This is a genomic window from Nocardioides immobilis (assembly GCF_003515065.1).
Taxonomy (GTDB): Bacteria; Actinomycetota; Actinomycetes; order Propionibacteriales; family Nocardioidaceae; genus Nocardioides; species Nocardioides immobilis.
Window position 1 is genome coordinate 1 of the sequence record NZ_QXGH01000044.1, and the last position, 56,311, is coordinate 56,311.

Below are 56,311 nucleotides of genomic sequence, written 5' to 3' on the forward strand. Positions count from 1 at the left end.
CCCACGACCAAGACCCGGAGAACCGGCGGCACCAGCGCCGGCGATCGCGCACGCCCGAAACGGATCCCGATCAGCGCCACGGCACCGAACCGCTCAGCGAGCCGCCCCGTGAAACGTCGAGGCTAGGGCGTGGCTCTCTAGACTGGCTGATCGTGGCCTTCGAGATTCCTGAGAACTTGCACCCCGACTGCGGTCCGATCGCGTGGCTGCTCGGCACCTGGCGGGGCAACGGCCACGGCGACTACCCGACGATCGAGCCGTTCCAGTACGGCCAGGAGCTGATCTTCCAGCAGGACGGCCGGCCCTTCTTCCACTACCTGGCACGCTCGTGGATCGTCGACGAGGAGGGCAACAAGGTGCGAGACGCCGCGCAGGAGACGGGGTTCATCCGGGCGCGGCCCGAGGGCAAGGTCGAGGTGCTGTTGACGCACATGACCGGGTTCGTGGAGATCTGGTACGGCGACGCCGCCTCCGGCAAGCTCGAGATCGTCACCGACGCGGTCGCCCGCACCGACTCGGCCAAGGAGTACGTCGGGGGCAAGCGGCTCTACGGCAACGTCGAGGGCGACCTTCTCTACGCCTTCGACATGGCCGCGATGGGCCAGCCGCTGCAACCGCACCTGTGGGCGAGGTTGCGACGTGCCTGATCCCGTTGATCGAGGAGGTCCCGAAGCGACCGTCTCGAGATCCGACTGGCGGCTGGCCCTGCGGGAGAAGGGCTACCGGCTGACGCCTCAGCGCGAGCTGATCCTGGCTGCCGTCGACGAGCTGGGTCACGCCACGCCCGACGAGGTGCTCGCCCAGGTCCGGCAGCACGCGTCCACGGTCAACGCGTCGACCGTCTACCGCACGCTCGAGGTGCTCGAGGAGCTGGGACTGGTTCGGCACGCCCACCTCAGCGACCGCGCGCCGACGTACCACTCGACCCGGGGCCACGAGCACTTCCACCTGGTCTGCCGTGATTGCCACCAGGTGATCTCGGTCCCGGCCGAAGATGCCGCGCCATTCGTGGAATCACTGGCCACCCGCCATGCGTTCTCCCCAGACCTGGGGCACTTGACCGTGTTCGGACGATGCCACGACTGCGAGGAGAAGCAATGACCGCGAGCCCGCTGCTGAAGCTGAGCGGTGCCGTTGCCGGCGACGGCATCGACGCGCCGGTCGCCGCGCACTACGGCTCCCTGTACGGCGAGCAGCGGGCGCTGGCCGCCGGCGAGGGCTTCGTCGACCTGTCCCACCGCGACGTCGTACGGATCAGCGGCCCGGACCGGCTGACCTGGCTCCACTCGCTGACCACCCAGGTCTTCGAGGGGCTCGAGCCCGGGGTGTGGACGCAGGCCCTGGTGCTCAGCCCGCAGGGGCACGTGGAGCACGCGTTCGCCGGTGTCGACGACGGGGAGGCGTTCACCGCGCACACCGAGCCTGGCGCTGCCGCGGCCCTCGTCGAGTTCCTCGACCGGATGCGGTTCCTCATGCAGGTCGAGGTCGCCGACGTCACCGCCGACGTCGCGGTCGCCTGGCGGCCTTCTGGCAAGTACGACCTGGTGCCGCGCGACCAGCTCGGCGCGTACGCCGAGGCTGCCGACCCCGCGGCCGGCCTGTGGGCGTTCGAGGCGCTCCGGATCGAGCGGGGCGAGCCGCGCTTCGGCATCGACACCGACCACCGGACGATCCCCAACGAGGTCGGCTGGATCGGCCCGGCCGTCCACCTCGACAAGGGCTGCTACCGCGGCCAGGAGACGGTCGCCCGCGTGCACAACCTCGGGCGGCCGCCGCGGCGGCTCACCCTGCTGCACCTCGACGGCTCCGAGAACCGGCTCCCGGCCGTCGGCGCGGACGTCACCGACGAGTCCGGCAAGGTCATCGGCAGGCTCGGCTCGTCGGCCCGCCACCACGAGCTCGGCCCGATCGCCCTCGCCCTCCTCAAGCGCAACCTCCCCACCGACGCCCCCCTCGTCGTCGAAGGGATGCCCGTCGCCCAGGAGGTTGTCGTCGACCCCGAGGTCGGCCTGCACTTCCGACGCTGACGGCGTCGGTTGATGGCTCGCGTCAGTTGACGTCTTCCGGCTTCGGCAGCCGGTCGATCGTGTTGTCCTCGAGGTACTCGTCGAACTTGTCCCTCGAGATCGCCGCCATCAGCTCGCGGGACTTCTCGATGTTGAGGTAGACGACGCTCGCCGCGCCCTCGTAGCCGGTGCCGTCGTTGAAGGCGGTCATCCAGTCGACATCGCCGGCGCCCTGGGTGACGACGTCGAGGCCCAGGTAGCGGATCTTGTTGTTCGTGAAGTCGTCATCGAGGATCAGCAGCTTGCCGAGGTCGCCGATCAGGTTGGTGACGGTGACCGGGTTCATCCGGGTCCCGCTCCGGGTCGCGTCGAACAGGACCCGGCGCAGGAAGTTCTGCTGGCGGTCGATCCGGTCGAAGTCGCCGCCGGGGAGGGAGTACCGCTCCCGGACGTACTCCAGCGCCTCCTTCCCGTCGAAGTGCTCCTTGCCGCCCTCGGCCGTCTCGAGGTCGACGCCGCCGAGGGTGTCGGTGATGCCGCGGAAGCCTTCGAAGTCGACCACCGCCACGTGGTCGATGTAGATGTCGAGCGTGTCCTCGAGCGTGTGCACCAGTAGCTCGGGACCGCCCAGCGAGAACGCTGCGTTGAGCTTGTCCTCCCCCTGCCCGGGAATGTCGACCCAGGAGTCTCGTGGGAACGAGACCACCTGGCTGGACTGGTGGTCCTCGGACAGGTGCCAGATCATCATCGTGTCGCTGCGGATGCCCGTCGCCGGGTCGCTGTCCGTCAGCAGCTCTCGGATGTTGTCGTCCCGGGCGTCGACCCCGACGAGCAGCACGTTGAGGGCCTCCTCCGGCTGGCTCCGCGAGGGCCGGTCGTCGCGGTCGAAGTCGGCGTCGAAGCGGGGGATGTCGTCGATCTTGCTGTTCAGCACGTACACCCACGAGCCGACTCCGATGGTGAGCACGAGGGCGAGCAGGCACAGGACGGTCAGCGCCTTGTGTCGCCGTACCCAGCCGGGAACTGCTGCACGGTGACGCTTCGTCTGGTCCGCGTTCTCGGTCGGTTCCTGGGCGGGAGCGTCCGGGGGCAGTTCCACGTGGCGTCTCTCTCCTGGTCTATCTGGGAGGAAGGGCGATGCCCCCCAGCGTCGTTCTTATAGTGCCATGGCCGGTATCGCCGCTGGGCGGTCGAGTCCGCCGCCGACGGCTACCCCGACAAGAAGGTGGCGCCGACCCACGTGCTCGCCGCGGTCGTCAAGGTCAGCGGCAACTGACGGTCGCCGAGCTTGTCGAGGCGCCTCGACAAGCTCGGCGGACGTGTCGTACTAGCTGTTGATCATGCCGGCGCCGACGGTCACGCCGGTCGCCTCGTCGATCAGGATGAACGAGCCCGTCGCGCGGTTCTTCGCGTAGGGGTCGCTCAGCAGCGGCACCGTGGTGCGCAGCTGGACCCGGCCGATCTCGTTGACGCCGAGCTCCTTGGTCTCCTGGTCGCGGTGCAGGGTGTTGACGTCCAGGCGGTACTGGATGTCCTTGACCAGGGCGCGACCGGTGCGGGTGGTGTGCTTGATGGCGAGCTTCTGCCGCGGCTTGAGCGGCGTCGTCGTCATCCAGCAGACCATCGCGTCGATGTCCTGACGCGGCTCCGGAGCGTTCTTGACCCGGGCGATCATGTCGCCCCGCGACACGTCGACGTCGTCCTCGAGGTGGACGGTCACCGACATCGGCGGGAAGGCCTCGGTGATCTCCTGGTCGAACAGGTCGATCTTCGAGATCCGCGACGTCATGCCGGAGGGCAGGACGACGACCTCGTCGCCCGGCTTCAGCACGCCGCCCGCGACCTGGCCCGCGTAGCCGCGGTAGTCGTGGAACTCGTCCGACTTCGGCCGTACGACGTACTGCACGGGGAACCGGGCGTCGATCAGGTCCCGGTCGGACGCGACGTGGACGTGCTCGAGGTGGTGCATGAGAGTGGGACCGGAGTACCACGGCATGTTCTCGGACCGGTTGACGACGTTGTCGCCATTGAGCGCCGAGATCGGGATGACCGAGAGGTCCGGGATGTTCAGCTTGGTCGCGAACGTCGTGAACTCGGCGTGTATCTTCTCGTAGATCTCCTGCGAGTAGTCGACGAGGTCCATCTTGTTCACCGCGAGCACGAGGTGCGGGACACGGAGCAGCGAGAGGATGACCGCGTGCCGGCGGGACTGCTCGGTGAGGCCCTGGCGGGCGTCGACGAGCACCAGGCCGAGGTCGGCGGTCGACGCACCGGTCACCATGTTGCGGGTGTACTGCACGTGCCCCGGGGTGTCGGCGATGATGAACTTGCGGTTGGGCGTCGCGAAGTAGCGGTAGGCGACATCGATGGTGATGCCCTGCTCCCGCTCCGAGCGCAGGCCGTCGGTCAGCAGCGCGAGGTCGGTGTAGTCGTAGCCCTTGGAGACGCTGGTGGCCTCGACGGCCTCCAGCTGGTCGGCGAAGATCGACTTCGAGTCGAGCAGCAGCCGGCCGATCAGGGTGGACTTGCCGTCGTCGACGGAGCCGGCCGTGGCGAACCGGAGAAGGTCCATGTTCGTGGTGCTCATCAGAAGTAGCCTTCCTTCTTGCGGTCTTCCATGGCGGCTTCGGAGAACCGGTCGTCCCCACGGGTCGCGCCGCGCTCGGTGACGGTCGCGACCGCGACCTCGGCGATGATCTCGTCGATCGTGGACGCCGTGCTCTCGACGCAGCCGGTGAGGGTCAGGTCGCCCACGGTGCGGAACCGCACGGTGCGCTCCTCGGCGACCTCGCCCTCGCGGCACGGGTTGTGCTCGCTCTCGGTCAGCAGCATGCCGTCGCGCTCGAACACGCTGCGCTGGTGCGAGTAGTAGATGGACGGGATCTCGATGCCCTCGCGGCCGATGTAGTCCCAGATGTCCAGCTCGGTCCAGTTGGAGATCGGGAAGATCCGCATGTGCTCGCCCTCGTGGATGCGGCCGTTGTAGAGGTTCCAGAGCTCCGGGCGCTGCATCTTGGGGTCCCACTGACCGAACTCGTCGCGGTGGGAGTAGACCCGCTCCTTGGCGCGCGCCTTCTCCTCGTCGCGGCGGCCGCCGCCGAACGCGGCGGTGAAGCCGTTCTCCTCGATCGCGTTGAGGAGGGTGCCGATCTGGTGCCGGTTGCGGCTGGTCTTGCCGTCGTCGACGACGATGCCGTCGGCGAGCGCCTGCTCGACGCTGGCGACGATCAGCCGCACGCCGAGGCGGTTGACCCAGTTGTCCCGGGTCGCGAGCACCTCGGGGAAGTCGAAGCCGGTGTCGACCTGGAGCACGGGGAACGGGATCTTCGCCGGGTAGAAGGCCTTCTCGGCGAGGCGCATCATCACGATGGAGTCCTTGCCGCCCGAGAACATCAGGACCGGCTTCTCGAACTCGGCCGCTACCTCGCGGAAGATGTGGATCGACTCTGCTTCGAGCTGATCCAGCTGGCTCAAGCGGTAGTCGCTATGGGTCTGGGTCATGGCGCCACATCGTGCCATGCACAGCCTTGCAGCGTGACATTCTCGCGACGCGCGTAGACAAATCTACGAGTTTGGCCGATAGGGTGCGTCCGTGCGGGAGGTCTCGACAGTCGCGACGGTCTCGACAGGCTCGACCAACGAGAGGGACTTCGTGGTCCGGCTCGGGTCGCGTGCGTCCGTCCCGGACGAGGTGCGCTCGCCGTGGGGCGTGCCCGAGTACGTCGCCCTCATGGCCCGCGAGCACGGCATCGACGAGGAGCTCCACCGGCTGGCGTACGGCGCCGCCCGTTCGGTGCGGCGCTTGGACCCCGCCCGGCTGCTGGCGCTCATCACGGCCATGGCCCGGCCACCGTCGGCCGAGCTCAACAAGGCCCGGCTCGCGGCAGCGTCGGGGATCCCGGCGACCACGATCTCGCCGTACATCGACGTCGTCGAGCGGCTTGGCCTGGTGCGGATGCTGCCGGGCACCCGCGCATCGGTGGCGAAGCGGGCGATCGGGCGGCCCCTCCTCCTCTTCGACGACCCGGCCGTCGCCCGCCACCTGGCCGGGGTGACGGCGCCCCGGCTGACCGAGCTGGAGGGCCGCAGCCGGCTGGCGCCGTTGCTGAAGGGCGTTGCCCTGGTCGAGCTGCTCCGGCAGCGCGACGCCAGCGACGTCGAGTACCGGCTGGGGCACCTGCGCGAGCGCAACGGCCTGGAGGTCGACGTGCTGGTCGAGCTCCCGGACGACACCGTCTACGGGATCGAGATCCGCACCGCGGCCAGCTTCCGTCCGCACCAGTTCCGCGCGCTCGAGGCGCTGGCCGTCCGTGCGGGGTCGCGGTTCCGCGGCGGGATCGTGCTCAACACCGCGCCCGTGGGGTTCAAGTACCGCCCCGGCATGTGGGGCCTGCCGATCTCTGCGCTGTGGGAGTGGCCGACCTGAGGATCGTCCCTCGCGCTACTCGCCGTTCATCGGGAGGTTGTCTCAAACTGCCCGGCGATTCCCCGGGTGTCGTACCGTGACCGCGTGAAGATTGCCGTTGTCGGTACCGGTTACGTCGGGTTGGCGAACGCCGTGATCCTGGCGCAGCACCATGAGGTGGTCGCCCTCGACATCGACCCGGTCAGGGTCGACCAGGTCAACGACCGGGTGTCCCCGATCGAGGACCCCGAGCTCGAGGACTACCTGCGCAACCGGCCGCTCGACCTCAAGGCGACCGTCGAACCAGCACTGGCCTACGCCGACGCCGCCTTCGTCGTCGTCGCCACCCCGACCGACTACGACGAGCGCACGCACTTCTTCGACACCTCGACGGTCGAGACGGTCATCAGCGAGATCCTCGAGATCGACCGGGACACCCCCGTGGTCATCAAGTCGACGGTTCCGGTGGGCTTCACCGAGCGGATGCGCCGGGAGCATCCCGGCGCCACGTTCATCTTCTCGCCCGAATTCCTCCGCGAGGGGCGCGCGCTCCGGGACAACCTGCACCCGTCCCGCATCGTGATCGGCGCCTCCGCCCGCTCCGGCGCCGCGGTCGCTCTCGGAAGGCGGTTCGCCGAACTGCTCGTCGAGGGAGCACTGGACGACGACGTACCGATCGTCGTCACCGAGCCGTCGGAGGCCGAGGCGATCAAGCTGTTCGCCAACACCTACCTGGCACTCCGCGTCGCTTACTTCAACGAGCTCGACACGTACGCCGCGACCCACGGCCTCGACACCCGGCAGATCATCGAGGGCGTCGGCCTCGACCCGCGGATCGGCGCGCACTACAACAACCCGTCCTTCGGGTACGGCGGCTACTGCCTCCCGAAGGACACGCTGCAGCTGCAGGCCAACTATCGCGACGTGCCGCAGAACCTGATCAGCGCGATCGTCGACGCCAACACCACGCGCAAGGACTTCGTCGCCGCCGACATCCTGCGCCGCAAGCCGGCGGTCGTCGGCGTCTACCGTCTGATCATGAAGTCGGGATCGGACAACTTCCGGATGTCGTCGGTGCAGGGCGTGATGAAGCGGATCAAGGCCAAGGGCGTCGAGGTGCTCATCTACGAGCCCGAGCTCGACGAGGACTCGTTCTTCAACTCCGAAGTGGTGCGGGACCTCGACGAGTTCAAGGCGCGGGCCGACGTGATCATCGCCAACCGGCGCACGGACGCGCTGGCGGACGTCAGCGAGCGGGTCTACACCCGCGACATCTACGGCCGGGACTGAGGCGCGGGCTTCTTCGCCGCGGCAGCCTTCTTGGCCTTGCGGTCGCCGGGGAGCTTCTCCAGCTCGGCGACCGTCGGCGCGCCGAACATCGGCAGGCCGGTCTGCTTGCGCAGGATGCCCCACACGACCGGGACCAGCACCAGCATCACGATGCCGACCAAGGCGACCACGACCGCCTCGAGGGTCTCGTGACCCTCGCCGAAGGGGTGCAGCCCGGCCTTGAAGAGGAGCGCGATGCCGGACATCGTCAGCACGACCACGATGCCGCGACGGATGTAGGACTGCGGCACCCGCGGCGCGATCCGGCTGCCGATGATCGTGCCGGGGACGGAGCCGATCACCAGCGGGATGAGCAGCGCCCAGTCGAGGCCGTGGATCATGATGTTGGCGATCGCGGCGCTGAGGACCAGTGGCACCGCCTGCACCAGGTCGGTGCCGACCAGCTTCACCGCGGACAGCCCGGGATAGAGCATCAGCAGCGCGATCATGATGACCGAGCCGGAGCCCACGCTGGTGATGCCGACCAGCAAGCCGCCGAGCATGCCGACGAGCAGGGTCGGGACCGGCCGGATCCGGGGGTTCTCGTCCGGGGTGGCGGCGCCGCTGCGCACCCGGCGCAGGTTGATGTAGAGCCGCAGGGCATAGGTGGACGCCGCGAACAGGAGCGCGATGCCGATGCAGAGCTTGAGAGTGCTCTCGAGCTGCTCGGGGTCGTCGGTGAGCCCGTCGACCAGGTAGGGGCCCACGAACGCCATCGGCACCGAGCCGGCGATCAGCCACGCTGCCAGGCGCAGGTTCGGCGATCCCTCCCTGGCGTGGGTCAGGGCACCACCGGTCTTGTAGATCGCGGCGGCCGTGAGGTCCGCCGTGACGATCGACGCGGTGTGCCCGACCCCGAGGAAGATCAGCGCCGGGGTCATCAGCGCGCCCCCGCCCATGCCGGTGAGTCCGACGACGACTCCGACGAAGAACCCGGCCGTCATGATGGACAGCGCGGTGAGGGTGAGCAGCTCGCTCATGGGTTGGTCCTTCCTGTACCCGCGAGGCGGGGCACGACGACGCGCAACAGCCCGTCGACCTGGTCGGCGGCCTGCTCGGCAGCGGCCCGCCCACGGTTGAAGGGGTCGCCGACCTCGTGCGCGGCGGTGCCCGTGGCGCGGCGGTGCCCGGCGTGCGCGATCAGCTCGCGCCCGACCAGCGTCTCGTCGATGCGCGCGACCGACTCGGCGAACTGACCGAGCGTGAAGACCTTCCGGAACGCGCTCGGAGCCTCCTCGAGCACGAAGTGCCGGTGGCTGGTCTCGGCGGTCAGCACCAGGTCGGCCGCCTCCACCAGCTCGCGGGTGAGCGGCCGGCTGCGGAACGACGCGAGGCGCTCGTCGCTGACGCCCCGGCTGAGGAGGACCCGGGCCATGGTGGAGTCGACGCCGCGGTCGACGAATCCGTGGGTGCCCGCGCTGGCGAACTGGACCGCGGTCGGGTCGTCGGTCAGGAAGGCGTCGGCACGCAGCTCCATGTACGGCGAGCGGCAGATGTTCGCCGTACAGACGAACAGGATGCTGAGGCTGCCGGCGGCCGCACGCGCGCCGTCGGCGACGTCGGCGGCCGGCGTCGGGATGCCGGGCAGGTCGACCGCCTGCTCCGGTGCGCGCCCGGCGCCCGGCGCCTCGTCGTCGACGAGGTCGAGGTAGCCCGCGCCGCGGAGTGCCACGAGGACGTCGTCGAGCGCGTCGTCGATGGTGCGGCCGGTGGTGTCGACCCGTACGTCGGCGTCCTGCGGCTCCTCGTAGGGCGAGGAGATGCCGGTGAACCCGGGGATCTCGCCGCGACGGGCCTTGGCGTAGAGGCCCTTGCGGTCGCGGCGCTCGCACTCCTCCAACGGCGTCGCGACGTGGACGAGGAAGAACGCCCCGCCGGCGTCGGCGACGTACTGCCGCACCTGCTGGCGGGTCTCGTCGAACGGCGCGATCGGGCTGCAGACCGCGACGCCGCCGTGCCGCGAGATCTCGGCCGCCACCCAGCCGATCCGACGGATGTTGGTCTCGCGGTCCGCCTTGGAGAAGGTGAGGCCGGCGGACAGGTTCCGCCGTACGACGTCGCCGTCGAGGCTGGTCAGGGAGCGACCGCCGTGCTCGAGGAGGCGGTCCATCAGTGCCTGGGCGAGGGTCGACTTGCCGCTGCCGGACAGGCCGGTGAAGAAGATGACCAGGCCCTGCTCGTCCCGCGGCGGCCGGTCGGCGCGGACGATCTCGGCCACCTCGGCCGTGGGAGCGCCGCCGGGGGCGAGGTCGATGACGGGGTTGGTGCCGGCGTAGTTGGCGACCACCTGGGCCCGCAGGGCCTCGCCGTGGGCGGCCAGGGGTACGGCGACGACGTCGATCGCGCCTCCCTCGGCCGCGACCAGGTCCGCGACCCGCAGCGTCGCGCGCAGCAGCCCGACCGCGGACAGGGCCGGCGTGCCGTGGCCGACGAGCGCCAGCACGGCGACGTCACCGAGCTCGCGCAGCTGCGCGACCTGCTCGTCGGTCATCGCGTCGGTCACGGTGACGAACGAGCGTCCGGCGTACCGTTCCCGGACGTCGGACGGCCGCAGGTAGAGACGGCGGAACGGGCCGTACTGGGCGTGCGTCAGCGGGGTGACCGACCAGCCGGCGCCGCCGCCACCACTGACGGTGGCCAGGGGCAGGCCCTCGGGGTCGACCAGCTCGACCGCGCCGCCGGCCGCGACCTCGTCGGCGAGGGCGTCGGGCAGGGCGAGGATGACCGGGCTCCCCGGCTCGTTGAAGCCGAGGACGGGCGCCATCGCGCCGGCCGACAGCAGCTCGAGGTCGTCCAGCTCGCGCGGCGACGGGCAGTGCTGAGGCAGGGGCGGGTTGGACACCCTGCGTATCTTGCCAAACCAAAGCAAGACAGTAGGCATTACCTCACGCGCTTGCCCAGCTGTGAACCAGTTCACGCTGTCTCAGCTTGCAAGTGCTAACTATTGCTAGCACTATGGGACCCATGGTGAAGGCAAGGGTGACCGAGACGGTCGGCGCACTGGGTGACTACCTCAAGGAGCAGCGCACGCAATCGCGCCTCTCCCTGCGGCAGCTCGCCGAGCAGGCCGGTGTCTCCAACCCGTACCTGAGCCAGATCGAGCGTGGGCTCCGCAAGCCATCGGCAGAGGTGCTGCAGCAGATTGCCAAGGCGCTGCGCATCTCGGCGGAGCAGCTCTACATCCGGGCAGGCATTCTCAACCCGGATGACGGCGTGGGTGGGTCGGTCGAGCTCGCCGTACTCGGCGATACCGGCCTCACCGAGCGGCAGAAGCAGTCGCTCCTCGATGTCTATTCGTCGTTCCTGGCGCTCAACGAGGCCGACGTTGTGCCTGAACCCACAGCACCCGTCGACAGCGATGTGCACAGTGAGGCCGACGAGACGACCGCCACCTCCTGAAATCAAGCACCACTCCCCCAACACAGAAGAAGGGTGTTATTCACCATGCCGAAGTTTGAGCTTCCGAAGTTCGAGGTCCCCAAGGTGGACCTGAAGTCGATCGACCTCCCCGAGGTCCCCGAGGTTGCCGCCAAGCCGCTGTACGCCGGTGTCGGCGCGACCGACCTGGCCGTCGAGAAGGTCAAGGGCTACGTCACCGAGGTCCAGACCAAGGTCAACGCCCGCGTTGCTGACGTGCAGAAGTCCGTCAAGGAGTTCGAGGTCCCGCAGCCGAAGAGCCTGCAGGACAAGGCTGTCGCGCAGTTCAACGACATCCGCGCGAAGTTCGAGGCCAAGCTCTCCGAGCTCCAGGCCGACGCCAAGGCGCTGCCGACCAAGGTCCAGACGACCGTCAAGAGCCGGTACGACGAGAACGTGTCGACCGTGACCGGCACCTACGCCGACCTCGCCAAGCGCGGCGAGTCCGTCGTCATCAAGCTCCGCAAGGGTGACGCGGTGAAGGCCCCGGCCTCGGTGCCCGGCTCCGTGGCGAAGAACGCCCCGGCCAAGAAGGCCCCCGCCAAGAAGGCGCCGGCCAAGAAGGCTCCGGCCAAGAAGACCGCTGCCAAGTGATCTAGCAGCTCAGCTGCCGGTGAGGCCCCGAGGGTGATCCCTCGGGGCCTCGCTCCATTTCTGGCCGTTAGGATCGGGGCATCATGGATGTGTTTGTGTTCGAGGGCTACGTGTCGCTGGCCGTGTTCTTCGTGCTGCTCGTGATCAAGATATTCGCGTTCGTCAACGCGTTGCTCTACTCGGCGGAGTCCTACCTGGCCGCCGACAAGCTCAACAAGCCGACGTGGTGCATCCTGCTCGGCGTCGCGGTGGTCCTCCAGCTGCTGCCGCTGCCGCTCACGATCGTGAACCTGGCGATGACGATCGCCGCGCTCGTCTACCTCGCCGATGTGCGGCCCGCCCTTGCGGGTCTGCGCCGTCGCTGACGAGCTCACCGATTTCGTAAACATATGTTCTCTCGTTCCGTACCCTCGGTATCCCCGCCGTCGTTACGGTAGGGATTGCCGGCGCCTGTGGGGGCGCCGTGGGCAGACATGACGACGGCGTGGGAGTGGGACCTGTGATCGGTGACAGCGCAATTCGGCCCTGGGGCTCGTGGCAGGTGCTGGACGAGGGCGACGGCTTCAAGGTGAAGCGGATCGTCGTCGAACCCGGCTCCCGGCTCTCGTACCAGACCCACGAGCACCGCGCCGAGCACTGGACCGTGGTCTCCGGCACCGCCACCTGCGTGATCGACGGAGCCGTCCGGGTGCTGAACGTCGCCGACTCCGTCAACGTCGCGATCGGCGAGCCGCACCGGATCACCAACGAGCACGACGAGAAGCTGGTCATCATCGAGGTCCAGCACGGCTCCTACACCGGCGAGGACGACATCTGCCGGCTCGAGGACGACTACGGGCGGGTCGAGGTCAACTGACCTCCCTGCTCCGCTGACTCACTGCCCGCGGGCCGCCTCGCTCGCTGCCTGGGCCTCCTCCTCGGCCCGGTTGGCGGGAGGCCCTAGAGTCAGGCGCCATGAAGGTTCTCGTCACCGGCGGCGCCGGTTACCTCGGCTCGATCACCTCGAAGGCACTGGAGCAGGCCGGCCACACGCCCGTCCTCCTCGATTCGCTGCTGGTCGGGCCGCGGCAGTTCACCGAGGGCCGGACCTTCTACGAGGGCGACATCGCCGACCGCGCGCTGGTCCGCCGGGTCGTCGACGAGAACCCCGAGATCGAGGCCACGATCCACATGGCCGCGCGGATCGTCGTACCCGAGTCCGTCGAGCTGCCCTACGAGTACTACCGCGACAACGTCGCCAAGTCGCTGGAGCTCTTCGACGAGCTCGAGAAGCTCGGCAAGCCGCGGATCCTGTTCTCCTCGACGGCGTCGCTCTACGCGCTGCAGCCGGCCTTCGAGGTCCGGGAGACCGACGAGGTCGCGCCGACCTCGCCGTACGCCCGGACGAAGCGGATGATGGAGCAGGTCCTCGAGGACATCGCCAAGGCCACCACGCTGCGGGCGATCATCCTGCGCTACTTCAACCCGATCGGCACCGACCCGGACCTCGAGACCGGCTACCACGTCAAGGACGCGACGCACGTGGTGCCGCTGCTCGCGCAGACCGCGCTGGGCTACCGCGAGTCGTTCACGATCACAGGCACCGACCTGCCGACGCGCGACGGCACCGGCATCCGCGACTACATCCACGCGTGGGACCTGGCGAAGGCGCACGTGCGCGGGGTGGAGAGGTTCGACGAGGTCATCGAGGCCGAGGGCGCGCCGTACTCCTACATCAACATCGGCGGTGGCGACGGGGTCACCGTCAAGGAGCTGATCGCCGCTGTCGAGCGGGTCGTCGGCAAGCCGGTGCCGACCACCGAGGCGCCGCCGCGGCCGGGCGACGGGGTGGGTGCGTTCGCCAACGCGGACAAGGCGGCCGCGCTGCTGGACTGGCGCACCGAGGCGACGCTGGACGAGGCGATCGCCTCTGCGCTGGCCTGGGGCGAGAAGCGGAAATCGGTCCTCGGCTACGAGTGACCCGCGAAGTGTCGATCTTGGTCCCGCGACACTTCGGAGGGCCAACCGTGACACTTCGGCGGTCAGTACGCGCCGCGGCCCATGATGACGACGCCGAGGGTGCGCCACAGGATGTTGAGGTCCTGCAGCATCGACCAGTGGTCGACGTAGTAGAGGTCGAGCCGGATGGCGTGCTCCCAGGAGAGGTCCGAGCGGCCGGAGACCTGCCAGAGGCCGGTCATGCCGGGGCGCACGTGGAGCCGGCGCCGGGCGGCGACGTCGTAGCGCGCCACCTCGTGGGGGAGCGGCGGGCGCGGGCCGACCAGGCTCATGTCGCCGCGGACGACGTTCCACAGCTGCGGGAGCTCGTCGAGGGAGAAGCGACGCAGCCACCGGCCGGGCTTGGTGATCCGGGGGTCGTGCGCCATCTTGAACAGGCCGCCGTCGTAGCCCGTCGCCACGTGGAGGGCCGCGAGCAGGTCCTCGGCGTCGACGACCATCGTGCGGAACTTCGCGCAGCGGAACGGCACGCCCTGGCGTCCCACCCGTGACTGCTGGAAGAGGACCGTGCCGCCGTCGTGCAGCTTGATCCGCAGCGCGATGAAGAGGAACAGCGGGCTGAAGGCGACCAGCAGGCCGAGGGCACCGACGACGTCGAAGGTGCGCTTGCCGATGCGGGTGGCCTGCGCCCACGCCGGCGCACCGAGGTGCATCAGCGGGAGCCCGCCGACCGGACGGAAGGAGGCACGGTCGCTGATCGTGATGCCGGTGGCGCTCTGGGCGACGACGACGTCGATGCCGCGCTCCTCGAGCTGCCAGACCTTCTCCTGGAGGTCCTGCGCGGAGGTCGACCCGCCGCCGGCGAACAGGATCACCTGGGCCTCGGACTGCAGGGCGGCGCGCGCGACGTCGTCGGTCGTGCCGACCACGGGTACGCCGCCGACGGTGTGGCTGGCGTCGCCGGGCGGGGTCACCGCACCGATCACGCGGTAGCCCAGCCATGCCGTGCGGTCGAGCACGCCGTGGATGTCGTCGACGTGCTCTGGTGACCCGGCGATGAGGACCGGTACGCCGAGGTGGCCGGCGCTGCGGGCTCGTTGGAGCAGCTTGCGCGCTCCCCAGCGGGAGAGCAGGAGGCCGGGCACGCCGAGGGTGAAGAGCAGCAGGAAGAACCCGCGGGAGACGTCGGCCTGGGTGATGAACAGGATGAGGGCCAGCAGCCCGGTGTGGGCGAGGCTCGCGTTGAGGACCCGCTTGTACTCGTCGCTGCCGCCGCCGAGCACCTGCCGCCGGTAGCCGCCGCCCAAGGCGATGACCATGGCCCAGCCGAGCACGAGCAGCGGTCCGGTCGTGGAGCCGGCGAGGTCGTCGTGGGCCTGCGGGTCGAAGAGCGGCATGCCGTCCTCGAGGAACGAGGAGAGGCCGGCGGCCGTCGCGATCACGGCGCTGTCGAGCAGGATCAGGGCGCCAGGGAGGAACCGGAGGGAGCGACTCGCAGGGCGGGCCAGCGCCTCGCGGCGCAAGGCAGCAGTGTGTCCGATCACTGCCGTCACGTGATCACCTCAGCTGTCGTTTCGTCGCGGGGACTACTGATGGTGCTTTCCCCTGGCCGACATGCAGGTCCAACGACCTGCCTATTGATGGGTTACACCTTGCAGGGTTTTGTCTAGACCGGCGGCGTTTTGGCCAGAATCGCCACCTCAGATACCGCCGATCTCGAGACGCCGTAGGGTCGTTCTCCCATGATTCGCGCTCCGCACCCGATCCTGCGATTCGTGCGCGTGGTGATCTTGATCGCGTTGCTCGTCCCCGTCGGTCTGGTGGCAACAGCGTGCTCGGACCCGACGGGGAACACCGGCCCGGGGGCGTCGAGCGAAGCGCCTGAGCCAGGCACCTCGACCGGTCATCCGTCCGGTCCCCGCTCCACCGTGACCGCCCCCACGGTCGATCCCGCGCTGCCGCTGGCGGGCCGGGTCGTCGTACTCGATCCTGGGCACCAGCTCGGGAACGCCGCGTTCCCCGCCGAGGTGAACAGCCCGTCGACGCGGGCGGGTTCACCAAGCCTTGCAACACGACAGGGACCGCGACCGACGGGGGCTATCCGGAGGCGACGCTCACCTGGGAAGTGGCGAGGGCAGCGCGGCAGGCGCTGCAGGGACTCGGGGCCCGGGTCCTGCTGACCCGGTCGACGAACGACGCGAGCGGGTGGGGCCCGTGCATCGACGAGCGGGGTCGCGCGGGCAACCCCGGCCGACCGGGCCCGCCAGCCGACCTGAAGGTCAGCATCCACGCGGACGGCACCTACGCAGGCGGTGCCCACGGGTTCCACGTCATCGCGCCGGAGTCGCGAGCGCCGTGGACGACCGACATCGCCGCGCCGTCGCTGCGGCTGGCCGAGGTGGTCAGGGACGCGCTGGTCGCGGAGGGGCTGGCGCCGTCGACGTACGCCGGCAGCGACGGGATCGACGTCCGTGGGGACCTCGGCACGCTGAACCTGGCCGACATCCCGACCGTCATGGTCGAGCTGGGCAACATGCGCGACCCGGGCGACGCGGTGCTGATGACCAGCGCCGCAGGTCGGAGGGCCTACGCGTCCGCGTTGGCGTCGGCGATCGAGCGCTTCCTGGCCTTGTGAGCCGACGAGCGTTGCTCCTTGGTGGGCTTGCGGGAGTGCGTCTGCGCACTGGTGATCGAGTTGCGACGCTTGCCGCCGTAGTGGCCGCCGTGCGGGCAGGCGCGACCGTACTTCGCCCGACATCGGGCCTTCCTCATCCATCTGCGGAGAGCTCGCATCCGGACCCCGGAACCTTTCCCCCAGAGAAACTCGCATGCAGGTCGTCCCGAGGGGGCCAAGTCTGCCTCGTGAACCAGCGGATCGCCATCTGGTCTGGACATTTGCGGTTGCCGGAAGCGGACTGTCGCCAGGTCGGTAGTGTCGCCGTCATGCCCGTCGAATCCTCGGGGTGCGCGTGAGCGGCATCCACACCGCGCACTGGGACGACTGGACGCTCGACGATCTCCTCGAGGCGAAGGGCGACACCCGGGTCAGCCTGGTCGTTCCGGCGCGCAACGAGGCCGGCACCGTCGGCGGCGTCGTCGGCAGGGTGCGCGAGCGCCTGGTCGAGACCGTCTCGCTCGTGGACGAGATCGTCGTGATCGACAGCGACTCGACCGATGCGACGTACGACGTCGCGGCCTCCGCCGGTGCCGACGTGCACCGCGCATCGGAGATCCGGCCGGACCTCGGCACCCACCCGGGCAAGGGCGAGGCGATGTGGAAGTCGCTCTTCGTGACCGACGGAGACCTCATCGTGTTCATGGACGCCGACCTGACCGACTGGGACACCCACTTCGTGCCCGGCCTGCTCGGGCCGCTGCTCGCGTGGCCCGAGGTCCAGCTGGTCAAGGGCTACTACGAGCGGCCGGGTGAGCAGGGGCCGCTCGACGGCGGCCGGGTCACCGAGCTCGTCGCCAGACCGCTGATCTCGTTGCTGTTCCCCGCGCTGCAGGACCTGGTGCAGCCGCTCGCCGGCGAGTGGGCCGTGCGCCGCTCCCACTTCGCGTCGCTGTCGGTGCCGACCGGGTACGCCGTCGAGCTAGCGGCGCTGGTCGACACCGCCGCCGCACACGGGGCCTCCGCGATCGCGCAGGTCGACCTGGGCACCCGGTCCCACGGCCACCAGCCCCTCCTGGATCTCGGCACCATGGCCGTGCAGATCCTGGCTGGCGCGCTGGCCCGTGCCGAGTCGGCGCGTCTCGTCTCCGGAGGAGCGCCGGGTCGGCGCATCCTGGAAGGCGCCGACTCGGCGATCCTGCGACAGTTCCTGCCGGGACCGGTGCCGTTGGACCGGGTCGTGGAGGTCGTCGAGCGGCCGCCGGCGAAGGGTCTGCTGTGACCCTGAAGCTCGGCCGGCACTCGTTCGCCGACGACGCCACGCTGATGATGGCGATCGTCAACCGCACCCCCGACTCCTTCTACGACCAGGGCGCCACCTGGGCCGAGGACGCCGCGTTCGCGCGGGTCGCAGCGGTCGTCGAGCAGGGCGCGGAGATCGTCGACATCGGCGGCATCAAGGCGGCGCCGGGCCAGGAGATCTCGGCAGCGGAGGAGAAGGAACGGGTCGTCGACCTCGTGGCGAGGGTGCGGTCGTCGTACCCGTCGCTCGTGATCTCGGTCGACACCTGGCGCGCCGAGGTGGGCGCGGCCGTCTGCGCGGCCGGCGCCGACCTGCTCAACGACGCCTGGGGCGGCGCCGACCCGGAGCTGGTCGACGTGGCTGCGGAGCACGGCGCCGCCATCATCTGCACCCACACCGGCGGCGTCACGCCGCGCACCCGCCCGTTCCGGATCGAGTACGACGACGTGGTCGCCGCGGCCATCGACGACACCGTCCGCTACGCCGAGCGGGCGCTCGCCGCGGGCGTGGCGCGGGAGTCGATCGTCATCGACCCGGCCCACGACTTCGGCAAGAACACCTTCCACTCCCTCGAGGTCACCCGCCGGCTCGGGGAGATGGTCGACACCGGCTGGCCGGTGCTGGTGTCGCTCTCGAACAAGGACTTCGTCGGCGAGACCCTCGACCTGCCGGTCGGGGAGCGGCTGGTCGGCACTCTCGCGGCGACGGCGGTGTGCGCGCTCGCGGGCGCCCGGATCTACCGGGTGCACGAGGTCGTGGAGACCCGCCAGGTCGTCGACATGGTGTGGACGATCGCCGGTCGCCGGCCGCCACAGCGGGCGATCCGGGGGCTGGCATGAAGATCGCTCTGGTGCCGGGTGTGCCGGCGCTGCTGCCGTCGTACTCCTCCATCGAGGACCCGGTAGCCGACCTGCGGAAGGCCTGCCTCGCGGCGGTGACGGACCTCGGGCCGCGGGTGCGCGTGGTGACCGGCCAGGACCCGGGCCTGCGGGTCGCCCGCCATCTGGTGGCGGAGGCGGGCGCGGAGGAGTCCGCGGACGAGCCGACCGGCATCCTCGTCGTCGGCAACGGCTCGGCCAAGCGCACGTCCAAGGCGCCCGGCGACTTCGACGAGCGCGCCGAGGTCTTCGACGACGACCTGCGCCGCGCGCTGCTCGAGCCCCTCCCCACCGCGCTCAGTGCCATCGACGCGCGGCTGGCCGAGGAGATGTGGGCCGATGTCGAGGGCATCCGAACCCTGGGGGAGCTGCTGACGCCCGCCGACACTGCGGAGGTCGCCTACGACGCGGCGCCGTACGGCGTGCAGTACTGGGTCATCAGCTGGAGGTAGGCCGCTGCACTGCGCTCATCCAGCTTTTCCAGCACAGGTTGCGCGGCACCGCCACACTGGGTCCGTGGAGATCAGGAGCCGTGAGATCCCGTCCTGGCAGCAGGCGGCGCTCGCCACGGGCGCGTTCACCGCGCTGCTCTGGGCGATCGAGATCGTCGACACCGCGAGCGACGACAGCCTGCAACGGCACGGTGTGCAACCGAGGTCGGACGAGGGACTGCTGGGCATCGTGTTCGCGCCGTTCCTCCACGGCGGTTGGGACCACATCTCCGCCAACACCGGGCCGGTGCTGGTGCTCGGCTTCCTCACCCTCGCCACCGGCCTGATCCGCGGCCTGGCCGCCACGGCCGTGATCTGGGTCGTCGGCGGGCTGGGCGTGTGGCTGGTGGCGGGCAGCAACTCCAACCACATCGGTGCGTCGGGCCTGATCTTCGGGTGGATCGTGTACCTGGCGATCCGGGGGATCGTGAACAAGCAGCTGTGGGAGATCGCGCTCGGCATCGTCGTGCTGGTCCTGTACGGCGGTGCGTTGTGGGGGGTGCTCCCCGGACAGCCCGGAGTCTCCTGGCAGGGCCACCTCTTCGGCGCGATCGGGGGCGCGCTGGCGGCGATGCTCCTGACCAACGAGCGGCTGGCTGAGGTCGGAACCCGGCTCAACCGTTAGACCGCCTCTCGCAACGAGCCGGCGCCGCCGTACCGTAGCGGTCCGTGAGCGACCTGCTGATCGAGCGCCGTGACGGCGTCCTGGACATCACCTTCAACCGCCCGCACCGCCGCAACGCGTTCACGCGGGCGATGTACGGCGAGCTCCGGCAGCTCTGGATCGACACGGCCGCCGATCGCGAGGTACGGGTGGTGGTGCTGCGGGGCGCCGGCGGTCAGGCGTTCGCCGCCGGCAACGAGATCTCCGACTTCGTCGAGACCGACGACGTCGTCGAGTACGAGACCTGGATCCGGGAGATGCTCGACGGCCTCTTCGCGCTGCCGCAGGTGACCATCGCCGCGATCGACGGCGTGTGCGTCGGCGGCGGCCTCGCCGTGGCCACCAGCTGTGACCTCCGGGTGGCGACGGCAGCCAGCCGGTTCGGCTACCCGATCGCCCGCACCCTCGGCAACGCGCTGTCGGCACCGGTGCTCTACCGCTGCGCCGCGGTGTTCGGGGAGTCGCTGACCCGCGAGATGCTGCTGGCGTCGCGGCTGGTCGGCGCCGACCGGGCCTACACCGCGGGTGCCCTGCTGGGCTGCGTCGACGACCGCGACGCGCTCGACCGGGAGGTGGCCAGCCTGGTGGACGGGATCGTCCAGGCCTCGCCGGTCACGCTGCGGGTCACCAAGGAGCAGCTGCTCGCCCGCGCGCGGGTCGTCGAGTCGGCGCCCGCCGACGAGGAGCGGGTCCTGCGCGAGGTCTACGGCGGGCCCGACTTCGCCGAGGGCGTGCGGGCGTTCCTGGCCAAGGAGAAGCCGGTCTTCGGGAAGGACTGAGGGCGGCTACCCGCTCGCTCGCACCACCAGGGCAGGCGGGAAGATCACCCGGATCGGCTGCGGTTCCCGCACACCCTCGATCTGCTCGAGGAGCAGCCGGGTGGCGTGCTCGGCCATCTCGCCGACCGGGTGGCGGACCGTGGTCAGCGGGGGGTTCGCACGCTCGGCGATCTCGAGGTCGTCGTAGCCGGTGACGGCGATGTCGTCGGGCACCCGGCGTCCTGCTTCGGCGAGCACGCGCATCGCGCCGATGGCCATCAGGTCGGACGCCACGACGAGGCCGTCGATCTCGGGGTGCTTCGCGAGCAGCTCGACGGCCGCCTCCTGGCCGCCGACCTCGGTGAAGTTGCCGTAGGCCACGGCGTCGTCGGGCAGCCCCGCGTCGCGGAGCGTGGACCGCCACCCCTCGAGCCGGTCGATGCCGGCCGCCATGTCCACCGGCCCCGCGATCGTCGCGATCCGGCGGCAGCCCCGGTCGATCAGCCGCTGGGTGACCAGCCGGGAGCCGGCGGTGTTGTCGGTGTCGACGTACGCCACCTTGTCGGCGCCGGTCCAGGGCCGGCCGACGAACGCACACGGGAGCGCCAGCGACGCCAGGTGCTCGGCGAGCCGGTCGCCGGAGTGGTGGGAGACGACGATCGCGCCGTCGATGTGGCGACGGCGCAGGTAGCGAAGCATCCGGCGCTCCTCCTCGCCGGGCCGGGCGAGCAGCAGCACGAGCTGGAGGTCGCGGGGCATGAGCACCCGGTTGACGGACCTCAGGGTGTGGACGAAGAACGGGTCGGTGAAGACCCGCTCGTCCGGCTCCGGGACGACCAGGGCGACCGAGTCGGTACGGCGGGTCACCAGGCTGCGGGCGGCCGGGTTCGGCGTGTAGCCCAGGGTCTGGACCGCTGACTCGACCGCGGCGCGTGCGCCGGGGGACACCCGGATGCCGCCGTTGATCGCCCGGGAGGCTGTCGCCCGCGACACCCCCGCGAGACGCGCGACCTCGTCGAGCGTAGGCGCGTCGCCCGGCGCGCTTCCGGGGTCGCTCGGCGGCTGGCTCACGCTGGGCACGTTATCGGTCGCTCCCGGCGGGGGCCGCGCTGCCGGCCCCGCCTTCCGGGGGAGGCAGGGCGGACGTCGCCGCGACCTGTCCGTAGCGAACCGCGCTCGTCTTCGGCGTCCGGAGTTGGGTCTCGTAGTCCACGCGCACGATCCCGAACCGCTGTCCGTAGCCGTACGCCCACTCGAAGTTGTCGAGGAGCGACCAGGCGAAGTAGCCACGGACGTCCACGCCCGCGGCCAGCGCCGCGTGCACGGCCCGCAGGTGGGCCTGGATGTAGTCCCACCGGTCGGGGTCGTGGACCGAGCCGTCGGGGCCGACCACGTCGTCGTACGCCGCGCCGTTCTCGGTGATGAACATGGGCGGTACGTCGTACTCCTCGTGCAGCCGGACGAGCAGCCGGGTCAGGCCCTCCGGCTGGACCTCCCAGTCCAGGCCCGTCACCGGAAAGCCGCGACGGGGGAACGTCAGGTCCTCGCCCCCCGGGAACGGCGACCTGATCGGCCGGGTCGGGTGCTCGATCCGGGAGCCCAGCAGCTTCGCCGCGTCGTGCGGACGGCCCGACGCGCCGTCGCCGTGGTAGTAGTTCACGCCCAGGACGTCGAGCGGCGTGCCGATGAGCGCGAGGTCCCCGTCCAGCACGTGGTCCTCCCAGCTCTTGCCCTGCCAGGTCATCCCGGCGGTGATCGTGTGCAGCTCGTCGGCGTACTGCCCGCGGAGAAGGGGGTCCAGGAACATCCGGTTCCACAGGTGCTCGACGCGGTGAGCCGCGTCGACATCCGCCGGCTCCGACGGGTCGAACGGCTCGGCGACGGTGAGGTTGAGGGTGATGCCGAGGTCGGCCCCGGTGTCACGCCGGCGGAGCTCGTCGACGACGAGTCCGTGGCCGAGCATCAGGTGGTGCGCGGCGACGATGCCGGCGACGCCCTCCTGGCGGCCGGGTGCGTGCTGGCCGCCGGTGTAGCCGAGGAACGCCGAGCACCACGGCTCGTTCATCGTGGTCCAGTACGGCACCCGGTCGCCGAGCGCGTCGTAGAGCGTGAGCGCGTAGTCGGCGAACCTGTAGGCGGTGTCGCGGTTGGTCCAGCCGCCGGCGTCCTCGAGGGCCTGGGGCAGGTCCCAGTGGTAGAGCGTGGCCCAGGGGGTGATGCCGGCCTCGAGCAGCCGATCGACCAGCCGCGCGTAGAAGTCGATCCCTGGCTGGTTCGGCGCGCCGCCGTCCGGGCGCACTCTCGGCCACGCCGTGGAGAACCGGTAGGCGCCGAGGTTCAGCGACGCCATCAGGTCGACGTCTCCGGGCATCCGGCGGTAGTGGTCGCACGCCACGTCGGCGACGTCACCGCCGACGACGGCGCCGGGCACCCGCGCGAACGTGTCCCAGATCGAAGGGGTGCGGCCGTCGTCGGCGACGGCGCCCTCGATCTGGTACGACGCCGTGGCGGCTCCCCAGAGGAAGCCGGGCGGGAACCGCAGCTCGTCGCGTTGGACGGCGGCGGTCGTCGTACTGGCGTCTGTCGTCGTCATCCCTTGACCGCTCCTTGCATGATGCCGGCAACCAGTTGGCGACCGGACAGGGCGAACAGGATCAGGAGGGGGATGGTGGCCATCCCCGCGCCGGCCAGGACCAGGGCGTAGTCGGTGGTCTGCCCCTGCCCCGTCAGTGCCAGCCGGTCGAGGGCGATCTGCAGGGTCTCGGTCTTCTGGAGGGCGACCAGCGGCCACATGTAGTCGGTCCAGACGGTCATGAACGTGAAGAGGAACAGGATCGCCATCGCCGGCCGGGCGGCGGGTACGGCGACCGTCCAGAACGTCCGGATCATCGTGCAGCCATCCATCCGCGCAGCCTCGATCAGCTCGTCGGGAACCGCGTCCACGAGGTACTGCCGCATGAAGAAGACACCGAACGCGGTGACCAGCGTCGGCAGGGCGACCGCGACCAGGGTGTCGAGCAGGCCGTAGTCACGCATCAGGATGAACAGCGGGACGATCGCGAGCTGGGTCGGGACGGCCATCGTCATCACGACGAAGCCCATCAGCGCGTTGCTGCCGCGGAACCGGAGCTTGGCGAAGGCGTAGCCGGCCAGTGTGGAGACGAACATGACCGACGCGGCGCAGGCGCTGGAGACGATGAGGCTGTTGAGCATCGCCGACCAGAAGTCGGTGGTGTCGAGCACCCGGCGGGCGTTGTCGAGGAAGTTGCCGCCCGGCACCAGCGGCGGCGGGATCTGGTTGGCGTCCTCCTTCGTGTGCGAGCCGATGACGAACGACCAGTAGAGCGGGACGGCAGAGCCGATCACGAACGCTGCGAGCAGGCCGTAGACGACGAACCCGGGTCGGCGCGTCATTTCGGGGTCCCCGCGGTGTTGTTCGGAGGAGCGCAGCGGGGGAGAAGAACACCGTGGGGTGATTTCATGCCTGCCTCCGGGTGACGAGGCGGGTGATCCCGAAGTTGAGCAGGGCGATGCCGACGATGATCAGGAACAGCACCCACGCGGCGGCCGAGGCCCGGCCGTAGAACTGGTCCTCGATCCCCTTCACGTAGATGTAGAGCGTGGAGGTCATGTACTGGTGGTCCGGTCCGCCCTCGCGCTGCGGGGTGTCGTCGAAGAGCCGGGGCTCGGTGAAGATCTGGAGGCCGCCGATCGTGCTCGTGACGATCACGAAGATCATCGTCGGCCGGATCATCGGCAGGGTGACGGAGAAGACCTGGCGGATCCGGCCGGCCCCGTCGAGGGCCGCGGACTCGTAGAGGTCCCGTGGCACGGCCTGCATCGCCGCGAGGAAGATGAGCGCGTTGTAGCCGGTCCAGCGCCAGTTGACCATGCCGGCGATCGCGAAGTGGCTCCACCAGCGGTCGACGTGCCAGCGGATCGGCTCGAGGCCGATGCCGTCGAGGATCGCGTTGACGACGCCGTACTTGTCGGCGAAGAGGCTGCCGAAGATCAGCACCGCTGCCGTGGGCGCGACGACGAACGGCAGCAGGACGCTCATCCGCCAGAAGGTCCGGCCGCGGAGGTGGGTGTCGAGCAGCGCCGCCACCGCGACCGCGACGATCACCTGCGGCACCGAGGACATCAGGAAGATGCTGAACGTGTTGACAAGCGACTTGAGGAAGACCGGGTCGGTCAGGACGAACCGGTAGTTCTCCAGGCCGATGTACTCGCCGCGCTGGTAGTAGAGGCGGTCCCAGTCGTGGAGGGAGAGGTAGCCGGTGTAGATCAGCGGGAACAGGCCGACCAGGCCGAACAGGATGAAGAAGGGCGAGATGTAGAGGTACGGCGACAGTTGCAGGTCCCAGCGGGAGAGCCGCCGCCGCCGTACGAGCCGGGCGTGATTGCCCGCCGGGGTCGCGTCGGCCGCGGCCTCGGCGGGCGAATCGAGGCGGGTGCTCACTGCAGGCTTTCGACCTCGGTCACGAACGTCTCCCACGACTCCTCCGGATCCCCACCCTGGTCGACCCGGGTGATCGCCTCCTGGAACTTGCCCAGGATGTCGGAGTAGAGCGGGCCGTGGTACGGCTGGACCGTGATGGCGCTCGCGCGGTTCGAGAAGATCTCGCCCACCGGAGCGGCGTTGAAGTACGGGTCGGTGGAGCTGAGCAGGGCGGGGTCCTCGAGCGCCGCGACCTGCGACGGGAAGTTGCCGTACTGCTCGAAGATCTGGATCTGCTGCTCAGGCGCGGTGATCCAGGCCGCGAACTCCTTGGCCTGCTCCTGGTGTGCGGAGGACTTCGGGACGGACAGGTAGGAACCGCCCCAGTTGCCGGCACCGCCGGGGAAGACGTCGGCGACGTCCCAGACGACGCCGTTCGGGGCGGGGTCGCCGGTGTTGTCGCGGATGTTGCTGCGCATCCAGCCCGGGCACGGGATGGTCGCGAAGCCGTCGTTCTGGAAGCCGGCGGTCCAGTCGTCGCTCCACTGCGAGACGCCGGTCGACAGCGAGCCGGAGTAGCCGGTGACGGTGTCGTAGACCGCACGGAGGTCGTCGTTCTCGACGTCGACGCTGTTGTCGGCCTGCTCGAACGGGTACTCGACCTGGTTGAGCATCGCCTGTGCGACCGACCCCGAGGCGTCGTACCACTTGGCGTCGCTCTCGGCGACGAACTCCTCGCCGAGGGCGTAGTAGTCGTCCCAGGTGGTCATCAGGGCGGCGACCTCGGCCCGGTCGGTCGGGAGGCCCGCGTCCTCGAACAGGTCGGCGCGGTAGCAGATGGCCTCCGGGCCCGCGTCGGTCGCGTAGCCGAGCAGCGCGCCGTCGGACGTCGTCGCCGCTGCGGACTTGAACTCGAGCCAGCGGCCGTCGACCTCGTCGCTGGAGAGGTCGACCCACCGCTCAGGAGCAGCGACGAGAGCCGGCATGAAGTCGCCCTCGATCGCCACCACGTCGGGAAGTCCCTCGTTGGCCTGGAGCAGCGTGTTGAGCTCGTTCTTCCAGTCGTCCCACAGGGAGACCTTGGTCTGCTCGACCTGGAGCTCGGGATGCTCCTCGTTCCACTGGGCGATGAGCTCGTCGTAGCCGAACTCGCCGAAGGTGGTGATGGTGAGCGACTCGCCCTCGCCCAGCTCCTCCTGGTCGGCGGACTTGGTGGGGTCGCTGTCGTCGCCGCAGGCGGCGGTCAGCCCGAGGACGAGGGCGGCAACGGCACCAAGTGCGAGGCGCCCCCGGTGACTGGGTGGCCGGCGACCCGGCCCGGTGGTGGTGATGCGCACGATGACTCCTGCCGTAGTGCTTCAGGGAACGTCGAGATGGGGGCAAGGCGGGTGGAAGGGTGTGAGAGCGCTTCCATATGTCTTGGTCGGTTACCATGACATGGGTCACACCGTCTGTCAACGGCGCGGCTCAAGCGGGGCGTTCTGGGCGGTCCGTGATCGCGGTCAAAGTGTGAGAGCGCTTCCACTAGACGGGTCGATGGTGCTCGTCGTACTGTGCTTGCTCAGCAGTCCGCGGGGTGGCCGTGAGCCGCCCGGAGAGGAACCCCCATGGCGCAGGTGCGGTTCGAGCACGCCGAGCACGTCTATCCCGGGATGCAGCGGCCTGCCGTCTCCGACCTCGAGCTGACGATCGAGGACGGCGAGTTCATGGTGCTGGTCGGCCCCTCCGGCTGCGGGAAGTCCACCTCGCTGCGGATGCTCGCGGGACTCGAGCAGGTGACCTCCGGCTCGGTGTGGATCGGCGACCACGACGTGACGCAGGTGGCGCCCAAGGACCGCGACATCGCGATGGTCTTCCAGAACTACGCGCTCTATCCCCACCTCACCGTGGCCGAGAACATGGCGTTCGCCCTCAAGATCGCGCGGTTCAGCAAGGCCGAGCGGAGAGCACGGGTCGCCGATGCGGCGCGGCTGCTCGACCTCGAGGAGGTCCTCGACCGCAAGCCGAAGGCGCTCTCGGGAGGTCAGCGACAGCGGGTCGCGATGGGCCGCGCGATCGTGCGCCAGCCCCAGGTCTTCTGCATGGACGAGCCGCTCTCCAACCTCGACGCCAAGCTCCGGGTCTCGACCCGCACCCAGATCGCGGCGCTCCAGCGCCGGCTGGGCGTGACGACCGTCTACGTCACCCACGACCAGGTCGAGGCGATGACGATGGGCGACCGGGTCGCGGTCATGAAGGACGGCGTGCTCCAGCAGGTCGACACCCCGCTCGCGCTCTACGACCGACCGGCCAACCTGTTCGTTGCCGGCTTCATCGGCTCGCCCGCGATGAACCTCCTCGCGGCCAAGACCGCCGGCGACGGCCGGGCGGTCGTCGACGGCATCGAGATCCCGATCGACCGCACCGCCTCCGCAGCGTCCTCCGGAGCGGTGACGCTCGGTATCCGGCCGGAGTCCTGGCGGGTGGCCGGCGCCGGAGAGACCGGGTACCCGGTCACCGTGGCGGTTGTCGAGGAGCTCGGCGCCGATGCCTTCGTCTACGCCACGCCGGCCGGGATCGACCCCGTCACCGAGCAGGCCGGCGACGTGCTGCCCCAGGTCGTCGCGCGTGTCGAAGGTCGTCAGCAGCTACGGCCCGGTCAGGAGATCCGCCTGGTCGCCGACCCACGCGCGATCCACGTGTTCGACACCGAGACGGGTGCGCGGCTGTCCCGGGCTGAGTGAGGGGCGTCGCCCTACCGCGTGCCCTTCCGAGCCCGGCTCGCCATCTTCGCCCGCTCGTTCTGGTCGAGCACGACCTTGCGGATCCGCACCGTCTCGGGAGTGATCTCGACGCACTCGTCCTCGCGGCAGAACTCCAGGCACTGCTCGAGCGAGAGCCGCCGGGGCGGGATGAGCTTCTCGAAGTTGTCGGAGGTCGCGGACCGGATGTTGGTCTGCTGCTTCTCCTTGGTGATGTTGACGTCCATGTCGTCGGCGCGGGAGTTCTCGCCGACGATCATGCCCTCGTAGACCTCGGTGGCAGGTTCGACAAAGAGGATGCCGCGCTCCTGCAGCGAGGTCATGGCGTACGCCGTCGCCGCGCCCGTGCGGTCGGCGACCAGTGAGCCGGACGCGCGCGACCGGATCTCGCCGGCCCACGGGTGGTAGCCCTCGGAGATGTGGTGGGCGATGCCGGTGCCACGGGTCTCGGTGAGGAAGTCGGTGCGGAAGCCGATCAGGCCGCGGGCCGGGACGATGAAGTCCATCCGCACCCAGCCGGTGCCGTGGTTGGTCATGCCCTCCATCCGGCCCTTCCGGTTGGCGAGCAGCTCGGTGATGGTGCCGAGGAACTCCTCCGGCGCGTCGATGGTCAGCCGCTCGTAAGGCTCGTGGAGCTTGCCGTCGATCTCGCGGGTGACCACCTGCGGCTTGCCGACGGTGAGCTCGTAGCCTTCGCGACGCATCTGCTCGACGAGGATCGCGAGGGCCAGCTCGCCGCGCCCCTGCACCTCCCAGGCGTCGGGTCGCTCGGTCGGGAGCACGCGCAGCGACACGTTGCCGACCAGTTCGGCGTCGAGACGGTCCTTGACCAGGCGCGCGGTGACCTTGTGGCCCTTGCCGCCCTTGCCGACCAGCGGGCCGGTGTTGGTGCCGATCGTCATCGAGATCGCGGGCTCGTCGACGTGGATCAGCGGCAGCGCGACCGGGGTGTCGGGGTCGGCCAGGGTCTCGCCGATGGTGATGTCGGGGATGCCGGCGACGGCGACGATGTCACCAGGCCCGGCGCTCTCGCCGGGCTTGCGCTCGAGGCCCTCGGTGACGAGCAGCTCGGTGATCTTGACGTTCTTGACCTCGCCGTCGCGGCGCATCCACGCGACCTGCTGGCCCTTCTTCAGGTTGCCGTGCTTGATCCGCAGCAGCGCGAGGCGGCCGAGGAACGGGGAGGCGTCGAGGTTCGTCACGTGCGCCTGCAGGGGAGCGGCGTCGTCGTACTCGGGAGCGGGGATGTTCTCGAGGATCGTGCGAAAGAGCGGCTCGAGGTCGCTGCCGGCGGGAAGGGTCCCGTTCTCAGGCTTCTCCAGCGACGCGATGCCGGCCTTGCCGGAGGCGAACACCACGGGGAAGTCCAGGGCGTCCTGGCTGTGGTTCTCGTCGAGCAGGTCCATGAACAGCTCGTAGGTCTCGTCGACGACCTCGTCGATCCGCGCGTCGCTGCGGTCGGTCTTGTTGACGACGAGGATCACCGGCATGTCGGCGTTGAGCGCCTTGCGCAGCACGAACCGGGTCTGCGGGAGCGGGCCCTCGGAGGCGTCGACGAGGAGCACGATGCCGTCGACCATCGACAGGCCGCGCTCGACCTCGCCGCCGAAGTCGGCGTGGCCGGGGGTGTCGATGATGTTGATCGTCATGTCGCCGTTGGCGAGCTCCTGCGCGGAGGGACCGCGGTAGTGCACCGCGGTGTTCTTCGCGAGGATCGTGATCCCCTTCTCCCGCTCGAGGTCGCCGGAGTCCATGACCCGCTCGGCGACGCCCTCGGCCTGGTGCGCGGTGAACGCTCCCGCCTGGTGGAGCATCGCGTCGACCAGAGTGGTCTTGCCGTGGTCGACGTGGGCCACGATGGCGACGTTACGGAGATCGGTTCGCTTGAGCAGGGGCACGAGGGGTCAGCCTATCGGCGGGCGGTCTTTCCGGCCGCATCCGCGACCCCGCCGGCGGCCGTGGGCGTTAGGCTGCGCGGATGGAGACGATCGGACTCGTCGGTGGCATGAGCTGGGAGAGCAGCGCGGCTTACTACGACCTGCTGAATCGTGGTGTCGAGGCGAGGCTGGGCGGCTTCCACTCGGCGAAGACGCTCATGGCATCGGTCGACTTCGCCGAGGTGACGGAGCTGCAGGAGGCCGAGGACTGGGACGGCGTCGCGGCGGTCCTGCGCGATGCGGCGCTCGCTGTCGAGCGAGCGGGTGCCGACTTCCTGCTGCTCTGCACGACCACGTTCCACCGGGTCGCCGAGCAGGTGCAGGACGCGGTGTCGATCCCGCTGGTCCACCTGGGCGACGTGGTCGCCGAGGCGTGCCGCGTGGAGGGCGTCGAGGCGGTGGCCCTGCTGGGCACCAGGTTCGCGATGTCCCGGACCTTCTTCACCGACCGCATCGCCAGCCACGGGCTGGAGGTGCTGGTCCCGGACCCGAGCCACCACGACGAGCTCAACCGGATCATCTACGACGAGCTGGTGCACGGGAAGATCGTCGACGACTCCCGGAAGTACGTCGTCTCCCTCATCGACGAGCTGTGGGACGCCGGCGCCGGAGGAGTGATCCTCGGGTGCTCCGAGCTCGAGCTGCTGGTGAAGCAGGCCGACTCCGACCTGCCGGTCTTCCCGTGTACGACGCTGCACGTCGCGGCCGCTCTCGACCGCGCCGTCGCGTGACACTTTGTCGCGGAAACCCCGTGGTCTCGGGGATGTGAATACGCGCCCCCGTTGTCGGATGCGGTAGCACGGCGCGCGATCGCGTCGTGTCCGGCCCGCTGGCGTGGTCAACTCTTGGTAGGCGGCGCCGAAAGGGGACCCGGCGCCGCGGCCAGGGGAGGTAGCGATGCAGCTCGGGCGACGGCATCGACTCGTTCTCGGATTCGGACTGATCCTGGGCGCCATGGTGGTGGCAGCGATCGCGCCGCACGGCGACCCCGACGTGCAGCGGACCCTCGGGCTGGCGGACGCCGTCATCGATCCGGTCGACGAGACCGGGGCGCGCGGCGAGCCCGGTGGATCCCTGGCCGCGACCGTCTCCTGGCCCAGCGATGCGGCGGACCTCGACCGGTCCGACATCTGCGTCGTGCTCATCGACGACTCCGGCGGCGTGTACGGCGAGGGCGGGGCCAGTCTGGAGCCGATCCCGGGGCAACCGGTCGCTGCTCGCTGGACCGTGGACGGCCTCGCCGATGGTCGCTACACCATCTACGTTGCGCAGTGCCTCACCCCGGCGCCGGACCGGCAGGTCTGGGTCGAGCCGCAGTTCCTCGGCGGGACCGGCGAGGTCGAGGCGGCCTCCTGGGTCGAGGTCGAGGACGGCACCGCCGTCGATGTCGGCACCATCGCGCTGCACCGCGTTGGACTGGAGACCCGGCCGGAAGGGTCGTAGCCGCCTGCTCGGGAATGCCCGGGCTCGTCCGTCGGTTGTCTGCTTCAGGCCAGACCTCGACCTGCCCAGGAGACGTGCATGACGGACATCCGCCGGATGGCGATGATCAGCCTGCACACCTCGCCCCTCGACCAGCCCGGCACGGGCGACGCCGGCGGCATGAACGTCTACGTCGTCGAGGTCGCGCGCCGGCTCGCCGCCCGCGGGATCGAGGTCGACATCTTCACCCGGGCGACCAGCAGCCTTCTCGACCCGGTCGTGCCGCTCGCCGACGGCGTGCAGGTCACCAACGTGCACGCCGGTCCGTTCGAGGGACTGACCAAGGACGAGCTGCCGGGGCAGCTGTGCGTGTTCGCGCGCGAGGTGCTGCGGGCCGAGGCGGCCCAGCCGCTCGGCCACTACGACGTCGTCCACTCCCACTACTGGCTGTCCGGCCAGGTCGGCGCGCTCGCCCGCGACCGCTGGGGCGTCCCGCTCGTGCACTCGATGCACACCATGGCGAAGGTCAAGAACGAAGCACTCGCGGAGGGCGACAAGCCCGAGCCGGCCGCCCGCGTGATCGGGGAGGAGCAGGTCGTCGAGGCAGCCGACGTGCTCCTGGCCAACACCGACCTCGAGGCGAAGCAGCTGATCAACCTGTACGACGCCGAGCCCGCGCGGGTCGAGGTCGTCCATCCCGGTGTCGACACGACGGTCTTCCGGCCGCAGGACCAGGCGGCCGCCCGCGCGGCCCGCGGCATCTCGGCCGATGCCCTGGTGCTCCTGTTCGCCGGCCGCATCCAGCCGCTCAAGGCACCCGACGTGCTGCTCCAGGCGACGGCCGAGCTGCTGCGGCTGCGACCCGAGCTCCGTCGCCGGTTGGTCGTTCCGATCGTGGGCGGCCCGTCGGGCAGCGGGCTCGAGCGTCCGACGGCACTGGCCAACCTCGCCGAGGAGCTCGGCATCGCCGACGTGGTGCGGTTCGTCCCGCCGGTGCCCCAGCACGATCTCGCGGGCTGGTACTCCGCGGCCACGCTCGTCGCCGTACCGTCCTACAACGAGTCGTTCGGCCTGGTCGCCGTCGAGGCGCAGGCGTCCGGCGCCCCGGTCGTCGCCGCGGCGGTCGGGGGCCTGACCACCGTGGTGCGCCATGGCCGCAGCGGCCTCCTGGTCGACACCCACGACCCTGTCGACTGGGCCCGCGCGCTCGAGCCCGTCGTCCTCGACCCGGCCTACCGCAACCGGCTCGCCGCCGGTGCTGTCGAGCAGGCACGGTTGTTCTCCTGGGACGCCACCGCGGCCCAGACCCTCGCGGTCTACGAGCGGGCGGATTCGTTCATGCGGGAGGCCGTGGCAGGCTGAGCGCTGTGGACCAGCAGCCCGCCGACGTCGTACGGCAGCATCTCGCCGAGTCCGAGATCGAGTACGACGAGCCCGAGCCGGGGATCTTCACCTTCTCCCTCCCCGGTGAGCGCAAGCAGCAGACGCCGGTCCGCCTCGACATCGGGCCGCACGCCCTCGGGGTGCACGCGTTCGTGTGTCGCCGCCCGGACGAGGAGTTCGAGCGGGTCTACCGCTGGCTGCTCGAGCGGAACATGCGGATGTACGCCGTCGCGTTCGGGCTCGACCACCACGGCGACATCTACCTCGATGCCCGGCTGCCGCTGTCGATGGTCAACCCCGACGAGCTGGACCGGCTGCTCGGGTCGGTGCTGACCTACTCCGACGAGTCCTTCAACAGCATCCTCGAGCTGGGCTTCGAGACGTCGATCCGCAAGGAGTGGGAGTGGCGCATCTCGCGGGGCGAGTCGACGCGCAACCTCGAGGCGTTCCGCGGCTGGCTCGAGGGCCCCGACAGGTCCGGCGAGTCCGCCACGGCCGAGGCAGAAGCGGGGCCGTGACCAGAGGTCACGACCCCGCCCCTGCTTCAGGGAGCGATCAGCAGTTGCCGGCCGCCAACGCGCAGGCGCTGTTGTAGACGGTGGTCCACCTCGAGTCGAGCTGGGACGCACCCTGGACCAGTAGTGTGGATCCACCGCCGATGTAGCCGTAGGACGTCACGGCGACGACCCCGGTTGCGGAGGTTCCACGAGCCTTGGGGCGCAGCACCGGTGCCGAAGTTCTCGAGCCAGGGGCCGCCGCTCGAGCCACCGGTCATGTCGGAGCCGTACTCGTAGGCGTTGGCGGACGCGTCGAAGCCCGGGGGCAGCCGATGGTCGCTGGAGTCAACGCGCTGCATGATGTCGCAGGTGTCGAAGTTGCACGGGTAGCCGAGGATCGTCACGTGGTTGTCGAACACAGGTGGTTAAGGCTGAAGCCGTACTGTCCGGCCACAGTGGCGAGCTTCGTCGGGGTGCCGCTGATGGTCCGGTCGCGGAAGACCATGGCTGCGAAGTCCGTGGCGTTGGGCAGTGCGCCGTCGGTCGTGTCCCAGCTGGTCGGGACGTGGATCGAGCGCCAGGTCCAGGTGCCGAACGGCCGCTGCTTGGCAAGCGTCGTCTGGGCGCCGTCGTAGCCCGGGATGAAGGTGAAGTTGGTGTGGGGCGCGTCGCCGCTGTGGACGCAGTGGGCCGCGGTGATGACCACGCGCCAGTCGACGACACTGGTGGAGCACTGGAAGTCGCCCACGCCGGGCTCGGTGCCGAAGAGCTTGCCCGTCGTCCGGTACGGCACCGCAGTGTTGGCGCTCCGGGGCGTGATCCGGGAGCGCGTGAAGTCGAGATCCCTTTTTCTGCCGCCGGCGGACCTTCGTCACGCGGGGGCGGGCTCCGTCGCTGCTGCAGCCGCCGTGCGCTGCGCAGGGCTGCGGCGGGCGATGGCCACGCCGACGAGCGCGAGCACGCCTCCGACGTACGCCACGGGCGGCGGCGTCTCGCCGAGGAAGACCAGGGCCATGACGATCGTCAGCGGCGGCACCAGGTAGGTCGTGATGCCGAGCGAGGAAGCGGTCATGTGCCGCAGCGCGTAGGCGTACGTCGTGAAGGCGACCGCCGTGGGGAAGACGCCGAGGTAGACCAGCCAGAGCACGGACGAAACGGGTGCGTCGGCCGCCTCGGCCACCAGCGACGGGGCGAACGGCAGGCAGGTCAGCGAGCCGACGATGCACGCCAGCCAGGTGACGTGGACGGCTGAGAGGTCGGTGAGCAACGGCTTCTGCAGCACGAGGCTCACCGAGTAGGTCACCGCGGACACCACGCAGAGCAGGGCACCGAGCAGCATCTTGCCGGAGTCGACGTCGCTGTCACCGTTGCCGGACAACCCGATCAGGGCGACGCCGGCGAAGGCGACGAGCAGGCCGATGACCAACGGCGCGGTGAACCGCTCGCCGAGGAACGACACCGCGAGCACGGCCACGAGGACCGGGGAGACCTGCAGCAGCATCGCTGCCGTGCCGGCGTCCACCCACACCTCGCCCTGGTTGAGCGCGAGGTGGTAGATCGAGAACCACAGGATCCCGATGACCACGATCGACACCCACTGGCGCCGGCTCGGTCGCGGCAGTCCGTGGCGCAGCGCCAGGAACGTCAGCGCGACCGCCGCCACGCCGATCCGGGCCAGCGTCAGTGGCCCGGCGGAGAAGTCGTCGGCGAGGTGGCGGATCGCGACGAACGCCGAGGCCCAGAAGACCAGGGTGGTGGCGACGGCGAGGACAGGGAGCACCGGGCGGGACTGCACGCGACGACGCTACGGCCCACCACTGACATCCGTCGCGCGGTTTTCGGTCACCTCACCGCGACTTGCCGCCAGGCGGATAGTCCCTGACGTTCCTGTCGTCGTACAGCAGGAACAACGACAGAATCGTCAGGGAGTACCCCCAATTCGGCCCTTCAGCGCGACTCAGACGTCGAGCTTGTAGCCCAGGCCGCGCACGGTGACGAGGTACTTGGGCTCGCTCGGCTCGGGCTCGAGCTTGGCGCGCAGCCGCTTCACGTGGACGTCGAGGGTCTTGGTGTCGCCGACGTAGTCGGAGCCCCAGACCCGGTCGATGAGCTGACCACGGGTGAGCACCCTGCCCGGGTTGCGCAGGAACATCTCGAGGAGCTCGAACTCCTTGAGCGGGAGGCGCTGCTCCTCGCCGTCGACCGTCACCACGTGCCGCTCGACGTCCATCCGGACCGGTCCGGCCTCGAGGGTGTCGGGGAGCAGGTCGGGCTCGTGGCCACGGCGCTGGACGGCGCGGATCCGGGCGACCAGCTCGCGGGGGGAGTACGGCTTGGTGACGTAGTCGTCGGCGCCGAGCTCGAGCGCGACCACCTTGTCGACCTCGTCGTCCTTGGCGCTGACGACGATGATCGGCACGTTCGACGTCTGCCGGATGGTGCGGCACACCTCGGTGCCGGGGATGCCCGGGAGCATCAGGTCCAGCAGCACGATGTCCGCGCCGTTGCGGTCGAACTCGATGAGCGCCGCGTTGCCGTCGGCAGCGATCGCCACCTCGAAGCCTTCCTTGCGGAGCATGTAGGCGAGGGCGTCGCTGTAGCTCTCTTCGTCTTCGACGACGAGTACCCGTGTCACGGGCGTTCCTCCTGATCATCTGGGCGGTCCGCATCGCCGGCGGTGTGCGCCAGCACGGGGACCGTCTCGGCGACGGGGAGCATGGACAGCTCCTCGTCGTACGCCGCATGGTGGGGGAGGGTGAGGGTGAACGTCGACCCCTGCCCCTCCACCGACCACACGCGTACGTCGCCACCATGGGTGGCGGCGACGTGCTTCACGATCGACAGGCCGAGCCCGGTGCCGCCCGTCGAGCGGTGGCGGGCCGGGTCGACGCGGTAGAACCGCTCGAAGATCCGGTCGATCTCGTCCTTGGGGATGCCGATGCCCTGGTCGACCACCGAGATCTCGACGTACCCGTCGACGATCCTGGTCGTGACCAGGACCTTCGAGCCGGGCTCGGAGTAGTGGACGGCGTTCGCGACCAGGTTGGCGACGGCGGCGGTGACCTGCTCCTCGTTGCCGAGGACGGTGATGCCGGGCTGACCCTCGACCAGCACCTTGATGTCCTTCGCGCCGGCATCCATCGCGCTGGTGTCGACGGCCACCGTGGTGACCTCGTCGAGCTCGACCGGCTCCGGCGACTCGAGCGGCTCGTCGCCCTGGAGGCGGGAGAGCTCGATGACCTGCTGGACCAGGTGGGCCAGCCGGTCGCTCTCGGTCAGCATCCGGTTGGCGAACCGGTGCACGGCCTCCGGGTCCTCGGACGCGTCCTGCACCGCCTCGGCCAGCAGCTTGATGGCGCCCACGGGCGTCTTCAGCTCGTGCGACACGTTGGCCACGAAATCCCGCCGGACGGCCTCGACCCGCCGCTCACGGGTGCGGTCCTCCACGAGGGCGAGGACCAGCCGGGAACCCAGCGGCGCGACCCGGGCGCTCACGTTGCGCGGCGGTCCCGACTGCCGGTTGACGATCAGCTCGGTCTCCCGGATCTGCCCGTCGCGTCGTACCTCGCGGACCAAGGTGCTGAGCTCCTCGGAAACCAGGCTGGAGCCCCGGACGAACCCCATGGCGAACGCCGGGGCGGACGCCTTGACGACGACGTCATGGTCGTCGACGACGACCGCGCTGCTGCGCAGCACGGAGAGCACGGTGGCGACCCCGGGCGGCACCAGGGGCTCCTCCGCGGGCGGCCGCCGGTGCTGCTGACGGTCCGAGATCTGCCAGGCGAGCACCGCTCCGCCCGCCACGAGGGAACCGAGCACCCCGGCCAGGAGGGCCTGCGTCGTCGGATCCACAGTTTCGATGGTACGGCGACGCGCCGTGCCGACTGCGAATCGCGGACCCCGGACAACTGAGAAGTTCACTGCCCGTTCACCGTGATCCCCCGATCGGACAACTGGCCGATCTACCCTGAAGACATGCGCGAGGCCTACCACGACCAGCTCGACTCGATCTTCGACGACCTCGGCGGAATCTGCCGGCGCGTCCAGGTCGCGGTCGGGCTCGCAACCCAAGCCCTGATGACCGGTGACTCCGCCCTTGCCGAGCGGGTGATCAGCGAGGACATCGAGATCGACCGGGCCCGCGAGCGGGTCGAGGAGTCCGGGTTCAGCCTGCTCTCACTGCAGCAGCCGGTCGCCGGCGACCTGCGCACGATCGTCGCCGCGCTGCGGATGGTGAGCGAGCTCGAGCGGATGGGTGACCTCTCGGTCCACGTCGCGAAGGTCGCCCGGCTGCGGGTGCCCGACATCGCGGTGCCGGACGACGTCCGGCCGACGATCGAGCAGATGGCCACCGTCGCCGAGGACATGGTGTCCCGCGTGTGCGACGTGATCATCAGCCGCGACGTCGAGGCCGCCATCGCGCTCGGCAAGGACGACGAGGAGATGGACGGCCTGCGCCGCCGCAGCTTCTCCGAGCTGCTCTCCGACGACTGGAGCCACGGGGTCGAGGCCGCCGTCGACATCGCCCTGCTCGGCCGCTACTACGAGCGGATCGCCGACCACGCGGTGTCGATCGCCAACCGGGTGATCTTCGTGGTCACCGGCCACAACCCGGCCGCGCTCGCCGAGCAGTAAGGCGCGTCAGCGGCCCTGGTTGGCAACCGCTGCGGCAGCGGCCGCGGCGGCCTCCGGGTCGAGGTACGTGCCGCCCTTGGTGACCGGCTCGAGGGTGTCCTCGTCGAGCTCGTAGACCAGGGGCATGCCGGTCGGGATGTTCAGGCCGGCGATGTCGGCGTCGCTGATCTGGTCGAGGTGCTTCACGATCCCGCGCAGGCTGTTGCCGTGCGCGGCGACCAGCACCGTGTGCCCGGCGCGCAGGTCGGGGACGATGCCGCCGTCCCAGTAGGGGAGCAGCCGGGCGATGACGTCCTTGAGGCACTCGGTGCGCGGCATCTCGTCGCCGAGGTCGGCGTAGCGCGGGTCACCCACCTGCGAGAACTCGTCGTCGTCGGCGAGGGCCGGCGGGGGTACGTCGAACGAGCGGCGCCAGAGCATGAACTGCTCCTCGCCGTACTCGTCGAGGGTCTGCTTCTTGTCCTTGCCCTGCAATGCGCCGTAGTGGCGCTCGTTGAGGCGCCACGACCGCCGGACGGGGATCCAGTGCCGGTCGGCGGCGTCGAGCGCCAGGGTCGCGGTGTTGATCGCGCGGCGCTGGAGGCTGGTGTGCAGCACGGTCGGCAGCAGGCCGGCAGCGGCGAGCTGCTCGCCACCTCGGACCGCCTCGGCGCGGCCCTTCTCGGTGAGGGCCACGTCGACCCAGCCGGTGAACAGGTTCTTCGCGTTCCACTCGCTCTCGCCGTGGCGGAGCAGGATCAGCGTGTGGGTCATGGATCGGTGGTGCGGGCTCAGTGCCCGCCCTCCTCCTCGGGGGCCTCGGTGGCGTGGTCGCAGAGATAGGTGGCGTCGGTCCCCTCGTCGTGCGCCTCTGCGTCGGTCTCCTCGGCAGCGTGCGACTCCTCGCCCTCCTCGGCGGCCGCCTCGCCGCCGGGGACCTCGATGTCGGCGTACTGGCCGCACGCCTTCACCACGGGCACCTCGAGGGTGACGACCTCGGTGGTGGAGAAGGCGTAGGTGAGCGAGACGAAGTCTCCGGCGGTGAAGTCGCCCGTGAGGAGGATCGGCTCGACGCTGTCGCTCGCGAGGTTGATGCCCTTGTTGGGCGCGACCTCGATCCTGGGGAGCTTGCCGTCCACCTGCACGGTGTCGCCCTCGCCCTCGATCCCGGTGAGCGTGGCCGGCGCGTCGGCGTCGTTGTCGTTGTCGTTGTAGACCAGCGTGCCGATGAGCCGGCCGTGTCCGTCGGCCGAGGCGAGCACCCGCGCACCGAGCACGTCGACGTCCGCCTCGCGGTTGTTGACGCCGGCGGCGATGGTGTTGACCCGATCGGTCGGGTAGTCGAAGCCGCAGGACGTCAGCGCGGCACCCAGGGGCAGCAGCACCGCGACGAGAGTCGCGGTCGGGCGTCGTTGGAGCATTCGGCGGGCCTCCGCAGGTGATCGGTGGTCACGGAAAAGGGGCGCTCGCGAGGAGCGGGGTCACTCTAGTGCCTCCGGCGCCGGGCGGGCCGGGCGGTCCGTCCACCGTGCCCTCAGGACTCCGACAGGCCGACCTTGGCGCCGAAGAACGCGAGCAGCACGACGATGACGATCGTGTAGAGGCTCGAGAGCATCAGCAGGCGGGTCGCGCCCAGCTTGAGACCGAGCTTGAGCGGCAGGTAGGTCCAGCCGTCCTCGTGGTCGGCCACCAGACCCCAGACGGCACGCGTGAAGTGCACGCCGATGCCGAGCAGCGCGGCGAGGACGGTGATCGCCGTCTCCGGGGGATCGCCGACGGCCTGGCCACCCCAGCCGCCGTAGGAGAGGTACGCCGGGAGCATGCCGAACGAGATCGCCCAGGTGACCCACGAGAGGAAGCCGGTGCGCAGGATGACGTTGCCGAGCAGGCCGACGCAGAGGGACACCAGGTAGATCGCGCCGGCGGTGATGCCGGTGGTGATCGACAGGGGCACCAGGATCAGGGCGGCGACGACGATCGCGTACCAGGCGGCGCCGGGATCCAGGCGGCCGTCGCCGATCGGCTTGCCGGGCGTGCGGTGGGCCGCGTCGCGCTCGCGGTCGACGATGTCGTTGTGCCAGCCGAGGATGGTCTGGCCGACCAGCACGGTCAGGAGCACGACCGCCGACTCCTTGGCAGGACGGCCGGCCAGGGCCGCGACCCCGCCCATCGCGAGCGCGGTGACGATCGCCTGCTTGGCGTGGGCGGCCTGGAGCAGGAGCAGCGGGGTCCACTGCAGCGAGGCGAAGAAGCCGCGGGACGGGCGCTGCTCGTCGCCGTCCTCGACGGACCCGTCCGCGACAGGCTCGCCGTCCTCGTCGTACTCCTCGTAGTCCGCGGCGGCGGCGTCTAAGTCCTCGACGTCGTCCTCGTCGGCCGTGCCGTCGAGCGGCTCGTCAGCGACGTCGACGTCGGCCGTCTTGTCGGCCGTCTCCTCGGCCTCGACGTCCTCGTCGACGTGCTCGGGCGCGCCCTCGTCGCGGTCCACTCCCATGGCGAGCAGTATTGACCACGGGCCCGCGCCGTGCAGGCGGTCGGGCCGAGTGTCGTTCCCCGATTCGCCCGGCGACCCGGCTGCTGTGAGGTTGCCCACCACACGAGTGGGCGTCTGTCAAGACCTCGATTACGCCCCTGACCTGCGCAAACGCTTTCTGAGGAGAACCTGAGTCGTGGTAAGATAGCCGCCTAGGAAGGGGTTCATCACATATGACTTTCACCGTCGGCGAAACGGTCGTTTATCCCAATCACGGGGCCGCTGTCATCGAGGACATCGAGATGCGGACGATCAAGGGAGAGGAACGGCAGTACCTCGTACTTCGGATCGTAGCCCAGCAGGATCTGGTTGTTCGGGTCCCTGCCTGCAACCTGGATCTGGTCGGAGTTCGCGACGTCGTCGACAAGGAGGGACTGGACCGCGTGTTCGGTGTTCTTCGTGCCGAGCACGTCGAGGAGCCCACCAACTGGTCGCGCCGTTACAAGGCCAACCTGGAGAAGCTGCACAGCGGCGACGTCATGAAGGTTGCCGAGGTCGTCCGCGACCTGTGGCGCCGCGAGCGTGACCGTGGCCTGTCCGCCGGCGAGAAGCGGATGCTCGCCAAGGCGCGGCAGATCCTGGTCTCCGAGCTGGCCCTGGCCGAGCACACCAACGAGGACAAGGCAGAGACCATCCTCGACGAGGTCCTCGCCAGCTGATTCGATCACTCACGATGCCTCCGTCCGCCAGGGCGGGGGCATCGTCTGTTTTCGTCGGTTCTACGGTCTGTGCGTATTTTTGGCTAGTGACACCCGAGCCGTACGACGACGAGACCGGCGAGGCGCTGCGCCCGATGGGCCTCGTCCTCGACGACGACCGTGGGTCGCTGCCGTACCACCTCGTGCACGGCGAGGCGCTGGTCGCGGCCGCCGCCTGGGCGATGGGGGAGGCCGGCGTCGACCTGGTCGACGTGACCGTGCCGTGGTCCGTGGTCACCGACCTCGGCCGTCCGCTGGTGCTGCACGACCCGTTGTGCCCGATGACACCGGCGGAGTTCATCGCCGAGTGCGTGCAGGTCGCCGTCGCCCGGGACGTGGTGACGGTCGGCGTCCGGCCGGTCACCGACACCGTCAAGCGGGTGACGGAGGGCCGTCTCGGTCAGACCGTCGACCGTGACGGGCTGGCCGCTGTGTGCTCGCCGGTCGTGCTGCCGGCACGCGTGGTCGCGGAGCTGTCGGCCCAGCCCGCGGGTGACTTCGTCGCGCTCGTGACCGCCCTGCGTTCGTCGTACGACGTGGTGCTGCTGGAGGCGCCGCCCGCCGCGCGCCGGGTGTCCTCCGACGACGACCTCCGGGTCCTCGAGGCGCTCACCGAACCCCGCTGAGCCCGCGAAGTGTCAACGTTGGTCGCGCGAAGTGTCGATGTTGGTTGTTCGAGGTGTCACACCTCGAACAACCAGCCCTGACACTTCGGCGTGCCAAGGTCGACACTTCGCGCGACCAACCCTGACACTTCGGCGAGTTAGCGGGGGGAGTCGAGGCGGGAGGCGGTGTCGAGGTCCTCGGCGTAGGTGACCTTGAGGTTCGCCGGTCCGGCGGGCACGGGCACGATCGCCAGGTCCGGCCGGTAGCGCTCCAGGCACGCGGCGGTGTCGGTGCCGTCGAAGCCGTCGCGCCGCGCGCCGCGGTAGGCCTCGAGCAGGGGTGCGGCCCGGAACGCCTGGGGTGTCTGTACGCCGACCAGCTCGCCGGCCGGGAGCTCGTCGCCCGGATCGCGGGGGAGGAGGCCCGCCAGCTTCACGGTCGGTACGGCGCCGCCGTCCGCTCGGGCGACCGCGATCACCTGCTCGAACAGCCCGGCCGGAGCGAGCGCGCGGGCTCCGTCGTGGACGACGACGACGTCGATCTCGCCCCCCTCGATCCGGGCTGCGAGCACGTCGAGGGCCGCCTGCTCCGAGCCGTGCCGGGTCTCTCCTCCGGGCACGAGCAGCAGGTCGCGGGAGCCGAGGTGCGGGGCGACGGCCGCGCCGACCGCGTCCTCCTCGCCGGGCCGGCAGACCACGACGAGGGGGTCGACCCCGGTCACGGCAAGCACGGTGCGCACCGAGTGCGCGAGCACCGGCGTTCCATCGAGGTCGAGGAGCACCTTGTTGACGTCGGCGCCGACGCGGGAGCCGCTCCCGGCGGCGAGGATCACCACGGCGGCGGAGGGTTCGGTCACGCGCTCACCCTAACGACGCCGGACTGGCGGGTGAGCAAGCGTTTTCACGGCTGTTACATGGCGAAACGCCGGCGTGAACAGGCCGCACCTACCTTCAGCGCATGGCTCCGCGGACCGTGCCCGTCGACGAGTGGCAGCCGGTGTGCCGGATCATCGAGCTCGAGGTCGATCGCGGCGTCACCGCGCTGGTCCACGGGCAGGCCATCGCGATCTTCCGGACCGGGGACGACACGGTCTACGCGCTCGGCAACCACGACCCGTTCGCACGGGCGGCCGTCGGGGGGATCGCCAAGGGGATCGTGGGCCGCCGGGGCGACGTACCTTTCGTGGCGTCGCCGGCCCACAAGCACGGCTTCGACCTACGGACCGGGCGGTGCCTGGACGACTCCCACGTCTCGGTGCCCGCCTACGCGGTCAAGGTCGTCGAGGGCGTCGTCATGATCGGCCACCGATGTGCTTGATGGCCCGAGCGCGCTAACCGGCCGCGCGGGCGGCCTGCGAGGTCGACCGCAGGGCGAGGTCGATGAGGGTGGTGAGCTCGTCGGTCACGAGCCCGGGCCGCTCGAAGGGCAGGTAGTGGCCCGCGTCGGGTGCGACCAGCAGCCGCGCGCCACGGATGCCCTGGACGAGCTTGGCGGCGTGGTCCGGCGGCGTCAGCTTGTCGCGGGTGCCGACGACCACGGTGGTCGCGATGTCGTCGAAGGCGCTCAGGTTGCCGACCCGGTCGTGCAGCATCATGTCCTTGAAGAACCCGGACATGGTCTCCGGTGAGCAGTTGATGAGCTGGTCGACGACGTGGCCGATGTCGCGGGGACGCTGGGGCCGGCCGAAGAGCATCCGGCGGGCGATCTGACGCTCGATGACCGGGAACCGCTGACGCTTCGTCCGGCTCAGCAGCCGCGCGCGGGTGGCCAGGACGAACGGCAGCCGGTCGCGCACGTAGGGCCCCATCTCGGGCAGGCCCAGCGTCACCGTGCGCAGGTCGCCGCCCGACGTCGCCACGAGCAGCACGCCGACGATCCGGGACACCAGGTCGGGGCGCTCCTCCGGGATCGCGGTGATGGCCATGCCGCCGACCGAGTGGCCGGCGATCACGATCGGACCCTCCGGGGCCACCGCGTCGACGACGGTGCCGAGGTCGCGCGTCAGGTGCGGGATCGTGCAGTCGGCCTCCACGGCCTGGTCGGACCGACCATGACCGCGGTGGTCCCAGGTGACGATCCGGATCCGGTGCCCGTAGCGGGACAGCAGGTCCTGCACCTGGTAGTGCCAGTCGGACTCGTCGGCGGTCCAGCAGTGCGACAGCAGCACCGTCACCGGAGCGTCGTCGGGCCCGTGCACCGTCACGTGCAGACGCAGTCCGTCCTCGGTGGTCACGGTGCGGTCGGTCATCGGGTCTCCTCGTCGAGACGTACGGCGTGCACGAGCGCCGTCGCGATCGCGGCCACGCCCTCGCCCCGGCCGGTGAGCCCGAGCCCGTCGGTCGTGGTCGCCGACACCGACACCGGGGCCCCGACCGCCTCGGACAGTGCGGCTTCCGCCTCCGCCCGACGGCTGCCGAGCCGCGGACGGTTGCCGATCACCTGGACAGCGACGTTGCCGACGGCGAAGCCCGCAGCCCGGACCCGGCGCACGGTCTCCCCGAGCAGCGCGGCGCCGGCAGCACCGGCCCAGGCCGGGTCCGCCGTACCGAAGTTGCTGCCGAGGTCGCCGAGCCCGGCGGCCGCGAGCAGGGCGTCGCAGGCGGCGTGCGCGGCGACATCCGCGTCGGAGTGACCGTCCAGGCGATGCGATTCGTCGGGCCAGCTGAGGCCCGCGAGCTGAAGGGGCGGGTCGCCGGTCCCCCGTGGCACCAGACGGTGGACGTCGGTGCCGATGCCGGTGCGGATCGATCCGGCTGGGGACGGTTGGTTCACGCGCCGATCATGCCTGAGTCACAATCAACCTGTGAGGACGTCCCGAAGTTGGTGGTGGTTGTCCGGCGTGTTCGTCGGAGCCCTCGGCCTGGCCACCAGCTATCTGGTCGCCGGACTCCTCAGGATCCGTGAGTCGCCAGCCGTCGCGGTGGCCGAGGGCGTCATCACGCTGACGCCCGGCCCGGTCGCGAAGTGGGCCATCGACACGTTCCAGACACGCGACAAGCAGGTGCTGCTGATCGGGATGTTCGTCATCCTCACCATCGTCTTCGCGGTGCTCGGGAGGGTCGGGCGCACCCGCTGGTGGATCACCGTGGCCGGCTTCGCCGTGCTCGCGGTCGTCGCCGGCATCGCGGTGGTCGCCAAGTTCGGGTTCACCGGGGTCGACCTGGTGCCGGTGTTCGCCGGGTTCCTGACCTGGATGGTCGGCCTCGCGGTGATGACCGGGTGGCTGCGCCGCTGGGAGCTGGTCGAGGCTTCCGACGACGAGGCGACCGACCCGACCCACAGCCGGCGCGGGTTCTTCGTCGCCGCCGCGGCTGTCGGCGGCATCGCCGTCCTGTCCGGGCTCCTCGGCAAGCTCGCCGGCAACACCCGGGAGCAGGTCGAGCGGGACCGGCGGCTGCTGCGGGTGGAGGGCGCGACCAGGCCGACGCTGCCGCGCGGCGTGAAGGTCGACGTCGACGGTGTGGCGCCGTGGCAGACGTCGGCCGACGACTTCTACCTGATCGACACGGCGATCCTGAAGCCCAACATCCGGCCGAAGGACTGGGAGCTCAGGATCCACGGCCGGGTGGAGCACGACCTCACGCTGAGCTTCGACGACCTGGTCGACCGCGAGATCACCGAGGACTGGATCACCCTCAACTGCGTGTCCAACGAGGTCGGTGGAGACCTGATCGGCAACGCGTGGTGGAGCGGGGTCCGGCTGGCGGCGATCCTCGAGGAGGCCGGCCTGGATCCTGACGCCGACGCCGTGCTCCAGACGTCCGACGACGGCTGGACCTGCGGCACCCCGCTGTCGGCGATCATGGACGGGCGCAACGCGATGCTGGCGCTGTACATGAACGGCGAGCCGCTCACGGTCGAGCACGGCTTCCCCGTCCGGACGATCGTGCCGGGCCTCTACGGCTACGTCTCGGCGTGCAAGTGGGTGGTCGACATGGAGGTGACGACCTTCGACGCGATCGACGCCTACTGGACCGGCAAGGGCTGGTCGGAGATGGGCCCGGTCAAGCTCTCGTCGCGGATCGACGTCCCCAACGACGGAGCCGACGTCTCCACCGGCACCCTTGTCTGCGCCGGCGCGGCCTGGCTGCAGCACACCGGCATCGAGGCCGTCGAGGTGTCGCTCGACGGTGGCGCCTGGACGGCGGCGACGCTCGCCCGGGTGCCCAGCGACGACACCTGGGTGCAGTGGCGGGCCGAGGTCGAGGTCGGTGAGGGCGACCACGACCTGCGGGTGCGCGCGACCAGCAAGGAGGGCGAGGTGCAGACGGGAGTCGAGACCGGCGTCCTGCCCGACGGTGCCACCGGGTGGCACTCCATCGAGTTCTCAGCCTCATGAGCACGACGAACCGCGACCCCGTGGACTTCGCCGGGATCGCCGGCGGAGCGCTCGTCGTGGGTGGCTCGGGCGGCATCGGTCGCTGCGTGGCAGAGATGCTGGTGGAGCGCGGCGCCCGGGTGGCGGTGACGCACCGGACCCGGCCGTCGCAGGTGGGCGAGGCGTCGTACGCCGTCGACCTCAACGACCGGCGCGAGGTCGGCCGGGTGATCGACCAGGCCGTCGCCGACCTCCGCGGCCTGCACACGGTCGTCTACGCCGCGGGTCCGCACGTGCCGATGGTCCATCTCTCGCGGGTCGAGCCGGATGCGATGGCCGACCAGCTTGCCGTCGACGCCGCCGGGTTCTTCGCCGTCGCACACGCGGCGCTGCCGGCCCTGCGTGCGTCCGCGGGCTCCCTGGTCGCGGTGACGACGGCCGCCACCACCAGGTTCCCCACCCGCGACGGCCTCTCGTCGGCGCCGAAGGCCGCGGTCGAGGCGATGGTGCGGGCGCTGGCGGTGGAGGAGGGGCGGTTCGGCGTACGGGTCAACGCCGTCGGCCCCGGCATGCTCACCGACGGCATGGCCGAGCGCCTGATCGCCTCGGGTGAGCTCTCCGACGACGCTCTCGAGATCACCCGTCGCAACATCCCGCTCCGCCGCTTCGGCTTCGCGCGCGACGTCGCCGAGGCCGTCTGCTTCCTCGCCTCGCCCCGCGCCGGATTCATCAGCGGCCAGAAGATCGACGTCGACGGCGGCTACGGCGCCTGACGGCGGCTACCAGTTGGTGGCCTGACCGGGGTTCGGCAGGGGATGCGCCGGGTCGGTGATCACGTAGGTCAGCCCGCCCGAGGCCTCGAGCCAGAGGCGCTCGAGCTGGCCGCGGGCATAGGTACGACGAACCCGGCGCCTGCTGTCCGAAGCCGGGTCGTTCACGACCACGTTGCCGTTGTCGCGCACGCCGACGATCACCAGCAGGTGGCCGTCGGACGAGCTGATCGGGGCACCGTCGAGCTCACCCGGCCCGAACGCGATCGACACGACCACCGGGATCCCGGCCGCGATGAAGTGCTCGGCCTCGCGGATCGAGCGGAGCCGGGTCACGAAGGCCTTGCCGGCGAGCGGAGCGGCGTACGCGGTGTTGAAGGGCCAGTTGCCGGTGCCGTCGTACGCATGGTCGTAGGTCATCCGTGCCGCGTGGTCGACCCAGGGCTGGGGGTGGCCGTCGGGCACCCAGGCATAGCGGCGGGCGGCCGGCAGCCGGTCGTAGTAGGCGAGCACCATCGAGGTCGACGTGGGTGAGCACCAGGCCTCCCCGCCGCCGCCCCACTGCGGGTAGTGCCCGTTGTGCGTCATCTGCGAGAAGCGCGGCGCGGGCAGCACGACGCCGCGCGCCGGTCCCGCGGTCGAGGTGGCCCCGGCCGACGACGGCACCCGGGAGGTCATCGCGGTGGCCAGGTCCAGGCTCGGCCGGTACGGCGCCCCGGCCCGCCGCGCGAGCAACACCCGGATCTGGAAGGCGGGAAGGCCGGACGTGCGCCAGGTGTCGACCGCGACCCGGGTGCCGTCGTCGTCCTGGCCGGAGACGGTCGCGCGCCGGAGGAACCGGTCGGTCGACGCCCAGCGTCCGAGGAGGTCCCAGGAGGTGCGGTCGCCGTCCGCCGCCCGGCCGCGGACCTGGACGGCGATCCAGCTGTCCTTCGGCGTCCGGGCCGACCACGACGCGATCAGCTCGGTGAAGGCGTAGCCCGGTGTGACCCACCGCGACTTCCAGCGGGCGACGTCGTACGACCGACCGCCGGCCGTCGTGGTCGTCACGCCCTGGTCGAACGCCAGCCGGCCCTCGCGCACCGCCGTACCGGCAAGCGCGCCGCGCCGCCACTGCCGGCCGCTGTCCCAGCGGGTCAGGGTGATCGACCGCTCGGCGCCGACCGCCGCCACCGCGACCGCCGAGTCGTCCTGGGGGTCGCCTGCGCACGCGCTCAGGCCGGTGAGGGCGAGGAGTGCGGTCAGACCGACGGCGAGCTGTCGACGCATGAGTACGACGGTAAGTCACATCAGTCACTTCTGTCACACGGCGGATTCGGGCCGCGAGCGTGCGCGTCCCTAGACTGAGCCGGTGACGTTCAGGCTCTATGACACTGCGACCCGCGAAGTCCGTGACTTCGTGCCCCTCGAGGCGGGCAAAGCTGGTCTCTACGTGTGTGGCCTGACCGTGCAGAGCGAGCCGCACGTCGGCCACGTGCGCTCGGGCGTGAACTTCGACGTGCTGCAGCGCTGGCTGCGTCACCTCGGCTACGAGGTCACGTTCATCCGCAACATCACCGACATCGACGACAAGATCCTCATCAAGTCCTCCGAGCAGGGACGCCCCTGGTACAACCTCGCCTACGCGATGCACCGCGAGCTCGACCGCGCCTACGACGCGCTCAACGTGGCGCCGCCGACCTACGAGCCGGCCGCCACGGGGCACGTGCCGGAGATGATCGAGCTGATCACCGAGCTGATCATCCGTGGCCACGCCTACCCGGCGGAGGACGGTTCCGGCGACGTCTACTTCGACGTCCGGTCCTGGCCGTCGTACGGCGAGCTGACCCACCAGGGCGTCGACGACATGGAGCCCGCGGCCGATGCCGACCCGCGCGGCAAGCGCGACCCGCGCGACTTCGCCCTGTGGAAGGGACAGAAGTTGGGGTCGGAGCCCGACACCGCGGCCTGGCCGAGCCCGTGGGGGCGCGGAAGGCCCGGCTGGCACATCGAGTGCTCGGCGATGGCGGGCAAGTACCTCGGCGCGGCCTTCGACATCCACGGCGGTGGCGTCGACCTGCGCTTCCCGCACCACGAGAACGAGCAGGCGCAGTCCCGCGCGGCCGGCCGGCCGTTCGCGACGTACTGGATGCACAACGCATGGATCACCACCGCCGGCGAGAAGATGAGCAAGTCGCTCGGCAACTCGCTGACCATCCCCGCGGTCCTCGACCAGTACCGCGGCATCGAGCTGCGCTACTACCTGGTTGCGGCGCACTACCGGTCCCACGTGGAGTTCTCCTTCGAGGCGCTCGACGAGGCCGCGGTGGGGTTCCGGCGGATGGAGGCGTTCCTCGAGCGCGCCGCCGAGCTGCTCGGCGAGATCCCGGGCGGCGGCACGCTGTGCGCGGAGTTCGTCGAGGCGATGGACAACGACCTCGGCACTCCTGGTGCCGTGGCGGCCATCCACGACGTGGTCCGCGAGGGCAACAAGCTGATCGCCGGCGGCGACTCGGCTGCGCTGCGCGGCAACGCCGCGTCGGTCCGGGCGATGCTCGACGTGCTCGGCCTCGACCCGCAGGACTCCGCGTGGGCCTCGACAGGCTCGGCCGGCGAGGACGACAAGCTCAAGTCCGCCGTCGACGCACTGGTGGCCGGTCTGCTCGAGGAGCGGGCGCAGGCCCGCGAGGCGAAGGACTGGGCGCGCGCGGACGCAATCCGCGACCAGATCAAGCAGGCCGGCATCGAGGTCACCGACACCCCGACCGGCCCGACATGGACGGTGAACTAGCGACATGCCCGGCAACAGCGAGCGCCGCGGCGCGATCCGCAAGCAGAGCAAGAAGCCCACGGCCGGTTCCGGCGGGCGGGTCAAGCGCGGCCTCGAGGGCAAGGGCCCGACGCCCCGCGCGGTCGACCGGCCGTACCACAAGGCGCACAAGGCCAAGCAGGCCAAGCAGGCGAAGGAGACCGCGGCGAAGCGCGGCGGGCCGCGTCGCCGTACGTCGGACGCCGAGTGGATCGCCGGCCGCAACTCCGTCGTCGAGGCGCTGCGCGAGCGGGTCCCCGTGACCTCCGTCTACGTCGCCGAGGGCGTCGAGCGCGACGGCCGGATGCGCGAGGTCTTCCGGCTGGCCGCCGAGTACGGCGTCGGCCTGCTCGAGGTGAGCCGCAACGAGCTCGACCGGCTGACGAACGGCGCCGTGCACCAGGGCCTCGCGGCGAAGATCCCCGCCTACGAGTACGCCCACCCGGACGACCTGCTCGACGCTGCCGCCGAGATGGGCGAGAAGCCCCTCATCGTGGCGCTGGACGCGGTCACCGACCCCCGCAACCTCGGCGCGATCGTCCGCAGCGCGGCGGGCTTCGGCGCGCACGGCGTGGTCATCCCGGAGCGGCGGGCGGCGTCGATGACGGCGTCGGCCTGGAAGACGTCCGCCGGCGCGGCGGCGCGGATCCCGGTCGCTCAGACGGTCAACCTGACCCGCCAGCTCAAGGCCTACCAGGACGCCGGGTGCTTCGTGGTCGGCCTGGCTGCCGACGGCGACCTGAGCCTGCCCGAGCTGATCGCCGACGCCGACCTCGCGGGCGGCCCGCTGGTCCTCGTGGTGGGTTCCGAGGGTGACGGCCTGCACCGGCTGGTCGCCGAGACCTGCGACCGGCTGGTGTCGATCCCGATGGCAGGGGTCCTCGAGTCGCTCAACGCCGGGGTGGCAGCTTCGGTCGCTCTCTACGCGATCGCCGAGTCTCGGACGAGGCTCTAGGGTCGGATGTCCCGGCTGCCCGGCTGGCTCACCGCAACGGCGCTCGTCGTTGTGTGGTTGGCGCTGTCGACCTTGGCGGCGACCGGGTTCTTCCTCACCAGCGAGCGCACCGTCGACGTGGCCAGCCACGAGGCGCGCGTCACCCCCGACTTCACCGGCGAGGTGGTGGTGCGCACCGGCCCGGTGCTGCCGGACGTGCGCACCGACTCCGGCTCGCTGGTCGGCGTGGAGATCGAGCTCGGCAAGACCGACGCCCGGTCGCTCCAGGAGCTGACCGCCCGCTACGCGGCGATCGGCAGCAACTCGGACGCACAGATCGCCAAGGTCTCCGACGCGGTGCGGGAGATGGCGGTCGACGCGGTCGTCCGCGGTCTCGCCCTGGGCCTGCTGCCGATCCTCGGCTGGGTGCTGCTCGGCGCGCGTCGACGCGGCGAGATCGTCGAGCACCTGCCGACCCGACGCGGAGTGGCCGGCCTGCTCGTGATCGCGCTCGTCGTGATCGGGCTGACCACCCCGTGGCGCGGCCTGGGCGGTGCGTCCCAGGACCAGCCCGAGCGTTGGGTCTCGCTCGCCACCTTCGTCGGTCCCTCCGTCGAGCTGCCGGACGAGCTGGCCGATGTCGAGGTGCGCGGCGACACGGCCGGGGAGACCAGGCGGCTGGTCGCGAGCGCGATCGACTCCTACCGCGAGGGCCGGGAGTTCTACGCCGACGCCGCTGAGGCCGCGGCCGACCTCGAGCTCCGGGAGCCCGAGGAGGGGGAGACCGTCGTACTCCTGCTCTCCGACCGGCACGACAACGTCGGCATGGACCAGGTGGCGCGGGCCGTCGCCGAGCGGGGCGGCGCCGAGGCGGTCTTCGACGCGGGCGACGACACCTCGACCGGCAAGGAGTGGGAGGCGTTCTCGCTCGACTCGTTGGCGGACACCTTCGACGACTACTCCCGGTGGGCGGTGGCGGGCAACCACGACCACGGCACGTTCGTGCGGTCCTACCTGACCGACCTCGGCTGGACCTACTTCGACGACGAGGTGATCGACGGCCCGGGGGAAACCCGGATCCTCGGCGTGGACGACCCACGCTCCAGCGGCCTCGGCAACTGGCGGGACGAGAGCGACCTGACCTTCGCCGAGGTCCGGGCCCGGCTCGCCGACGCCGCGTGCGAGGCCGACGAGGACGGTGACCGCGTCGACACCCTGCTCGTCCACGACGCCAACCTCGGCGACGAGGCGCTCAGCCGCGGCTGCGTCGACCTGGTCGTCGGCGGGCACACCCACGTGCAGGCCGGCCCGGACCCGGTGCGGACGGACGACGGCGAGGTCGGCTACACCTACACGGTCGGTACGGCGGGCGGTGCCGCCTATGCCATCGCCATCGGCACCAAGCTGCGGCGCGCGGCGGGCCTGGCGCTGATCACCTACCGCGACGGGGAGCCGGCCGGCATCCAGTCGGTCACGGTGGAGACCACCGGCAGCTTCGCGGTCGACCCGTACGTCGAGCTCGAGTGAGCCGGCGCCAGGTCAGTGCCGGCTGCCGACCCAGGCCTCTCTAGAGTGGCCGGGTGGGAACGAACGTGGAGCGACTGCTGCCCAGCGACGAGGCCCGTGAGCTGCTCGCGCTGACCCGGGAGATCGCGGAGAAGGAGCTCGAGCCGGACGTCCACGAGGCCGAGCAGACCGGCGAGTTCCCGGCGGCGGCGTACCGGCTCCTCGGCAATGCCGGCCTGCTCAGCCTCCCGTTCCCGGAGGAGTACGGCGGCGGCGCTCAGCCGTACGAGGTCTACCTCCAGGTCGTCGAGGAGATCGGCAGGGCGTGGCCGAGCGTGGGCGTCGGCATCAGCGTGCACAGTCTGACCGCCACGGTGGTCGCGGCGAACGGGTCGGACGCGCTCAAGCAGGAGTGGCTGCCGCGGATGCTCAGCGGTGACTGGCTCGGCGCCTACTGCCTCTCGGAGCCGCAGGCGGGCTCCGACGTGAGCGGCATCCGCACGGCCGCCGTACGCGATGGCGAGGAGTACGTCGTCAACGGCACCAAGCAGTGGATCTCCAACGGCTCGTGCGCCGACTACTACATCCTCTTCGCGCGCACGGCGCCCGACCCGAAGCGGGGACTGTCCGCGTTCGTGGTGCCGGACGGCACTGCCGGGATGAGCTTCGGCGTGCCCGAGAAGAAGATGGGCCTCGCCTGCGACGTCACCACCCAGGTCCTGTTCGACGACGCGCGGATCCCCGCCGCCCAGCTGATCGGCGAGGAGGGCCGCGGCATGCAGGTCGCGCTGTCCGCGCTCGACGCCGGCCGGCTCGGCATCGCGGCGGTGGCGACCGGCATCGCGCAGGCCGCGCTCGAGTGCGCCGTCGCGTACTCCAAGGAGCGGATCCAGTTCGGGAGCCCGATCAGCGACAACCAGGGCCTCCAGTTCATGCTGGCCGACATGGCCGCCGCGGTGGAGCGGTCGCGGGCGTCGCACCTCCATGCCGCACGGCTCAAGGACGCCGGCCGCCCGTTCTCGCGGCAGGCCTCCGTCGCCAAGGTGACCGCCACCGACGCCGCGATGAGCGTGGCCACCGACGCGGTCCAGGTGCTCGGCGGCAACGGCTACACGCGGGAGTACCCGGTCGAGCGGCTCTTCCGGGACGCCAAGGTCACCCAGATCTTCGAGGGCACCAACCAGATCCAGCGGATGGTCATCGCGCGCGATCTCCTGCGCTGACCCTCTGCGACGACCTACTGTCGCCGTGTGTACGACGTCATCGTGGTCGGTGCCCGCTGCGCCGGGTCGCCCACGGCGATGCTCCTTGCGAGGGCCGGTCTGCGGGTGCTGCTGGTCGACCGCGTCACCTTCCCCCGCGACACCTTCCGGAACCACGCGATCCTCTCGCCGGGCACGCTCAGCCTGACGTCGTGGGGCCTGCTCGACACCGTCATCGCGTCGAACTGCCCGCCCGTCCGGACCGTCACCTTCGACTTCGGTGACGGACCGCTCGTCGAGCGCCTCGACTCCCGAGAGGACGGGGTCGATGCCATCTACATGCCTCGGCGCTACGTCCTCGACGAGATCCTGGTCAATGCGGCGATCACCGCCGGAGCCGAGTTCCGACCGGCCTTCACGGTGACCGGGCTGGTGTGGGAGCACGGTCGGGTCGCCGGCATCGAGGGTCGCTCCGGTGGGCGGACGTTCACGGAGCGAGCATCGGTGGTCGTCGGGGCCGACGGGCATCGCTCGGTGGTGGGCCGCGCGGTCGAGGCCCCGGTGGTGCGTGAGCACCCGGTGGTGACCTTCGGGTACTACAGCTACTTCAGCGGCGTGCCCGTCGGCGGGGTGGAGGGGTGGATGACGCCGGAGACGTCGCTGCACCTGATGTTCCCGACCAACGACGACCTCACCTGTGTCGCGATCCAGGGACCCTCGTCGGGCTATGCGGCGTTCAAGGCGGACATCGCGGCCGGCTTCGACGCCTACTTGGACCAGGTCTCCGTGGTCGCCGACCGGGTGCGAGCCGGCCGGCGTGAGGAGCGCTGGCTCGGGACCGGCGACCTGCCCAACGTCGTACGACAGGCCTCCGGGCCCGGCTGGGCGCTGGTCGGCGACGCCGGGTGCGTGAAGGACCCCGCGCCCGCCCACGGCATCAGCGACGCCTTCCGTGATGCGCAGTCGCTGAGCGACGCCCTCTGCGCCGGGCTCGCGCCGGGTGCCGACCTCGACGCCGCGCTCGCCGACTACGCACGCGTCCGCGACGAGGAGGCGCTCCCGTCGTTCGAGGCCGCGGTCGCCGCGGCCTCGCTGGCGCTGCCGCCCGAGGTCTACGAGATGCGCGCCGCCATGCGCGCGCAGCTGGCGTGAGGATGGGCCGGACGTCCTGCGGAGCGGGCCGTCGGCGGCCCCAGCGGTAGGACGTTGTGAGCGCGGAGGGGGAGCCATCTAGGCTTTCCACCACATTCCCCGGTTGGTCTGCCGGCAGGGCCCGCCTGACTTTGAATCAGGACTAGCGACGTAGGTTCGACTCCTACCCGGGGAGCCAGGCCAGAGAGTTAGCGCTGGTCAGACGGCGCGAGGCCCGCCCCTACTTCCGATAGGGACGGGCCTCCTCGACGAGATCGCGGCCAACGCCTCCGCCGCCACGGGTCGCCAGGCAGGCCGACGTCGGACATGTCCATCTGGTCAGGTCTGGCAGGAGCGGTGATTGCTCAGGCTGCGAACCGCAGGTCGATGCCGTAGCCCAGTCGCTCGAAGTCCTCGCGGTAGATCTCGCGCACCAGCGAGACCGTCTCAGGGTTGTAGTAGTCGCGCAGCCGTTGGTCGGCGCCGGTCACGTGGGCGGTCCGCCGCTCGAGCAGGTCCGCGGGGACCTGGAGGTCGAGGGTCTCGACGAGGCGGAGAAGATCTCGCTGGAAGGTCTCGAACCGTCCCAGGAAGCCGTACTCGATCCGGGCCAGGGACAGCAGGAAGCTCTGCGGCGCCCAGTGGGTGTCCATGCGCCTCGGGTCCTGCTCACGCACCCGGTGCAGGAACTCCGCGAACGACACCTCGGCGTCCGCTGCGAACCCCAGCGCTGGCAGACGTATCTCCCGGAGCCACTGCTCACCCGCGATCTTCTCCAGGTAGCAGGACAGTGCGCGTGTGTAGGGATTGCGTACGAAGCTGAATCGGAAGTACGGCGAGTCCGGCCCGAACACGACGTCCATGTCGAAGCCGTCGGTCAGTGGCGCCGCCAACGGGGACTTCGAACGATCGTGGACCGAGGCAGCCGGGTCGAGACCGATGCCATCGACCTCGCTGTGCTGGAGCACGCGCTTGACCACGCTGCAGCCCGCCTTCGGGACCTCCAAATAGACATAGTCGTGCCTGCGCGAGATGTGCGTCAGGTAGTCGACCCGACGGCGAGGATAGGGAAAGTATCGACGGTGACGAGGCACCGCTCGACCCTAGGGACCGCGGCGGTGCTGCGCCACCCGCCCCCCTTCGTCAGGGGCAGCTGCTCTGGTACCGACGAGAGTCGACGACGACTTCTCTCTTGAATCAGGACTAGCGACGTAGGTTCAACTCCTACCCGGGGAGCTCATGTGATGTCTCAGGACATCGGCATAGCCCGAACCCACGGATGTGGGTTCGGGCTCATTGCTTTTCGGTGGTGGACCGGGTGGTCGTCCGGTGCCGTGATAGTCGCGGGCGGGATCGATGACCAGTTCGCGGAGGATCTCGCCGGTGGCGGCGTTGATGATGCGGACCTGGAGGTCTTGGACCAGGAGCAGGATGTCGGTTCCGGCGTGGGTTCGACCGATGCCGATGTGGCGCAGCCGGCCGGCGATGCGAAGGGTGACGGTGCCGTTCTTGCTGACCTTGTCGGTGCGGACCCGGTCGTGGGTGTCGCTGGATCGGTCGGTCGAGGGGACCGCTTTGGGACGAGTGGCGTAGACGGTGGCCGGGGTCGCATGGTGGGGCAGGGAGCGGTGTGGGCGGGTGGTGTTGTACTCGATCGCGAATCGGTCCAGCAGCGCCTGCAGTTCAGTGATGGTGGTCGGCTGGGCGGGCTGAGCGCGTAGCCACTTCTTCAGGGTCTGCTGGAACCTCTCGACCTTGCCGCAGGTGGTCGGGTGGTTGGGTCGGGAGTTCTTCTGCACGATGTTGAGCTCGCGCAGCTCGAACTCCAAGTGGTTACGGCCGCCGCGGCCACCGGAGAACCTGGTCGTGTAGATCATGCCGTTGTCGGTGAGCACCGATGCTGGGTGGCCGTGCTGGCCTGCGGTTTCGCGGAACGCGGCGAGCACGATCGGGCCGGTGACCCGAACGTGGGCGCTGATATGGAGTGCGGCGCGGGAGTGGTCGTCGAGCCAGGTCAACACCTCGACGTCGGCCCCCGGAGTGCCGTCGTGGTTGGTGAGCCGGTAGTGGGTGAAGTCCGACTGCCAGGTCTCGTTGGGCTGCTCGGCCTCGAACCGGATGTATGAGGACTTCGGTCGCTTCGAGGGGTCCGGCACCACCGCGGAGTTCCGCACCAGGATCCGGTGGATCGTCGCCCGCGGCACCTCGGTCTGGTGGTGATGGAGCAGGTGCCAGCCGATCGTCTCAGCGCCGGCGTCGTGGCCCTGGGGGTGTCAGATGGTCTGTGTAAGCGATCGGTCTCAGCAAAGGAACGATGATGACTGCTGTGACCGAAAGGACCGGGCGACCGGACTACAAGAAGGCCGCTGACGCGAAGCGTGGTGACAGGGCAG

At 70.3% G+C, this 56,311-nt stretch carries 57 protein-coding genes, 1 tRNA gene and 1 pseudogene; 33 read left to right on the forward strand and 26 right to left on the reverse strand.

The features are described 5' to 3' along the window. The first annotated feature begins 152 nt into the window (after window positions 1-152). The 3 genes from D0Z08_RS28885 to ygfZ are packed head-to-tail and all read left to right on the forward strand — an operon-like array spanning window position 153 to window position 2,027. Window positions 153-647, forward strand: a complete 495-nt coding sequence (locus D0Z08_RS28885) for a heme-binding beta-barrel domain-containing protein (RefSeq protein WP_118928752.1) — start codon at window positions 153-155, stop codon at window positions 645-647. Continuing rightward, window positions 640-1,101, forward strand: coding sequence for a Fur family transcriptional regulator (locus D0Z08_RS28890; RefSeq protein WP_118928753.1), 462 nt, complete (start codon window positions 640-642; stop codon window positions 1,099-1,101). The genes D0Z08_RS28885 and D0Z08_RS28890 overlap by 8 nt, the downstream gene beginning before the upstream one ends. Continuing rightward, complete coding sequence (ygfZ, locus tag D0Z08_RS28895) at window positions 1,098-2,027, forward strand: CAF17-like 4Fe-4S cluster assembly/insertion protein YgfZ (protein ID WP_118928754.1); 930 nt, start codon at window positions 1,098-1,100, stop codon at window positions 2,025-2,027. Before D0Z08_RS28890 ends, ygfZ begins: the two co-directional genes overlap by 4 nt. Window positions 2,028-2,049: 22 nt before the next feature. On the opposite strand, the gene D0Z08_RS28900 is transcribed toward ygfZ, so the two are convergent. The 3 genes from D0Z08_RS28900 to cysD all read right to left on the reverse strand — a co-directional run bounded on the left by D0Z08_RS28900 (window position 2,050) and on the right by cysD (window position 5,507). Beyond that, the gene (locus D0Z08_RS28900) at window positions 2,050-3,105 is read right to left on the reverse strand and encodes an LCP family protein (protein WP_118928755.1); all 1,056 of its coding nucleotides are present in this window, start codon (window positions 3,103-3,105) and stop codon (window positions 2,050-2,052) included. A 228-nt stretch (window positions 3,106-3,333) separates the two neighbouring features. Beyond that, a complete protein-coding gene (locus D0Z08_RS28905) occupies window positions 3,334-4,593 on the reverse strand; it encodes a sulfate adenylyltransferase subunit 1 (RefSeq protein WP_245994613.1) in 1,260 nt (419 codons plus the stop codon). Further along, window positions 4,593-5,507 carry a sulfate adenylyltransferase subunit CysD gene (gene cysD, locus D0Z08_RS28910; protein WP_118928756.1) on the reverse strand — a complete coding sequence of 305 codons (915 nt, stop codon included), beginning with the start codon at window positions 5,505-5,507 and terminating at the stop codon, window positions 4,593-4,595. Before cysD ends, D0Z08_RS28905 begins: the two co-directional genes overlap by 1 nt. Before the next feature lie 229 nt (window positions 5,508-5,736). On the opposite strand from cysD, the pseudogene D0Z08_RS33800 reads away from it, so the two are divergent. After that, a pseudogene (locus D0Z08_RS33800) lies at window positions 5,737-6,249 on the forward strand (DUF4143 domain-containing protein); the annotation flags it as partial. Window positions 6,250-6,516: 267 nt separating this feature from the next. Continuing rightward, complete coding sequence (locus tag D0Z08_RS28920; protein WP_118928799.1) at window positions 6,517-7,701, forward strand: nucleotide sugar dehydrogenase; 1,185 nt, start codon at window positions 6,517-6,519, stop codon at window positions 7,699-7,701. Here the strand turns inward: D0Z08_RS28920 and D0Z08_RS28925 are convergent. Together D0Z08_RS28925 and cysC are read right to left on the reverse strand one after the other, a co-directional pair. Next, complete coding sequence (locus D0Z08_RS28925) at window positions 7,686-8,720, reverse strand: sulfite exporter TauE/SafE family protein (RefSeq protein WP_118928758.1); 1,035 nt, start codon at window positions 8,718-8,720, stop codon at window positions 7,686-7,688. The genes D0Z08_RS28920 and D0Z08_RS28925 overlap by 16 nt on opposite strands. After that, the gene (cysC, locus tag D0Z08_RS28930; RefSeq protein WP_245994615.1) at window positions 8,717-10,582 is read right to left on the reverse strand and encodes an adenylyl-sulfate kinase; all 1,866 of its coding nucleotides are present in this window, start codon (window positions 10,580-10,582) and stop codon (window positions 8,717-8,719) included. Before cysC ends, D0Z08_RS28925 begins: the two co-directional genes overlap by 4 nt. 137 nt (window positions 10,583-10,719) lie before the next feature. Between cysC and D0Z08_RS28935 the strand changes: the two genes are divergently transcribed. The 5 genes from D0Z08_RS28935 (at window position 10,720) to galE (ending at window position 13,710) form a co-directional block, all read left to right on the forward strand. After that, a complete protein-coding gene (locus D0Z08_RS28935; protein WP_281271791.1) occupies window positions 10,720-11,139 on the forward strand; it encodes a helix-turn-helix domain-containing protein in 420 nt (139 codons plus the stop codon). A gap of 45 nt (window positions 11,140-11,184) precedes the next feature. Then, the gene (locus tag D0Z08_RS32795) at window positions 11,185-11,751 is read left to right on the forward strand and encodes a hypothetical protein (RefSeq protein ID WP_220454439.1); all 567 of its coding nucleotides are present in this window, start codon (window positions 11,185-11,187) and stop codon (window positions 11,749-11,751) included. Between the two features lie 83 nt (window positions 11,752-11,834). Next, window positions 11,835-12,116 carry a DUF2516 family protein gene (locus D0Z08_RS28945; RefSeq protein WP_118928761.1) on the forward strand — a complete coding sequence of 94 codons (282 nt, stop codon included), beginning with the start codon at window positions 11,835-11,837 and terminating at the stop codon, window positions 12,114-12,116. A gap of 119 nt (window positions 12,117-12,235) precedes the next feature. Beyond that, window positions 12,236-12,607: a phosphomannose isomerase type II C-terminal cupin domain gene (locus D0Z08_RS28950; RefSeq protein WP_245994616.1), complete on the forward strand. Its 372-nt coding sequence runs from the start codon at window positions 12,236-12,238 to the stop codon at window positions 12,605-12,607. A 98-nt stretch (window positions 12,608-12,705) separates the two neighbouring features. After that, window positions 12,706-13,710 carry a UDP-glucose 4-epimerase GalE gene (galE, locus tag D0Z08_RS28955; protein ID WP_118928763.1) on the forward strand — a complete coding sequence of 335 codons (1,005 nt, stop codon included), beginning with the start codon at window positions 12,706-12,708 and terminating at the stop codon, window positions 13,708-13,710. A 62-nt stretch (window positions 13,711-13,772) separates the two neighbouring features. On the opposite strand, the gene D0Z08_RS28960 is transcribed toward galE, so the two are convergent. Further along, on the reverse strand, window positions 13,773-15,242 hold the full coding sequence (locus tag D0Z08_RS28960; protein WP_118928764.1) for a sugar transferase: 1,470 nt from the start codon (window positions 15,240-15,242) through the stop codon (window positions 13,773-13,775). A 572-nt stretch (window positions 15,243-15,814) separates the two neighbouring features. Here D0Z08_RS28960 and D0Z08_RS33235 point away from each other — a divergent pair. From D0Z08_RS33235 to D0Z08_RS28990, 6 genes are all read left to right on the forward strand, one after another. After that, entirely contained in the window at window positions 15,815-16,324 is a 510-nt protein-coding gene (locus D0Z08_RS33235) for an N-acetylmuramoyl-L-alanine amidase family protein (RefSeq protein WP_245994618.1), read from the forward strand. A 334-nt stretch (window positions 16,325-16,658) separates the two neighbouring features. Further along, complete coding sequence (locus D0Z08_RS28970; protein WP_245994619.1) at window positions 16,659-17,585, forward strand: glucosyl-3-phosphoglycerate synthase; 927 nt, start codon at window positions 16,659-16,661, stop codon at window positions 17,583-17,585. Then, window positions 17,582-18,445, forward strand: coding sequence for a dihydropteroate synthase (folP, locus tag D0Z08_RS28975; RefSeq protein ID WP_220454431.1), 864 nt, complete (start codon window positions 17,582-17,584; stop codon window positions 18,443-18,445). The genes D0Z08_RS28970 and folP overlap by 4 nt, the downstream gene beginning before the upstream one ends. Continuing rightward, a complete protein-coding gene (locus tag D0Z08_RS28980) occupies window positions 18,442-18,936 on the forward strand; it encodes a class III extradiol ring-cleavage dioxygenase family protein (protein ID WP_118928801.1) in 495 nt (164 codons plus the stop codon). Before folP ends, D0Z08_RS28980 begins: the two co-directional genes overlap by 4 nt. A gap of 64 nt (window positions 18,937-19,000) precedes the next feature. Beyond that, entirely contained in the window at window positions 19,001-19,600 is a 600-nt protein-coding gene (locus tag D0Z08_RS28985; RefSeq protein ID WP_118928766.1) for a rhomboid family intramembrane serine protease, read from the forward strand. Between the two features lie 44 nt (window positions 19,601-19,644). Further along, a complete protein-coding gene (locus D0Z08_RS28990) occupies window positions 19,645-20,418 on the forward strand; it encodes an enoyl-CoA hydratase-related protein (protein ID WP_118928767.1) in 774 nt (257 codons plus the stop codon). 6 nt (window positions 20,419-20,424) lie between these two features. On the opposite strand, the gene D0Z08_RS28995 is transcribed toward D0Z08_RS28990, so the two are convergent. The 5 genes from D0Z08_RS28995 to D0Z08_RS29015 all read right to left on the reverse strand — a co-directional run bounded on the left by D0Z08_RS28995 (window position 20,425) and on the right by D0Z08_RS29015 (window position 26,175). Then, window positions 20,425-21,468 carry a LacI family DNA-binding transcriptional regulator gene (locus D0Z08_RS28995; RefSeq protein ID WP_220454432.1) on the reverse strand — a complete coding sequence of 348 codons (1,044 nt, stop codon included), beginning with the start codon at window positions 21,466-21,468 and terminating at the stop codon, window positions 20,425-20,427. Between the two features lie 10 nt (window positions 21,469-21,478). After that, complete coding sequence (locus D0Z08_RS32800) at window positions 21,479-22,990, reverse strand: glycoside hydrolase family 1 protein (protein ID WP_118928769.1); 1,512 nt, start codon at window positions 22,988-22,990, stop codon at window positions 21,479-21,481. Beyond that, the gene (locus D0Z08_RS29005) at window positions 22,987-23,811 is read right to left on the reverse strand and encodes a carbohydrate ABC transporter permease (protein ID WP_118928770.1); all 825 of its coding nucleotides are present in this window, start codon (window positions 23,809-23,811) and stop codon (window positions 22,987-22,989) included. The genes D0Z08_RS32800 and D0Z08_RS29005 overlap by 4 nt, the downstream gene beginning before the upstream one ends. Window positions 23,812-23,875: 64 nt before the next feature. After that, on the reverse strand, window positions 23,876-24,859 hold the full coding sequence (locus tag D0Z08_RS29010; protein ID WP_118928771.1) for a carbohydrate ABC transporter permease: 984 nt from the start codon (window positions 24,857-24,859) through the stop codon (window positions 23,876-23,878). Further along, window positions 24,856-26,175 (reverse strand): ABC transporter substrate-binding protein, encoded by a 1,320-nt coding sequence (locus D0Z08_RS29015; protein WP_245994620.1) that lies wholly within the window; start codon window positions 26,173-26,175, stop codon window positions 24,856-24,858. The genes D0Z08_RS29010 and D0Z08_RS29015 overlap by 4 nt, the downstream gene beginning before the upstream one ends. A gap of 270 nt (window positions 26,176-26,445) precedes the next feature. On the opposite strand from D0Z08_RS29015, the gene D0Z08_RS29020 reads away from it, so the two are divergent. After that, window positions 26,446-27,561 carry an ABC transporter ATP-binding protein gene (locus D0Z08_RS29020; RefSeq protein ID WP_118928773.1) on the forward strand — a complete coding sequence of 372 codons (1,116 nt, stop codon included), beginning with the start codon at window positions 26,446-26,448 and terminating at the stop codon, window positions 27,559-27,561. A gap of 11 nt (window positions 27,562-27,572) precedes the next feature. On the opposite strand, the gene typA is transcribed toward D0Z08_RS29020, so the two are convergent. After that, window positions 27,573-29,477, reverse strand: coding sequence for a translational GTPase TypA (gene typA, locus D0Z08_RS29025; RefSeq protein ID WP_220454433.1), 1,905 nt, complete (start codon window positions 29,475-29,477; stop codon window positions 27,573-27,575). 80 nt (window positions 29,478-29,557) lie between these two features. On the opposite strand from typA, the gene D0Z08_RS29030 reads away from it, so the two are divergent. The 4 genes from D0Z08_RS29030 to D0Z08_RS29045 all read left to right on the forward strand — a co-directional run bounded on the left by D0Z08_RS29030 (window position 29,558) and on the right by D0Z08_RS29045 (window position 32,839). Continuing rightward, a complete protein-coding gene (locus D0Z08_RS29030) occupies window positions 29,558-30,247 on the forward strand; it encodes an aspartate/glutamate racemase family protein (protein ID WP_118928774.1) in 690 nt (229 codons plus the stop codon). 223 nt (window positions 30,248-30,470) lie between these two features. Beyond that, on the forward strand, window positions 30,471-30,959 hold the full coding sequence (locus D0Z08_RS29035; protein WP_147381577.1) for a hypothetical protein: 489 nt from the start codon (window positions 30,471-30,473) through the stop codon (window positions 30,957-30,959). 78 nt (window positions 30,960-31,037) lie between these two features. Beyond that, window positions 31,038-32,300: a D-inositol-3-phosphate glycosyltransferase gene (gene mshA / locus D0Z08_RS29040; RefSeq protein WP_245994622.1), complete on the forward strand. Its 1,263-nt coding sequence runs from the start codon at window positions 31,038-31,040 to the stop codon at window positions 32,298-32,300. A 5-nt stretch (window positions 32,301-32,305) separates the two neighbouring features. Further along, the gene (locus D0Z08_RS29045; protein ID WP_118928776.1) at window positions 32,306-32,839 is read left to right on the forward strand and encodes a type III secretion system chaperone family protein; all 534 of its coding nucleotides are present in this window, start codon (window positions 32,306-32,308) and stop codon (window positions 32,837-32,839) included. A 26-nt stretch (window positions 32,840-32,865) separates the two neighbouring features. Here the strand turns inward: D0Z08_RS29045 and D0Z08_RS29050 are convergent, their stop codons facing one another. The 5 genes from D0Z08_RS29050 to D0Z08_RS29070 all read right to left on the reverse strand — a co-directional run bounded on the left by D0Z08_RS29050 (window position 32,866) and on the right by D0Z08_RS29070 (window position 36,670). Next, window positions 32,866-33,237 carry a trypsin-like serine peptidase gene (locus D0Z08_RS29050; protein ID WP_118928777.1) on the reverse strand — a complete coding sequence of 124 codons (372 nt, stop codon included), beginning with the start codon at window positions 33,235-33,237 and terminating at the stop codon, window positions 32,866-32,868. Further along, window positions 33,219-33,611 carry a trypsin-like serine peptidase gene (locus D0Z08_RS29055; RefSeq protein ID WP_118928778.1) on the reverse strand — a complete coding sequence of 131 codons (393 nt, stop codon included), beginning with the start codon at window positions 33,609-33,611 and terminating at the stop codon, window positions 33,219-33,221. The genes D0Z08_RS29050 and D0Z08_RS29055 overlap by 19 nt, the downstream gene beginning before the upstream one ends. A 78-nt stretch (window positions 33,612-33,689) precedes the next feature. After that, entirely contained in the window at window positions 33,690-34,613 is a 924-nt protein-coding gene (locus tag D0Z08_RS29060) for a DMT family transporter (RefSeq protein WP_118928779.1), read from the reverse strand. A gap of 162 nt (window positions 34,614-34,775) precedes the next feature. Next, the gene (locus D0Z08_RS29065; RefSeq protein ID WP_118928780.1) at window positions 34,776-35,453 is read right to left on the reverse strand and encodes a response regulator transcription factor; all 678 of its coding nucleotides are present in this window, start codon (window positions 35,451-35,453) and stop codon (window positions 34,776-34,778) included. After that, window positions 35,450-36,670 (reverse strand): sensor histidine kinase, encoded by a 1,221-nt coding sequence (locus D0Z08_RS29070; protein WP_118928781.1) that lies wholly within the window; start codon window positions 36,668-36,670, stop codon window positions 35,450-35,452. The genes D0Z08_RS29065 and D0Z08_RS29070 overlap by 4 nt, the downstream gene beginning before the upstream one ends. Window positions 36,671-36,793: 123 nt before the next feature. Here D0Z08_RS29070 and phoU point away from each other — a divergent pair, with 123 nt between their 5' ends. Further along, window positions 36,794-37,453, forward strand: a complete 660-nt coding sequence (gene phoU, locus D0Z08_RS29075; protein WP_118928804.1) for a phosphate signaling complex protein PhoU — start codon at window positions 36,794-36,796, stop codon at window positions 37,451-37,453. A 6-nt stretch (window positions 37,454-37,459) separates the two neighbouring features. Here the strand turns inward: phoU and D0Z08_RS29080 are convergent, their stop codons facing one another. The 3 genes from D0Z08_RS29080 to D0Z08_RS29090 form a co-directional block, all read right to left on the reverse strand. Beyond that, window positions 37,460-38,206, reverse strand: a complete 747-nt coding sequence (locus tag D0Z08_RS29080) for a phosphoglyceromutase (protein WP_118928782.1) — start codon at window positions 38,204-38,206, stop codon at window positions 37,460-37,462. Between the two features lie 17 nt (window positions 38,207-38,223). Continuing rightward, entirely contained in the window at window positions 38,224-38,853 is a 630-nt protein-coding gene (locus tag D0Z08_RS29085; protein ID WP_118928783.1) for a copper chaperone PCu(A)C, read from the reverse strand. A 113-nt stretch (window positions 38,854-38,966) separates the two neighbouring features. Beyond that, a complete protein-coding gene (locus D0Z08_RS29090; RefSeq protein WP_118928784.1) occupies window positions 38,967-39,926 on the reverse strand; it encodes a UbiA family prenyltransferase in 960 nt (319 codons plus the stop codon). A gap of 212 nt (window positions 39,927-40,138) precedes the next feature. Between D0Z08_RS29090 and D0Z08_RS29095 the strand changes: the two genes are divergently transcribed. Continuing rightward, entirely contained in the window at window positions 40,139-40,624 is a 486-nt protein-coding gene (locus D0Z08_RS29095; RefSeq protein WP_109692364.1) for a CarD family transcriptional regulator, read from the forward strand. Between the two features lie 86 nt (window positions 40,625-40,710). Then, on the forward strand, window positions 40,711-41,289 hold the full coding sequence (locus tag D0Z08_RS29100; protein ID WP_118928785.1) for a 2-C-methyl-D-erythritol 4-phosphate cytidylyltransferase: 579 nt from the start codon (window positions 40,711-40,713) through the stop codon (window positions 41,287-41,289). 137 nt (window positions 41,290-41,426) lie between these two features. Here the strand turns inward: D0Z08_RS29100 and D0Z08_RS29105 are convergent, their stop codons facing one another. Next, window positions 41,427-42,125 (reverse strand): IspD/TarI family cytidylyltransferase, encoded by a 699-nt coding sequence (locus D0Z08_RS29105; RefSeq protein WP_118928786.1) that lies wholly within the window; start codon window positions 42,123-42,125, stop codon window positions 41,427-41,429. Window positions 42,126-42,226: 101 nt separating this feature from the next. Between D0Z08_RS29105 and nirD the strand changes: the two genes are divergently transcribed. Further along, window positions 42,227-42,586 (forward strand): nitrite reductase small subunit NirD, encoded by a 360-nt coding sequence (gene nirD, locus D0Z08_RS29110; RefSeq protein WP_118928787.1) that lies wholly within the window; start codon window positions 42,227-42,229, stop codon window positions 42,584-42,586. A 13-nt stretch (window positions 42,587-42,599) separates the two neighbouring features. Here nirD and D0Z08_RS29115 read toward each other — a convergent pair whose 3' ends face one another. Together D0Z08_RS29115 and ispF are read right to left on the reverse strand one after the other, a co-directional pair. Continuing rightward, a complete protein-coding gene (locus D0Z08_RS29115) occupies window positions 42,600-43,517 on the reverse strand; it encodes an alpha/beta fold hydrolase (protein WP_118928788.1) in 918 nt (305 codons plus the stop codon). Next, window positions 43,514-44,041, reverse strand: a complete 528-nt coding sequence (gene ispF / locus D0Z08_RS29120; RefSeq protein WP_245994624.1) for a 2-C-methyl-D-erythritol 2,4-cyclodiphosphate synthase — start codon at window positions 44,039-44,041, stop codon at window positions 43,514-43,516. The genes D0Z08_RS29115 and ispF overlap by 4 nt, the downstream gene beginning before the upstream one ends. A 31-nt stretch (window positions 44,042-44,072) precedes the next feature. Between ispF and D0Z08_RS29125 the strand changes: the two genes are divergently transcribed. Beyond that, window positions 44,073-45,608 (forward strand): molybdopterin-dependent oxidoreductase, encoded by a 1,536-nt coding sequence (locus tag D0Z08_RS29125; protein ID WP_118928789.1) that lies wholly within the window; start codon window positions 44,073-44,075, stop codon window positions 45,606-45,608. Then, window positions 45,605-46,360, forward strand: coding sequence for an SDR family NAD(P)-dependent oxidoreductase (locus tag D0Z08_RS29130; protein WP_118928790.1), 756 nt, complete (start codon window positions 45,605-45,607; stop codon window positions 46,358-46,360). The genes D0Z08_RS29125 and D0Z08_RS29130 overlap by 4 nt, the downstream gene beginning before the upstream one ends. A 6-nt stretch (window positions 46,361-46,366) precedes the next feature. Here the strand turns inward: D0Z08_RS29130 and D0Z08_RS29135 are convergent, their stop codons facing one another. Further along, complete coding sequence (locus tag D0Z08_RS29135) at window positions 46,367-47,626, reverse strand: C39 family peptidase (protein WP_118928791.1); 1,260 nt, start codon at window positions 47,624-47,626, stop codon at window positions 46,367-46,369. A gap of 82 nt (window positions 47,627-47,708) precedes the next feature. Here D0Z08_RS29135 and cysS point away from each other — a divergent pair, with 82 nt between their 5' ends. The 6 genes from cysS to D0Z08_RS29165 all read left to right on the forward strand — a co-directional run bounded on the left by cysS (window position 47,709) and on the right by D0Z08_RS29165 (window position 54,117). Continuing rightward, on the forward strand, window positions 47,709-49,127 hold the full coding sequence (cysS, locus tag D0Z08_RS29140) for a cysteine--tRNA ligase (RefSeq protein ID WP_118928792.1): 1,419 nt from the start codon (window positions 47,709-47,711) through the stop codon (window positions 49,125-49,127). Window positions 49,128-49,131: 4 nt separating this feature from the next. Beyond that, complete coding sequence (gene rlmB / locus D0Z08_RS29145; protein ID WP_118928793.1) at window positions 49,132-50,100, forward strand: 23S rRNA (guanosine(2251)-2'-O)-methyltransferase RlmB; 969 nt, start codon at window positions 49,132-49,134, stop codon at window positions 50,098-50,100. A gap of 6 nt (window positions 50,101-50,106) precedes the next feature. Further along, window positions 50,107-51,606, forward strand: coding sequence for a metallophosphoesterase family protein (locus tag D0Z08_RS29150; protein ID WP_118928794.1), 1,500 nt, complete (start codon window positions 50,107-50,109; stop codon window positions 51,604-51,606). A gap of 53 nt (window positions 51,607-51,659) precedes the next feature. Continuing rightward, on the forward strand, window positions 51,660-52,808 hold the full coding sequence (locus D0Z08_RS29155; RefSeq protein WP_245994625.1) for an acyl-CoA dehydrogenase family protein: 1,149 nt from the start codon (window positions 51,660-51,662) through the stop codon (window positions 52,806-52,808). Window positions 52,809-52,835: 27 nt separating this feature from the next. Next, on the forward strand, window positions 52,836-53,939 hold the full coding sequence (locus tag D0Z08_RS29160) for an NAD(P)/FAD-dependent oxidoreductase (protein WP_118928796.1): 1,104 nt from the start codon (window positions 52,836-52,838) through the stop codon (window positions 53,937-53,939). A gap of 96 nt (window positions 53,940-54,035) precedes the next feature. Further along, window positions 54,036-54,117, forward strand: a tRNA-Gln gene (locus D0Z08_RS29165). 166 nt (window positions 54,118-54,283) lie between these two features. Here the strand turns inward: D0Z08_RS29165 and D0Z08_RS29170 are convergent. Further along, a complete protein-coding gene (locus tag D0Z08_RS29170; RefSeq protein ID WP_118928797.1) occupies window positions 54,284-55,012 on the reverse strand; it encodes a sulfotransferase family protein in 729 nt (242 codons plus the stop codon). A 123-nt stretch (window positions 55,013-55,135) separates the two neighbouring features. Next, window positions 55,136-56,122: an integrase core domain-containing protein gene (locus tag D0Z08_RS29175; protein ID WP_220454434.1), complete on the reverse strand. Its 987-nt coding sequence runs from the start codon at window positions 56,120-56,122 to the stop codon at window positions 55,136-55,138. Between the last annotated feature and the right edge of the window lie 189 nt (window positions 56,123-56,311).

Coding starts and splice junctions, on each gene's coding strand:
- D0Z08_RS32800 (WP_118928769.1), bottom strand. CDS start 22,990: ATGACGACGACAGACGCCAGTACGACGACCGCCGCCGTCCAACGCGAC.
- D0Z08_RS29030 (WP_118928774.1), top strand. CDS start 29,558: ATGGAGACGATCGGACTCGTCGGTGGCATGAGCTGGGAGAGCAGCGCG.
- D0Z08_RS28945 (WP_118928761.1), top strand. CDS start 11,835: ATGGATGTGTTTGTGTTCGAGGGCTACGTGTCGCTGGCCGTGTTCTTC.
- D0Z08_RS29150 (WP_118928794.1), top strand. CDS start 50,107: ATGTCCCGGCTGCCCGGCTGGCTCACCGCAACGGCGCTCGTCGTTGTG.
- D0Z08_RS29130 (WP_118928790.1), top strand. CDS start 45,605: ATGAGCACGACGAACCGCGACCCCGTGGACTTCGCCGGGATCGCCGGC.
- mshA (WP_245994622.1), top strand. CDS start 31,038: ATGACGGACATCCGCCGGATGGCGATGATCAGCCTGCACACCTCGCCC.
- D0Z08_RS29095 (WP_109692364.1), top strand. CDS start 40,139: ATGACTTTCACCGTCGGCGAAACGGTCGTTTATCCCAATCACGGGGCC.
- ygfZ (WP_118928754.1), top strand. CDS start 1,098: ATGACCGCGAGCCCGCTGCTGAAGCTGAGCGGTGCCGTTGCCGGCGAC.
- D0Z08_RS28905 (WP_245994613.1), bottom strand. CDS start 4,593: ATGAGCACCACGAACATGGACCTTCTCCGGTTCGCCACGGCCGGCTCC.
- D0Z08_RS32795 (WP_220454439.1), top strand. CDS start 11,185: ATGCCGAAGTTTGAGCTTCCGAAGTTCGAGGTCCCCAAGGTGGACCTG.
- nirD (WP_118928787.1), top strand. CDS start 42,227: ATGGCTCCGCGGACCGTGCCCGTCGACGAGTGGCAGCCGGTGTGCCGG.
- D0Z08_RS29115 (WP_118928788.1), bottom strand. CDS start 43,517: ATGACCGACCGCACCGTGACCACCGAGGACGGACTGCGTCTGCACGTG.
- D0Z08_RS29135 (WP_118928791.1), bottom strand. CDS start 47,626: ATGCGTCGACAGCTCGCCGTCGGTCTGACCGCACTCCTCGCCCTCACC.
- D0Z08_RS29020 (WP_118928773.1), top strand. CDS start 26,446: ATGGCGCAGGTGCGGTTCGAGCACGCCGAGCACGTCTATCCCGGGATG.
- D0Z08_RS28980 (WP_118928801.1), top strand. CDS start 18,442: ATGAAGATCGCTCTGGTGCCGGGTGTGCCGGCGCTGCTGCCGTCGTAC.
- phoU (WP_118928804.1), top strand. CDS start 36,794: ATGCGCGAGGCCTACCACGACCAGCTCGACTCGATCTTCGACGACCTC.
- D0Z08_RS29085 (WP_118928783.1), bottom strand. CDS start 38,853: ATGCTCCAACGACGCCCGACCGCGACTCTCGTCGCGGTGCTGCTGCCC.
- D0Z08_RS29005 (WP_118928770.1), bottom strand. CDS start 23,811: ATGACGCGCCGACCCGGGTTCGTCGTCTACGGCCTGCTCGCAGCGTTC.
- D0Z08_RS29090 (WP_118928784.1), bottom strand. CDS start 39,926: ATGGGAGTGGACCGCGACGAGGGCGCGCCCGAGCACGTCGACGAGGAC.
- cysD (WP_118928756.1), bottom strand. CDS start 5,507: ATGACCCAGACCCATAGCGACTACCGCTTGAGCCAGCTGGATCAGCTC.
- D0Z08_RS28925 (WP_118928758.1), bottom strand. CDS start 8,720: ATGAGCGAGCTGCTCACCCTCACCGCGCTGTCCATCATGACGGCCGGG.
- galE (WP_118928763.1), top strand. CDS start 12,706: ATGAAGGTTCTCGTCACCGGCGGCGCCGGTTACCTCGGCTCGATCACC.
- rlmB (WP_118928793.1), top strand. CDS start 49,132: ATGCCCGGCAACAGCGAGCGCCGCGGCGCGATCCGCAAGCAGAGCAAG.
- D0Z08_RS29035 (WP_147381577.1), top strand. CDS start 30,471: ATGGTGGTGGCAGCGATCGCGCCGCACGGCGACCCCGACGTGCAGCGG.
- D0Z08_RS29080 (WP_118928782.1), bottom strand. CDS start 38,206: ATGACCCACACGCTGATCCTGCTCCGCCACGGCGAGAGCGAGTGGAAC.